This window comes from Sphingomonas sp. BL-S-28 (genome assembly GCF_055521515.1).
The window spans coordinates 3,055,490-3,113,160 of the sequence record NZ_CM145484.1 but is presented as its reverse complement, the minus strand read 5'-3'; the positions used below and the strand labels follow the sequence as shown (position 1 = coordinate 3,113,160).

Here is a 57,671-nt window from a genome sequence, read left to right as displayed (position 1 = left end):
TCGGTACTCATGCTTCCAGTATTCCTTCGACTACCCTTGCGGGCGTGACGCGGACCAGCGTGCCGGCCGGAACAGACTCGGGCACGCGGACTTTCGCGTAGTTCTGCGCATGGCCGGTGCCGCCTCTTTCGGCAAGCACCGATAGCGGCTGGCCGATCAGGCCGGTCAGCCAGCGCGCGCGGGTTTCGGCAATCGCATCGCGCAATTCGGCGGCGCGCCGGCGGATCGTGGTGCCGTCCACCGCCGGCATCCGCGCGGCGGGGGTGCCGGGGCGCGGCGAATAGGGGAAGACGTGGCCGTGCACCACATCCAGCTCGCGCACGATGGAGAGATTGGCGGCGTGGGCTTCCTCGCTCTCGGTCGGGAAGCCGGCGATGAGGTCTGCGCCCACGGCGATTTCTGGGCGGCGGGCCTTGAGGTCGCTGACCAGCCGCACCGCATCGGCGCGGCTGTGGCGGCGCTTCATGCGCTTCAGGATCAGGTCGTCGCCATGTTGGAGCGAAAGGTGGACGTGCGGCATCAGGCGCGCTTCATCGGCCAGCAGTTCGAACAGCCTGTCGTCCACTTCCGCACCGTCTATCGAGGACAGCCGCACGCGGGGCAGGGCGGGGAAGCGGGCGAGGATCGCTTCGCACAACGCACCGAGGCGCGGAGAGCCATCGAGGTCGCCGCCCCATGAGGTGAGGTCGACGCCGGTGAGCACGATTTCCTGCACGCCCTTGTCCGCATGAACGGCAACGTCGGTCAGTACCTCTGCAATGGAGCAGGAGCGGCTGGGCCCGCGACCTTGCGGGATCACGCAGAAAGTGCAGGCGTGGTCGCAACCGTTTTGCACTTGCACGAAGCCGCGCGTATAGGCGCGGTTTTCGCGGACGATCGGTGCGGCAGGCACGTTCCAGGCGCGCTTGTCCAGCTTGACGGTGTTGGGGACCAGGCCGTCCACTTCGGGCATGGCCGCCAGCATCTCGCGCTCGACTTCCGCCGCGCAGCCGGTGACGATCAGGCGGGCGTCCGGGCGCTCCTTGCGGGCGCGGCGGATCGCCTGCCGGGTCTGGCGAACGGCCTCTGCCGTAACCGCGCAGGAATTGACGACAACGAGATCTTCTGCGCCGCCAAGCAGGCCGCGCAGGGTTTCGCTTTCGGAGATATTGAGGCGGCAGCCGAGCGAGTGGACTTCGACGGTCAAGCGGGGACCTTGTCTCGAATTCCGTAGTCGGCAGTCTCGAACGAACCGCGGAAGGATTCGGTCGCCGGCCCGGTCATCACGATCACGTCGTCCGCGCGCCATTCGATGGACAGCGGGCCGCCGGGCAGGGTGACGGTGACCTTGCGGTCGACAAGGCCGCGCTTCATCGCGCCGATGGCCGTGGCGCAGGCGCCGGTGCCGCAGGCGCGGGTAAGGCCGGCGCCGCGCTCCCACACGCGCAGGGTGATTGCGTCGCGCGCGGTGACGGCGGCGACGTTCACGTTCACCCGCTCGGGGAAGATCGGATCGTTCTCGATCAGCGGGCCGAGGCGGGCCATGTCGATGCGGTAGGGATCGTCGACGAAGAAGATCGCGTGCGGATTGCCAACATTGACGGCGATGGGGTTGACCAGCTCTTCCCACGCGACCGGCATGGCGTGCGTGTCCATCGCGTAGCCCAGCGGGATTTCCTGCCAGCCGAAACGCGGCTTGCCCATTTCCACGGAAATGCCGGCATCGGTGGGCGTGGTGGAGACAATACCGCCCAGCGTCTCGATCGTGGCGGGGCGGCCATAGAGCAGCCCCACGGCGCGCGTGGCATTGCCGCAGGCTTCCACCTGACTGCCATCGGCATTGAAAATCAGCATCTGGAAATCGCCCAGATCGGACGGGGTCAGCACGATCAGCTGATCGCAGCCGATGCCGGTGTGGCGGTCCGCCAGCGCGGCGGCGAAGGTCGCGTCGATCGGCGGCAGCGCGCCGGTGCGCCCGTCGAGCACGACGAAATCGTTGCCGAGCCCATGCATCTTGGTGAAGTCGATCCGCATGGGCGCGATGTATGCGTTCGGCGCCCTCAGGTCCAGTCTGCGTTATCCGTGGCTGGCCTTGGCCGCGCCATTGGCGTGTTGGGTGATCGCGAGCACTTCCTCGGCCACTTCGCCGCTGGCGACGATGCCGATCTTGCCCAGCCATTCGGTCAGTTCGCTGGCCGGGCGGGGGCGGCCGTAGAGATAGCCCTGGCCCTTGATCTTGTCGTACTTCAGCAGCTGTTCCAGCACGTCGCCCGTCTCGATGCCTTCGGCCGTGATCGGCAGGTCCATGCCCTTGCCCAACATGGCGATGGCGTGGACGATGGCCGCGCTATCCTTGTTTTCGGCAATGCTGGAAACGAATGAGCGGTCGATCTTGATCCGGTCGAACGGCAGGCTGCGCAGCTGCGCCAGCGAGCTGTAGCCGGTGCCGAAATCGTCCAGACTGATCGTGATGCCCTGATTCTTCAGGCTGGTGATCAGCGATCGGACTTGCGCCATGTTCTGGTGCAGGCAGGATTCGGTAATCTCGATTTCCAGCCGGTGCGGCGGGAAATTGGCTTCCAGCAGGATCTTCAGCAGCTTTTGCGCAAACCACGGATCGCGCAGCTGCACCGGCGAGATGTTGACGGCCAGCGTCAGCTTCGGATCCCATGCCTTGGCGTCTTCAAGGGCCTGCGCGATCACGCTTTCCGAAAGTTCGGCGATCACGCCGATTTCTTCGGCAATCGGGATGAAGATATCGGGAGAAACGATGCCGAACTGGGGCGAATCCCAGCGGGCCAACATTTCGAAGCCCGTCAGTTCGGCGGTCTGAAGGTCGATCTGTTGCTCGTAGAAGGGTACGAACTCACCGCGGGCGATGCCCTTGCGGATGCCGTATTCCAGCTCGTTGCGGAAGCGCATCTCGTCCGCCATCGGCGCTTCGAACCAGAAGTAGCTGTTCCGGCCCTGACGCTTGGAATGGTACATGGCGATGTCCGCCATCTCCAGCAGCGCGCGGGCATCGGGCGGGGTGCCGTTCTTGGCGTGGCTGTCGCTGCGGGCAAGCCCGATCGAGGCGGTGACTTCGATGCTGATGGTGTTGATCGTCGCGCTCTGGGCGATGGCTTCCACCAGCGATGCGGCGATGCCGTCGATTCGGTCCGGCCGGTTGCGGTCGAATTCCACGGCCACGGCGAACTCGTCCCCGCCGATACGGCTGACCAGGGCCTGGGCGGGCAGACAGGCGGTGATGCGCTTGGCGCATTCCTGCAGCAGCCGGTCCCCCGTGTTGTGGCCGTTGAAATCGTTGACCTGCTTGAAATTGTCGAGGTCGATCATGATCAGCGTCACCGCGCGGTCGCCGGAGGCGGCAGCGTCATGCACCATCATGTTCACCGCATCGTTGAAGCTGCGGCGGTTGAGGAATCCGGTCAGCGGATCGGTTTCCGCCAGGCGGCGGGCCTGACGTTCGGCCTGCTTGCGCAGCTGGATTTCCTCGCAAAGCTGGCGATAGCGGCTCCACCCGAAGATGATGATGGCGACGTTCAGCAGGAAGGCGTTGAGGATGAAATTGTCCGGACCGGGCCCGTGGCCCAGCAGCGACTTCACGACATCCGGGCCGACTTCGCTGCCGGTGGCGATGAAGAGCAGGATCGCGGCCGTGACGATGCCCAGCGCGATGATGTCGATCTGGCGGTCGCCATCGAAATCATCGCCGGCGTTTTCCGGCTGTGCGACCAATGCAATCTTCACGGGATATGTCCCCCCAGAACGGCTACCCATCTGGCGGCAGATAGCGGGAGGGGCTGAAATTTTGGTTAAGTTTTTCAACCCGGCGCGATCAGACTAAAGTCGTAGGGACTTTCGCGCCGGGCTGAATATTTCAAGAAAGGTAAGTAAAATCAGGCCTTAAGGCCGATTTCGCGCAGACGTTCCTGAAGATAGTCGTCCGCCGTGATGCTGACGGGATAGCGGTCCGGATTTTCATCCGTGATGCACTGTTCCAGCGTCTTGAACGGGAAATCGCTACGCAGGTGCAGGAAGAACGGCATCGAATAGCGGCTGTGCGCGGCGCGATCGCCTTCCGGATTGCGGACGCGGTGGGTGGTGGACGGCAGCACGTGGTTGGTCAGGCGCTGCAGCATGTCGCCGATATTGATCACCACGGCTCCTTCGGGCGGGGCGACCGTAAGCCATTCACCGTTCTTGCCCAGCAGTTCAAGGCCGGCCTCCTGCGCGCCCAGCAGCAGGGTGATGAGGTTGATGTCCTCATGCGCGCCCGCACGGATCGCACCGCCGGCACCTTCGCCAACCGGCGGGTAATGCAGCAGGCGCATGACCGAATTGCCGTCGTCGATCGCAGGATCGAACCAGCGCGGGTCTATTCCAAGGTACACGGCGATGGCCGAAAGGATTTCGGCGCCGGCCTTGTCGAACTGGGCGTAGAGTTCGGTGAAGGTTTCCTGGAAGCCCTCGATCTCGGTAGGCCAGACGTTGGGCGGCATCGAACCGGCCAGTGGCGAACCGGCGGGCAGGTCGCGGCCGACGTGCCAGAATTCCTTCAGGTCCTTTTCCTTCGCACCCTTGGCGACTTCGGTGCGGAACGGCGTGTAGCCACGCGCGCCGCCCTGGCCGGCAATGAAGTACTGGCGCTTCACATCGTCCGGCAGCGCAAAGAACTGTTCGGTCAGCGCCCAGGCGCGGTCGATCAGGTCCTGATCGATGCCGTGGTCGCGCACCATGGCGAAACCGAAAGTGCGAAAGCTCTCGCCAATGCGCTGCGCAAATTCGGCGCGATCGGATTCAAGGCTGAGGACGGGAATCTGGGCAAGGTTCATCGTGATCTTCCAAACAGGGATCGGCAAACATGGGGCCATGGCCCAAGGGAAACTGACAGCGATCGGCAGGTGCCGAATCACCGATATTGTCTCCGCCGATTGAATCGCTATGCGCCCCCATAGAAGTTTCCGTCCCAAATCGAAATTCGAAAGGCTCGACATGGCTAAGCGCTATTGGCTGATGAAATCCGAACCGGATGCCTACAGTTGGGATGACCTCGTGGCGGAGGGGGAGGGCACCTGGGACGGCGTGCGCAACCACCGCGCGGCCAACAACCTGCGTGCGATGCAGGTGGGGGACGAGGTGTTCTTCTACCATTCGAACATCGGCAAGGAGATCGTCGGCATCGCCACGGTCAGCCAGACGGGCCTCACCGACCCCAGCGATCCCGAAGGCAAGTGGGCGGCGGTGAAAGTGAAGCCGGTGCGCAAGCTGAAGCGTCCGGTCACGCTGGCGCAGGTCAAGGCCGATCCGAAGCTGGCCGACATGGAACTGGTCAAGTTCTCGCGCCTGTCGGTCGCCGTGATCACGCCCGAGGAGTGGGATTACATCCTTTCGCTGGCCGGGGGCTGATCTCCTCGTATCGCCGCGGCGGCACGCTTCGGCGCAGCCGCGGCAACTGAAAGCAGGCCTCTCCGGTTCTTCGGATGCGAATGCAGCGGCAGTTCAGCCGCGCACGACCAAGGAGAATGGACATGGGTCAGCTCAAGGACACCGCAAAGGGCCTCGGCAACGAAATTGCCGGCAATGCCAAGCAGGCTGCGGGCAAGATTCGCAATGATCCGGTGCAGCAGGCCGAAGGCAAGGCGCAGGAAAAGAAGGGCGAGCTTCAGCAGGGAATCGGCAAGGTCAAGGGCGCCCTGGGCGACCGGATCTGATCGTTACCCCAAAGCGATCCCTCTAAAGAGAGGTGAGACATTCGCTCAGCGCTGGCGATGTCTCGTGAAGGGCCGTCCATTGGGCGGCCCTTTTCGCTGGGTTTTCCAGCGTTGTTAAAGGTTTGAAAGGTTGCGGCTCTGCCTGTCCGTCCCGTTTTGGGATGTGCCAATTCGGGCGCTGGAATGAAAGTAAACAAAATCTTAATCTCGCATCCATGATGCACAAACGTCGAGCGCTCGTCCTCACCAGCGAGGCCGCCGGACATCCGTTCCGGCGCTCGCTTCCACCCCATGCTTTCGCCGCGCCGTTCCCGGCCGACGTCGAAGCCGCCGAGAATGCCGAGGCGCGCCGAACGTGGCGCATGACCGGCAGCGACTGGCGCGGCTTCCTTTCGGCCTACTGCGCGTCGCTGGCGGCAATTGCGGTGTTCATCACCTGATTTAGAGGGGCTCCACCTCGCCAAGAGGGGGAGAGCAGGCCCTTATGCCGAGCGCGCGGCCCGTTCCGCGCGGAACAGCAGATAGCCGAGCCACGCCGAGGCGCCGCAAGCCAGCGCCACCACCATCATCTGCCGCACGACGGGCAGGCCCAGGTATGTCATCGCGCCGGTGAATGCCGCGCCAACCACCATCGCCCCTGAATTGACGATGTTGTTCGCCGCGATCGTGCGCGCCGTCTGCGACTTGTCGACGAAAGTGGTGAGGAAGGCGTAGAGCGGCACCACGAACATGCCCCCGCAAACCGCGATGCCCAGCAGGGTGCCCAGCAGCGGGATCGCCAGCGGCTGGACCACGAAAGTGGCCACATTCATCAGCTTTTCGGGTCCGTGGTGACGCGGCCAGATCGAACAGACTTCCTGGAAGGCGATCAGGAAGCCACCCATCCCGATCACCGACAGGGGCGACCATCGCGCCGAAACCGTGCCCTTCAGCAGGGCATTGATCGCCATGGAGCCGATCGCCACGCCCACCGAGAAGATCACCAGGAACAGGCTGGCCACTTCCTTGCTGGCCATCAGGATATTCTTGGTCAGCGGCGGGAACTGGATGAACAGCACGGTGCCGATCGCCCAGAAGAAGCTGATCGAGCAGACGGCGAGGAACACGCGCCGATCACTCATCGTCGTGCGAACGAGGTGGATCGAGGCGCGCAGAACATGGAAATCGAGCGGTTCGGGCGTGCACATCGGCGGCGCGGGCGGAACCTTACGGCCGGCGAGATAGCCGATGCAGGCCACGATCACGACCAGCACCGCGGCATGGTCCACGCTGATCCAGCCCGCCACGATCGTGCCGGCCAGCACTGCGATATAGGTGCCGGCCTCTACCAGGCCGGTGCCGGAAAGCACTTCGCCTTCACGCAAGTGCTGCGGCAGGATCGCGTACTTGATGGGGCCAAAGAACGTCGAATGGATGCCCATTGCGAACAGCGCTACCAGCATCAGCGGAATCGCCAGTGTATGCAGCGCGATTTGCTGCCAGGCGAGCGCAAGCCCCGCGCCGCCCACCAGCATGATCAGGATTTCGCAGAACTTGATGACGCGGATGATCTTTGCCTTGTCGCGCATGTCGGCAAGTTGCCCGGCCAGCGCGGAAAGCAGGAAGAAGGGGATCACGAAGATGCCGGATGCCAGCGCACTGAAACGGGCTTCCGCGGCTTCGGAGTTGTAGACCCCGTAGACGACGAAAAGCACCATCGCGTTCTTGAACAGGTTGTCGTTGAACGCGCCTAACAGCTGAGTCACGAACAGCGGCAGGAAGCGCTTCGCGCGGATGAGTTGGGACGTCGTTGTCATGTCGTAGGAAAAATCGGCGGCCTCGGCTCTCTCGTGCGGGGGACACTTAATGTTGTGAGGCGCGGGCACAACCCCTGATCGGAACCTGAACGGCGTTTTGTTGGGTCTTATCGGGGAATAGGACCAGAAGTTTCACTCCTGCATTCTCAAACGCGTCTATCGCGGCTATGGCCTGTAGCGCGATGCTGACTCTGCCGAATATTCTCACGCTTTCCCGCATCTTCGCCATGCCGCTGCTGGCCTTTCTGCTGTGGTGGCCGAAGTGGGAATTTGGCTATGCGCTGGCCTTCGGGCTCTACTGCCTGATGGGCATTACCGATTATTTCGACGGCTACCTCGCCCGGTCGAGCGGAACGGTTTCAAAGCTGGGGGTTTTCCTCGATCCGATCGCCGACAAGATCATGGTCGCGGCGGTGATTCTGGTGCTGACGGCGCAGGGAATCCTGACCGGGCCCTATGTGGGCGACATGCATGTCATCGCCGGGCTGATCATTCTGGTGCGCGAGATTGCCGTGTCCGGCCTGCGCGAATTCCTGGGCGGATTGCAGGTTTCCGTGCCGGTCAGCCGACTGGCCAAGTGGAAGACGACGTTCCAACTGATCTCGCTCGGCGCGCTGATTCTCGGCGCGGCGATGCCGTGGTGGAATGTCGATCTGGGCGCGCTGGAGGTCAACGTGCCGCACACCGTGGGCCTTACCACGCTGTGGGGCGCGGCGGTGCTGACGCTGATTACCGGCTGGGACTATCTGCGCGTCGGCCTCAAGCACATGGATTGATGAGCCGCCTGGATTGAGGCCGGCAGGTTCAAACTTGGCAGGATCAAGCTTGGCGAGATCGAGAATGCCGGCTTGAGCACGGGCCAAGCGCCCGGAATCGGGCTGTCTTGCAAAATACGCCATCGATCGTGAGCTTGTTGCGTTTGGCTCAAGCGTGCTCGCGCGTCAGGGGCTGTCGTGAATCCGGGGGGATGCAATCGTAAGGATCAATCCCATTACCGCCTCTCTCTGCCTGCTTGCCGCCCAGTTCCGCAATCCCAAGCCGCGTGCCGCAAAGCCGCGCGGGTTCGGTCGGGCGCTGGTCTTCGCGCTGGCCGCGTCGGCAGGGCTGACCGTCGCCAACATCTATTATGGCCAGCCGATGCTGGGCCTGATGGAGCGCGAGGTTCCGGGCGCGGCAATCACCTATGTGCCCACCGCGACGCAATTGGGCTATGCCGCCGGCCTGCTGCTGTTGGTGCCGCTGGGGGACCTTCTCGAACGCAAGCGGCTGATCGTGTTGCAGTGTCTGGCACTGGCGGTGGGGCTGGCGCTGGTGGCTCTGGCACCGACCGGGGGCACCGTGCTTGCCGCCTCGCTGGTGGTGGGCCTGCTCGCTTCCGTCGCGCAGCAGATCGTGCCGCTGGCCGCCAATCTTGCGCCGGAGGACAAGCGCGGCGCGGTGGTCGGCACGGTGATGGCGGGGCTGCTCTGCGGTATCCTGCTCAGCCGGACGCTGGCGGGCTTTGTCGGCGCGCAGTTCGGCTGGCGGGCGATGTTCTGGCTGGCGGTGCCGCTGGCTTTGGGCACGGCCGGCCTGATGGCATGGCAATTGCCGCGCAGCCAGCCCAAGCCGGCGGGTATGGGTTATGGTGGGCTGCTGGCCTCGCTCTGGGGCCTGTGGCGCGAGTTTCCCGCGCTGCGCCTTGCCACTTTCACCCAGTGCACCCAGTTCGGCGTGTTCAGCGTGTTCTGGACGATCCTGGCGCTGCACCTGCAGGAGCCGCGCTTCGGCCTCGGTTCGGAAGTTGCGGGGCTGTTCGGCGTGCTGGGCGCGGCGGGCGTGCTGGCGGCGCCGGTAGCCGGCCGCATCGCGGACCGTCGCGGCCCGCACATGGTGATCGTGGCGGCAAGCGCGCTGACGCTGGTGTCCTGGCTGGTCTTTGCCTTCTGGACGTCGATCGTCGGGCTGGTGGTGGGCGTGCTGCTGCTCGATTTCGCGATCCAGGCCAGCCAGATTTCCAACCAGAGCATCATCTACGCCCTGCGGCCCGAGGCGCGTTCGCGCATCAACACCGTCTACATGTCATCGATGTTCCTGGCCGGTGCGGCCAGTTCCGGCGCGGCGACGGTGGTGTGGCACCACTGGGGCTGGACCGGCGTGACGATGCTGGGCATCGCCATCGCCTCGGTCGGCATGGCGCTTCAGGGCCTGCGCCGCCGGGCCTGATCAGCCAGTCCCGGTCAGCCCGCGCGCAATTCGTCCGCCAGCAGTCGGAATTCTTCCGAACGGGGTGAGTTCTTGCGCCAGACCAGCGCGATCTCGCGGTTGGCATGGGGAGAGATCAGCGGCCGCGCCACGACATTGGTGCCGTTGAGGATACCCGCGTCGATCGCCATTTCCGGCAGCATCGTCAGCCCCAGTCCGTTATCGACCATCTGCACCAGCGTATGCAGGCTGGTGCCGATCATGGTGGCAGAGGCGCGCAGTTCCGGCCGATTGCAGGCCGCCAGCGCGTGGTCCTTCAGGCAGTGCCCGTCTTCCAGCAGCAGCAGGCGATGCTCGTCGATGATGTCGGGGCCGACTTCCTCGGGCGGGTTGCGCGGATCGTCGTTGGGGAAGGCGACGAAAAAGGCGTCCAGTTCGATGGTTTCCTTCTCCACCTCCCCGGTCGCATAGGGCAGGGCGAGCAGTACGCAGTCCGCGCGGCCGTGGTGAAGCGATTCGATCGCCGCCTGGCTGGGCTCCTCGCGCAGGAACAGGCGAAGGTTCGGACGTTCGCGGCGCAGGCGCGGCAGCATCCGGGGCAGCAGGAACGGCGCGATCGTGGGGATCACACTCATCCGCACTTCGCCGGAAAGCGGCTTGCCGCTGGACTGTACGAGGTCGGACAGTTCTTCGGTCTCGCGCAGGATGCGGTGGGCCTTTTCGACCACGGCATTGCCCAGCGGGGTGAAGCGCACGGCGCGCTTGGTGCGTTCGACCAGTGTAACGCCCAACAGCGCCTCCAGATCGCGCAGGCCCGCCGAAAGCGTGGACTGCGAGACGAAGCAGGCATCCGCGGCACGGCCGAAGTGGCCATGCTCGTGAAGCGCGACGAGATACTGGAGCTGCTTGAGCGTGGGCTGATAGACGGTCACGCGCGGGCTATCGCACGAAGAGGCCTGCTTCGCCAACCGTTTGCTTCGCCTGGCCCCTCGCGATGACTCGCAATAACCACCCCAGGGTTGCCGCTATGCGAAAGGGCGGACCGGCCATTGCCGATCCGCCCTTTCGCAAACGCAGGGTTCTGCGGATATTCTTGAAGAAGCGGGAATTATTCGCCGGCGGGCGCTTCCTCCACGTCCTCGGCATCCTCGACACGGGTCATCTTCAGCTTGCCGTCGACCACCGCGAAGGCCAGCTTGCCTTCCACGAGATCCAGCGCATCGTGCCCGAAGACTTCGTAGCGCCAGCCTTCCAGAATCGGCAGGTTCTTGCGGACCCCGGCGGCGAGCAGTTCCAGATCCTCGCTGCGCGCTAGCAGGCGGGCGGCAACGTCGATCTCACGCGCGCGGATCTTCAGCAGCAGCTTGAGCAGGTCCGCCACCAGCGAGCCTTCCTTGCCGAGCGGGGCGCCGCGCGGCGCGCGCGGCGGCATTTCGTCGTCGGTCAACGGCTGGGACTTGGCGATGGTGGCCATCAGACGCTTGCCGATGTCATTGTCCTTCCAGCCCTGCGAGAGGCCACGCACCTTGGCGAGGTCCGACTGCTGCTTGGGCGGGTGGCTGGCGATATCGGCCAGCGTTTCGTCACGGGCGATGCGGCCGCGCGGGATGTTCTTGCCCTGCGCCTCGATCTCGCGCCATTCGGCGATGCCCTTCAGGCGGCCGAGCATGGCGGCATTGCGGCCGGCGGCCTTGATGCGCTTCCACGCTTCGGTGGGATCGTTGCGGTAGTTGGCCGGATCGGCCAGCTTTTCCATTTCCTGATCGAGCCACGCGCCGCGCCCGGTCTTCATCAGGCGCTTCAGGATCTTCGGGAAGATCTTGGCCAGATGGGTCACGTCGCCGATCGCATATTCGATCTGGCGTTCGGTCAGCGGGCGGCGCGACCAATCGGTAAAGCGGGCGCCCTTGTCGATCGTCAGGCCCTGCCACGATTCGACGAGGTTGGAATAGCCGATCTGTTCGGACTGGCTGATCGCCATCATCGCGATCTGCGTATCGAAGATCGGATGCGGCGTGCGGCCGGTGAAGTTGTAGATGATCTCCACATCCTGCCCACCTGCGTGGAAGACTTTGAGGACGTCCTCATTGTCTGTCAGCAGATCGAGAAGCGGAGACAAATCAAGGCCTTCAGCCTTGGGGTCGACGGCGGCAGCTTCCTCCGTATTGGCGATCTGGACGAGGCACAGCTCAGGCCAATAGGTGTTCTCGCGCATGAACTCGGTATCGACCGTCACGAAATCCGATTTCGCGAGGCGTTCGCACAGAGCGGCGAGCTCTTCCGTCTTTGTAATAAGCGGGTGAATGATCATTGCGACAGCGGCGTTACGCCGAACGGGGCAGGGGATCAATCTCCCCAGCCCGCCCGGGCCCCAAGTTTTGTCGGAGAATTACGACAGGTGTGGTTATTTTCGGCGGAACAGGCGTTCGATCAGCCCCGGACGGCGTTCGTCCTCGATGGCGATCGTTTCGCGGTCCACGAAGCGGCGGCGCAATTGCGTGCCGGTAACGTGAATGCCGGGTGGCGGCAGGTGAAGCGCTTCCTCGTCATCCGCAGACCCGTTGCCGGCAGCAGGCGCTTGCGGAGGCAAGTGAAGCGTATTGAGCGCGGCGTAATCCTGCTGAACCGGAGCGTCGTCCTCGCTTTCCTCGGGTTCGGCTTCGTGGAAGCCGGCGTTGCGAAAAGCATCATCCTCGGCCGTCCAGTCGCCGGAATCCGCGTAAGGGGCGTCGGGAAACTGGATATAGGTCGGCGCCGGGTCCGCTTCCTCGGCGTCGTCCGAATCGGTGTAGCCCGCGAGGGCGGACGGCGCGAAAGGCGACTGCGCGATAAAGGGCGCCGGATCATGCGCAGCGGAATCGAAAGATGCGGGATCGACCGGCGCCGGATCGAGGGTGGCGGGCGGCGCGAAAGGCGGTCGCTCGCTTTCGAACAGCGGCTTGGGCAGGTCGGGTGTGTGGGTGCTGAGGTCAAGCGGCCGGCGGTGCGGGTTCGGTTGCTGGCCGAACGCAATTGGTGGTGCTGGCGCCGCGGCGGTGCGGTTCATGGCCTGTTCGATCGTGCTGGGTTGAATGGCGCGTTCACGGCGAGGTGCCTGTGCGAGAGTGTCGCTGCGCGCAGTGACTGCGGGCGCCTCGAACCAGGGATAGGCCTCGTTGCTGCCCACCAGTATGGCCATGGGCCTGGGCAGGCCTTCCTTGATGGCCTTGTCGCGCACGGCCTGATGGATCAGCACCGCAAGATAGCAGGCGCCCACAACGAAAGCGCGGCATTCGTCGATGTTGGCCTCTCCGCCGCGGCAGAGGTGTTCCAGCGCGGCGATGACGGCGTTCAGGTCGTCCAGACCGGCCACGCGCAAGGCGTCGTCGACATCCTCGCCAGCGCCTTGCCAGGCATTGGTGGTGCCGTGATAGCCGGAACAGATGCCGTCGCGATCGGCATGGGAAAAGCCCCAGGCCTGATCGGTGTAATAGGTCGTCTCGAAGGCGAGAACGGGCGTGGCGCCAAGGCCGGCCTGCATCCCGCACACATCGATGCCGATCGCGGTGATCGGGTCACCCGGACTGTCCAGTTCGGCGATCCGGGCGATCAGGCTGTCCCATCCGGTGACTTCAAGCTCTTCGGCGGAAATGGTCCGGAACGCGCCGGGCAGGGGGTGGTCTTCGCCGGCCAGCCACGCCAGTTCGCTTTTCAGAAGCCGCGCGGCCTCGTCAGCGCCGCCTTCGCGCAACATGGCCTCGATCGCGAGACGGAACTGGCTCTCCGTCCTGCCGTCGATCGTGACGTCCGCCAGCATTGTCGTTCTCCGTATGACCCTTTGGGCCCGGCATAGGCTGCAATGGTTGATGCCGGGTTACCGTGCAGTCCTTCACGTTCGTTAATGTGCTCTTTGATACAGAGGGCAGGCGCATGGCGGCGGCGCAAAAGCGCGGCGAATGTGCGGGGCGCACCCGTTCCGGCAATTCCATGTCTGGAAATAATCCGGCCACTCGACTAGGGGGCACGGCTTGCAACCTGTTTCAGACGAAGAGAAGCGCGAGCCCGCCATGACTCATCCCTATCGCTCCCACACCTGCGGTGCCCTGACCGCTGCCGAGGTCGGCCAGACCGTCCGCCTCTCGGGCTGGGTGCATCGCAAGCGCGATCACGGCGGCGTGCTCTTCGTCGATCTGCGCGATCACTACGGCATCACCCAGATCGTGACCGATAGCGACAGCCCGGCGCTGGCCCTGCTCGATTCGCTGCGCGTCGAATCGGTGGTGACCATCGAGGGCGAAGTGAAGGCCCGCAGCGCCTCCACCGTGAACCCGAACCTGCCGACCGGCGAGATCGAGGTCTATGCCCGCGCCGTCACCGTCCAGTCGAAGGCGGAAGAACTGCCGATGCCGGTGGCCGGCGAGCAGGAATATCCCGAGGATATCCGCCTGCGCTATCGCTTCCTCGACCTGCGCCGCGAGACGCTGCACGCCAATATCGTGAAGCGCACCAAGATCATCTCGGACATGCGCCGCAAGATGGAAGGCATCGGCTTCACCGAATACGCGACGCCGATCCTGACCGCCTCGTCGCCCGAAGGCGCACGCGACTTCCTGGTGCCCAGCCGCATCCACGCGGGCAAGTTCTATGCGCTGCCGCAGGCGCCGCAGCAGTACAAGCAACTGCTGATGGTCGCCGGTTTCGACCGCTACTTCCAGATCGCCCCCTGCTTCCGCGACGAAGACCCGCGCGCAGACCGTCTGCCGGGCGAGTTCTACCAGCTCGACCTCGAAATGAGCTTCGTGACGCAGGAAGAGATCTGGGAAACCATGGAGCCCGTGCTCCAGAGCGTGTTCGCAGATTTCGCCGAAGGCAAGCCGGTCACCCCGGCAGGTGAATTCCGCCGCATTCCGCACGCCCAGTCGATGCTGGATTACGGTTCGGACAAGCCCGATCTGCGCAACCCGCTGATCATCAAGGACGTGACCGAGCACTTCGTCGAATCGGGCTTCGGCATCTTCGCCGGCATCGTTGCGGGCGGCGGCGTGATCCGCGCGATCCCGGCTCCGGGTGCGGGTGCAGGCAGCCGCAAGTTCTTCGACGACATGAACGTCTGGGCGCGCGGCGAAGGCTATTCGGGCCTTGGCTACATCAACATCAAGGACGGCGTCCCCGGCGGCCCGATCGCCAAGAACCACGGCGAGGAAAAGACCGCCGCGCTGATCGAAGCGCTGGGTCTTGGCCCGAACGATGGCGTGTTCTTCGCCGCGGGCAAGGAAGAGCAGGCGGCCAAGCTGGCCGGTCTTGCCCGTATCCGCACCGGCGAGCAGTTGGATCTGATCGACAAGGATCGCTTCGAACTGTGCTGGATCGTCGACTTCCCGTTCTACGAGTGGGACGAAGACAACAAGAAGGTCGACTTCGCGCACAACCCGTTCTCGATGCCGCAGGGCGGCATGGAAGCACTGGAAGGGCAGGACCCGCTGACGATCAAGGCCTATCAGTACGACCTCGTCTGCAACGGCTTCGAAATCGCCTCGGGCTCGATCCGTAACCAGTCGCCCGAACTGATGGTCAAGGCGTTCGAGATGGTCGGTCTGAGCAAGGCCGACGTTGAGGACCGCTTCGGCGGCCTCTACCGCGCATTCCAGTACGGCGCCCCGCCGCACGGCGGCATGGCCGCCGGTGTGGACCGCATCGTGATGCTGCTTTGCGGTGCGCAGAACTTGCGCGAAGTGGCGCTGTTCCCGATGAACCAGCGCGCCGAAGACCTGCTGATGGGCGCGCCGACCCCGGCCGAGCCCAAGCAGCTTCGCGAACTGCACATGCGGGTGGTGGAGCCCCAGAAGCCCACGACGCAGCCTGCGGCGCAGGCTGCTCCGCAGAACTGAGGTTCTGCTCCAGACGGATAAGGAAAAGGCTCCGGTTCGCCGGAGCCTTTTTCCGTTTCGGGTCTTTGCGGTTATATGGCGTTTCGATGATCGTGGAGAATTCGGCCCTGACGGCACAGTCCCGTCGATAGGGACTGGAATTGCGCCCGATGGGTCGATAAGGACGCCTGCGATGCCTTGCGCGACGGCACCAACTTGCGCGCGAGGCTTGCCAGCGCCCCGCCCAATCATTAGGGCGGCTGGCGAGATACAATACTGACCGATTTTTGAAGGGGTCTATTCACATGAGCGATACCGCCGATCGGGTTAAGAAGATCGTCGTCGAGCACCTCGGCGTGGAAGCCGACAAGGTCACCGAAGAAGCAAGCTTCATCGACGATCTGGGTGCTGACTCGCTCGACATCGTCGAGCTGGTCATGGCCTTCGAAGAAGAATTCGGCGTTGAGATCCCGGACGATGCGGCTGAAAAGATCAGCACCGTTTCCGATGCGATCAAGTACATCGAAGAGAACAAGGGCTGATCCGCCCTTCGGTCGTCATGGCGTTTCCGACTTCGGTCGGAACGTTGCACGATCACTCACGGATTGAAATCGACAGGCTCGACCTCTAAGGGGGCGGGCCTGTTGCCGTTTCTGCCGATGGTATTACCTGATGGCACGAAGTTCGGCATGTTTGAGTTTTGGAGAGCGTGAATGCGTCGCGTCGTCGTAACCGGTCTTGGTCTGGTCACCCCGCTTGGGGCTGATGTCGAGACCACCTGGGCCAACATCCTTGCTAGCAAGAGCGGTGCGGGTCCGATCACCAAGTTCGATGCTTCGGACCAGAAGTGCCAGATCGCCTGCGAGGTTAAGCCCGCCGATCACGAATATGGCTTCGATGCGAACAAGCGCGTCGATCACAAGATCCAGCGTCAGGTCGATCCGTTCATCGTCTTCGGCATCGATGCCGCAGGGCAGGCGCTTGAAGACGCCGGCCTCACCGACATGAGCGAGGAAGACAAGCTGATGGCCGGCTGCTCGATCGGTTCGGGCATCGGTGGTTTGCCGGGCATCGAAAGCGAATCGCTGGTGCTGGCCGAAAAGGGCCCGGGCCGCGTCTCGCCGCACTTCGTCCACGGCCGCCTGATCAACCTGATCTCGGGTCAGGTCTCGATCAAGTACGGCCTCAAGGGTCCGAACCACGCGGTCGTCACCGCCTGCTCGACCGGCGCCCACTCGATCGGCGACGCTGCGCGCATGATCAAGGACGGCGATGCAGACATCATGCTGGCCGGCGGCGCCGAATCGACCGTCTGCCCGATCGGCATTGCCGGCTTCGCACAGGCCCGCGCTCTGAACAGTAGCTATAACGACCGCCCGGAACAGGCGAGCCGCCCTTACGACAAGGATCGTGACGGCTTCGTCATGGGCGAGGGCGCCGGCGTTCTCGTGCTCGAAGAGTACGAACACGCCAAGGCGCGCGGTGCGAAGATCTACTGCGAAGTGATCGGCTATGGCTTGTCGGGCGATGCCTTCCACGTGACGGCTCCGGAGCCCACTGGTGACGGTGCCTACCGCTCGATGCAGATGGCGCTGAAGAAGGCGGGCATGACCCCGGCCGACATCGACTACATCAACGCCCACGGCACTTCGACCATGGCCGACACCATCGAACTCGGCGCTGTGCGCCGCCTGTTCGGCGATGCCATCGGCACTGTTTCGATGAGCTCCACCAAGTCGGCCATCGGCCACCTTCTGGGCGGCGCCGGCGCGGTCGAATCGATCTTCTGCATCCTGGCGATGCGCGACCAGATCGTTCCGCCGACGCTCAACCTCGATAACCCGGACGAGGGCTGCGAGGGTGTGGACCTGGTGCCGCACGTTGCGAAGAAGCGTGAGGTGCGCGCCGTGCTGAACAACTCGTTCGGCTTCGGCGGTACCAACGCCAGCCTGGTGATGCGCAAGATCGACTGATCGCGAAAGGCTGAAGGGCGATGGTGTCGCGGCGCAACTGGTTTCTCGTCGCGGCCATCGGCCTTACGGCGGTGATCGTCTTATGGTCCTTCGTGGGCGGCTGGTACGGTTCCGGCCCGCTCGCGAAGGACTCTCATTTCATCGTTCCCAACGGGGCGAGCCTTTCCACCGTGGCACAGCGGCTGGAAAAGCAGGGCGTGATCCGCTCTGCCACCGGTTTCACGATGCGTGCGCGCGTCTTCGGCGCCGGCAGCGACATCAAGGCGGGCGAGTTCGCGATCCCCGCCCACGCCAGCGCCTCACGCGTGATGGCGATCATCTCCAGCGACGATGTGATCCGCCGCTTCGTCACCGTGCCGGAGGGTATGCCCTCGATCATGGTGCAGGAACGGCTGATGGCCCAAACGCAGCTGACTGGCGAAATCGCCGTGCCCGATGAAGGCTCGGTGCTGCCCGACAGCTATTCCTTCGGCAATGGCGAGAGCCGCGAAGACGTGCTGCGCCGCATGCAGGCGGCGATGACCCGCACTCTGGCCGAACTGTGGGACAAGCGGGATGACGGGCTGGTGGTGAAGACGCCCGAACAGGCGCTCGTCCTCGCCTCGATCGTCGAGAAGGAAACCGGCAAGCCTTCGGAACGCCGCATGGTGGCAGGGCTCTATTCGAACCGTCTGCGCATCGGGATGCCGCTTCAGGCCGATCCCACGATCATCTACCCGATCACCAGGGGCAAGCCGCTCGGCCGCCGCATCCTCCAGTCGGAGATCCACGCGGTCAACGACTACAACACCTATTCGATGGCCGGGCTGCCGAAGTATCCGATCACCAATCCGGGCAAGGCCTCGATCGAGGCGGTGCTGCATCCGGCCAAGACCGGCGCGCTCTACATGGTGGCGGACGGGACCGGCGGCCATGCCTTCGCCTCGACGCTGGCCGAGCATAACGAGAACGTGAAGAAGTGGTTCGCGATCCGCCGCGCCCGCGGCGAAATCTGAGCTTGAGGGTGCGGGCAGGGGGCTAAGCCTCCGCCCGCCTCAGTGCAGCGTGCCGTCCGCCTTCTTGCGCCTCGCATAGATCAGCGAGGCGATGGCGATCCCGACGATCACCAGCGGGAAGATCGCGGAAGACGGGCCCTTGGCGCCCAGCAACCCGAAATCCAGGAAGGTCCAGCCGAACTGGACCACCACGGCAGTCAGCGAAAGCGCGAAGAACGCCCAGGCCCAGCCGCGCCGCATCAGCAGCAGGATGGCGCCGAACGTGCCGCTCCACACCGCCACGGCATAAGCGCCCCAGGCCCAGGCCGGCATCTGCATGAAGGCGCGCGCGCTGACAGGATCGCTTTTTGCCAGTGCGTCGAGGTCGGCGCTGGCCTGCATCAGATAGGCGGCATCGCCCAGCAGGTTCCACAAGAGGATGAGCGTGGCAATAATCCAGAACGTGCGCATGATCTTCTCCCTCGGCGCACCACCGATAATGCGGCTATGGTGTCGCAGGCCCGCGAGCGGCGCAATTGGGCGTCTGGGTGAATGCGCGGCGTGTCCCGCAACGAGGCAGGAGAGTGCGTGAATCGTGAAGGAGAAGCGCTGACGGGGCCGCGCAAACCCGGCGCGCCGCTGTTGGTGACGGCAGAGCTGCCGCCTGACGTGCTCGGCTGGGCCGACGCCCTGAGACGCGCAAACTATCCTCCTGAGCGCAACCGCTTGCGGGCGCATGTCACTTTGTTCCATGCGCTACCTCCATCGGTTGAGGCGGAATTGATCGATGTTCTGGCCGACCTTGCCCGCGCGGCACCGCCACCCGCACGAATCGCAGGCCTGATGAAGCTGGGCAACGGCACCGCGCTGGCGGTGGAGAGTCCGGCGATGGCCGAACTGCGCGGACGAATCGCCGATAGGATGCACGGCCTGCTCACCGATCAGGACAATCGCCCGCTGCGCCTCCACGTAACGATCCAGAACAAGGTCCCCGCCGCAGAGGCGCGTGCCTTGCAAGTGGAATTGAGCCAGCGTCTAACACCCGTGAACTTCCGATTTAGGGGCTTCGGGCTCTATGCCTGGGAAGACGGATTGTGGCGCGATATCCGGCTGGTAAAATTTCGTGGTTGAAGTGCTTTTTGGGTGTTGACCGGGGCGAGCCTTCACCCTAGAGGACGCCACCTGCCCGGGGCGCTCCCCCAGGCACCATGCAGAGCCACCCATGCGGCGGCCTTGGTATGGCGGAGTAGCTCAGCTGGTTAGAGCAGCGGAATCATAATCCGCGTGTCGGGGGTTCGAGTCCCTCCTCCGCTACCATACCCTTCCTACACTTTCGTCGGTTGATGATGGAAGCGCGCCAATACGGCTGGGCGCTCCATCGGGAGACATTTCCGTCGACGATAGTCGAGCATCAGAGTGCTGCGCCCGGCAACTGCGAAAGAGCGGCAGGCAAGTGGCGGTTGCGACTGCCGGAATGGCGGCGGCCGGGCTGATCCCGCGCTCGCCGGTCGTCACAAGAGGCAGGGTGATCAGTGGCTCCGGCGTCGATCACAACAGCGAATATCAAACTGATGGCAACGATGCCATGTGCGGGTCTGACGACGATAGAACGACTGCGAAGCCCAGCGTTCAGGGTTGCACAACATGGGGGCGTCGGAATAAATGCTTCACCTGGACGTCGAGGAATTGGACGACCCGCGCTTCATAGTCGATGCGCCATGGGAATAGACACTTTTGCAAATCCGGGGTGGCTTGCGGCCACCCCGGATGCCGTCTCGTTTAGAAGCTGGCGCGCGCGGTGACGCGGATGTCGCGGCCGGAGAGGGGGGCGTAGTCCTTGAGGAACGACGATGCCCGGCGTGCAACGACGTCGAAGATGTTGTTCGCCGACAGTGCGAAGCTGAGCGGACGGTCGTTGCCCCAAGGGCGGATATTCACCTCTGCATTGACCAGCGTGTAGCTGGGTGTGGTGGTCTCGAACTCGGCAACGCGGCCCTGCTTGGTGGCGTGTTCCACTTCGCCGCGAATGTCGAACTTGGTGGCCTGGTAGCTGAGGCCGCCCAGCACGCGCAGCGGCGGGATGCGCGGCGCGGGGCCGACGTTCTTGACCTGCGCGTGGACATAATCGCCCAGCGCGTCCGCCACCACCTTGCCGTCGCCGAAGCGGGCGAGTGTGAGCGATCCCTGCGCTTCGAAGCCGTAGTAGCGGGCATCGGCCTGCTGGAAGGCGTAGACGGGCAGGCCGTCCTCTTCCTCTCCGGTCAGGTCCTCGTAGATGAAGTTTGAGAACCAGGTGTGATAGGCTGAGGCTTCGAAAGTGTAGTTCTCACCGCTGCCGCGCAGGATGGCCTCGATGCTGTTCGCCTTTTCCAGCTTGAAGTTCTCATCACCCACTTCGAACGCCTGCGTGCCCGCGTGCGGTCCGTTGGCGAAGAGTTCCTCGGCCGCCGGAGCGCGCTCGGTGTGCGAGAAGTTGAGCCCGATGCGCCAGTTTTCGCCCAGACCATAAGAGGCACCGAGCGACCCTGAGAAGGCATTGAAGTTACGCGAACCGTCGAAGAACTGGTCCTGATCGCTGCCGGGGCTGGACGACAGATAGGTGTGCTCGTAACGGCCGCCGGCTTCGAACTTCAGCGCGCCGTAATCGAGCTGCTGAAGGGTGAACAGGCCGACTTGGGTGGTCGTGTTCTTGGGCAGGAAGGCTTCCTCCCCAATCACGTTGAAGTCGCGGTTATAGAACTGCACGCCGGTCACGCCGCGCCATGCGCCGTGCTTGGCTTGCGCGAATTCCAGGCGGCCTTCCATGCCCTTGTTGTAGAAGGCGGTGCCGACCGAGCCGTCTTCCTCAAGCTCTGCATGCGTGTAGTCGGCATAGCCGAGGCGCAGCGAGACTTTGTCCAGCACATTGCCGTCGCCGTTCAGTTCGGCGCGCATGTCGATGCGGTCCTGCTTCAGGCTGAGGCGCGGGGCCTCCTGTTCCTGCCCCGGCTGCGTCGCGAAGCGGATCGGCACGCCGTAGAGGCTGTCGTAATGGCTGTACGAAAAGCCCATGTTGCCGCCGCTGCCGATGTAGGCAAGGCCGGCGCCGGCGGTCCAGGTCTTGGACGCCGAGTTGGGCAGCTTGCCCTTGACCGCGGCGTTGGCGGCGAAATCGATGGGTTCCTCGCCGTCATCGACCGGCTCGGCGGGAAGCAGGCTGCTGGCCAGCGCCTCGTCGCGCAGCGTGCGGGTGAGGGCGTGGCCGCCGATCCGCATGTTGTCGCTCTTGAGGTAGCTTCCGTCGGCATGGGCGACCCAGCCGCCGGAGAGCGGCACGTCGATCGATCCCGCGCCGGAGCGTTCATTGGCCGCCGAACCGTAAGTGCCCATGGCATCGATATGGACCGGCTCGTCGGGGACCGACGTCGGGATGCGCTTGTCGATCACGTTGACGACGCCGCCGATGGCGGAGGAACCGTAAAGCAGCGACTGCGGGCCGCGCAGCACTTCGATGCGTTCCGCCAGCAACGGGTTCACCACCGCAGCATGGTCGACCGAGGTATTCGATACGTCGATCGAGCCAAGGCCGTTTGTCAGCATGCGCACGCGCTCACCCTGAAGGCCGCGCAGGACGGGGCGCGAAGCGCTGGGACCAAAAGAGGTGGCCGAGACGCCCGGCTGATGTGCCAGCGTTTCGCCGATCGAGGGGCGGACCGCCTGCGCCAGATCCTTGCCTTCCACCACCGCGACGCTGGACAGCATATCCTCGCGCTTCGTCGGGAGCAGGCCGGTGATGACGATCTGCGAACTGGCAGGCTGGTGGTAAGTGTCGGACGTCGTCTCCTGTGTCGATTGCGCGTTTTCGGTCGATTGCGCGTTTGCGACCATCGGACACGCGATAACGGCCAGCGCGCAGCCTGACAGAAGATGGAATTTCATGGGTACGAAACCTTGTACTGAATGTTGTAACATCTCAATTCGCTACCGCGCAGAGCAGGTCACGGCGAAAGGTGCGACCACACCTACGGCCCTTTTGTGATGGTACAACATTTCATCGACGCTGCGCCGCATATCCGCACGGATTGTCTAAAATATGCGACAAAAGTGCCACAGTTATGCGATGGTGCGATCGACCAGCCGAAAGTTTTGGCTGCGGCGCGATCACGCGGCCAACCCGAATCCGGGCCAGAATTCGCGCCCCGAATCAGGTGCTTGTGACGCCCTCGCTGGCGAAACATTACGAAAATGAAATGTTGTATCATCACTGTTACGGGGTAGTATAGCGGCCGCCGTCTTCACTAGCGAATGTCATTACCGAATGTCGAACCGGGGTCCTGGCGAGATCGAACTGATTATCGAACGTGGCGCCGGGGCACAGTCGCGTATCGAGGCGCTGTACGCCTATCGCAAAGCTGACGGCGAAGCGCGCGCATTCCGGGGCGCCGCGCCGGATTCCGTGATGGGGCACCTTGTGATCGACGCTCTGGATCATTGGCTGAAATGCCGCCGGGTCGATAGCCGGTGACGCGCAGTTCCGCCCGTCCATGGCGGAACGCAAGGCTGCTTTCGCGGCTGCGTGTCCTTGCCTCTTCCACTGTTCTGCTGCTCATGGCCTTGCTGCTGGGGCAGGGTGAGGCCGTACGCATCCACGCGATCGAGCATGGCCGTGCGGCCTGGGCATTTCGCAGCGATGCACGGCACCTTACCACACCGCACCGTGGCGCCGGCCATGATGATGCCACGTGCCCGCTCTGCCAGGAGGACACGTTCTTCGGGCACTATGTCACGCCCAATGCGCCGGAATTGGCAACGGTTTCGCAATACCCGGACATAGTGGTTCGCAGGATGCCGGCCGCCTTGTCCCGGCCGGTGCCGATCACGCGCTTCCGGATCCGCGGACCTCCCGCTTTCTCCGCCTGAACCCTTACCAATCATAGCCAAATTCGAACGTCGATGGCGGGCACGGTCGCGCCCGGTCGACACACGGTTCACGGAGCCAATATCATGCGTACCCTCCTTCTCGCGGGGGCGGCCGTTGCCGCTATCGCACCCTCGCTCGCCACCGCGCAGACCGCCGATGCGGATGCTCCACCGGCGAATGCCAAGGCCAGTGCCTCCACCAAGGCGCCCACGCAGATCGTCGTGACGGCATCGCCGTTCGATTCCCGTATCGACGATACGCCGGCGATCGCCGCCAAGGTCGGGCGGCAGGAAGTGCTGCTGACGGGCGGCGCCAGCATCGCGGATTCGCTGAAGGACGTCCCCGGCATTTCTGCCACCGGCTTTGCCGCCGGCGCCAGCAGACCGATCATTCGCGGCATGGATTCAACGCGCGTGCGCATCCTTGAGGACGGCATCAGCAGCGCCGACGTTTCCGACATCGGCCCCGATCACGGTGTCCCCATCGACCCGCTGGCCGCTCGCGACATCGAAGTGGTGCGCGGCGCGGGCACGCTGCGCTACGGCAGCCAGGCGATCGGCGGCGTGGTCAACGTCCTTAACAATCGCGTGCCGATGACGTTGCCCGATGCGCCGGTTACCGGCGAACTGACTGGCGGCTACAGCACCGCAGCGAATGTGGCCGAGACTTCGGGCCTGGTAGACGCGCGGGTGGGCAATTTCGCCATTCACGCCGATGCCTTCTATCGCCATGCCGACGACTACGACACCCCGCTGGGTACGCAGGACAACTCGTGGTTCCATGGCCACGGTGCATCCGGCGGCCTGTCCTACTTCTTCGGCGACAGCCATGTCGGCGGCGCCATCGACCAGTACAACGCCAGCTACGGCATCCCCAGCGACGATACCCATATCGTCATGAAGCAGACCAAGTATTTGACGCGCAACGTCTTCGACCTTGGCGATGGCCTGCTCCGCTCGCTCACCGTCGATGCGGGCTATGTCGATTACCAGCACAGCGAAGTGGAGCAGGACGGCACTGTCGATACCACGTTCAAGAACAAGGAATTCGACGGCCGCGCCGAACTGAAACTGGGGCCGATCGGACCGCTGTCTAATACGGCGCTCGGTTTCGAGTATGGCCATCGCAAGTTCTCTGCGATCGGCGATGATGCCGCCTACCTCTTCCCGACCAGGACCGAGAACGAGGCGGGATACCTGTTCACCGAACTGCCGGTGACGGACGCCATCAAGCTTCAGGCCAGCGGCCGCGTTGAACATGTCGACGTGACCGGAACGCCTGCCGACGATATCCATACCAAGACCTCGTTCACGCCGGTCAGCGGCGCGATCGGTGCCTTGTGGACGGCATCGGACGCGATCAAGCTGGGGCTTACCTTCTCCAGCACCGGCCGCGCCCCGGCCCAGACCGAACTCTTCGCCCGTGGCGGACATGATGGTCCGAACACTTTCGAAACCGGCGATCCGAACCTGAAGATCGAACGCGCCAATTCGCTGGAAGCCAGCCTTCGCGTTCACAGCGGCCGTTTCCGGTTCGAGGGCAGCGTCTACAGCACCTGGTTCAACAACTTCATCTACGGCGACCTGACCGGCCGCACTTGCGACGATGACGGCGTCTGCGCGGATGGCGACGGCGGCGCACTGAAGGAATTGTTCTATCGCCAACAGGATGCGCACTTCCGCGGCGTGGAAGGGCAGGCCAGTTACGATATCGTCGATGACGCTTCGGGCACCTTCACGTTCAAGACCATGGCCGACTATGTGCGCGCCACGCTGGATGACGGCAGCAACGTGCCGCGCATCCCGCCTTATCGGATCGGCGCGGGCTTCGACTGGACGAACAAGCGTCTCGATGCCGGGATGATGCTCAAGTACGTGGGGCGTCAGGACAAGTTCGGCGAATTCGATACGGCGACGCCCAGCTACTATGACCTTGGCGCGCAGATCGCATGGCGTCCGTTCACGGACCATCAGGGCATCGAATTCGCCGTAGTCGGCCAGAACCTGACGAACGATGTCCAGCGTGACGCGGCCGCTCTCAACAGGGACGACGTGGTCATGCCGGGCCGCAACGTCCGCTTCGTCGTCAAGCTGGCCATGCCCTGACGACAGGTTGCAGGTTGGCCGCTGATCCTTGCTGGAGGGGCGGCCAACCTGCCTGTTTCCGCGTTATTCCGCCGCTTCGGCTGCCAATCCCTCTGTGGGTGTAGGCATTGCGCCGCGCCCTCGGGCAGCCGCACGATCCTTCACCGCTACGAAATCGCTTTCGTATTTCTTGCGCACCGTGCCGCACAGATAGTCCCAGATCGTGGTGTATCCGCCGTAGTTGCCGTTGAAGTAACGATGATGCTGGTCATGGAAGGTGGCGGTGATGAACCACTTCGTTGCCCAGCTGCGGTTCCACCAGCGGGGCAGGAACTCGTAACCCGAATGGACGTAGAGGCCCATGATGATGTTGGTGGGCAGGATCAGCGCCATCGTCGCTTCGTGAACCGTGAAGACCGAAAGAAAGAGCGGAACGAAACCGCCATTGATCATCGATTCCAGCGGGTTGACCGAAAGCGTCGTCAGCAGGTTGGGCGAGGTGGACTTGTGATGCAGCTTGTGGACCCAGCTGTAGAACGGTTCCTTGTGCATGGCCCGGTGGAGCCAATAGAAATAGGTATCGAACAGCAGGAAATAGGCGCCGAATTCCAGTGCGATGGTCCACCAGGCGGCCGGTTCGCGATGAAACGCAATCCACCCATGCGCGGAAAGCCACGCGCTTGCCGATCCGATGATCTTGCCGGAAATGGCCAGAGTGATGACGGCGACGATCGCCTCGTTGCGGAAGGTCTTGAGCTTGAATCCGCGTGGCTGGATCTTTCTGGCCTTGAAGAAGCCGGACAATACGCCCGCGGCAATTCCTGCCGCCACGAATGCCCAGAGCCAGAGCGTAAGGGCATGTTCACCGCTGATGAAAGGCTTGAACATCATGCGTCGATCACGAAAGCGCGATCGCGAAAGCGACGATGTGCGCGCTGACGGCCAGCAGGCCTGCCAGGGCAATGGGGCGGAACTGGGTGGCGGTCATCTCTTGTCTCCTTGGTCGGCCGCTGTGACGGCTGCGTGGAGAGCGAGGTGGCAGGAGGCGAACGGCCGGCAAGTGGAATTACGTTACGGTGCCTCGGCGTCTTTAAAAATACCTTTATATTAATCACTTGACGCTTCGCGCATCGTGGATCGTCACCCGGTCAGCGCGAATTGGTTGGTCCTTTGATGCGGGCACTACCAAGCCCGCGAACCGCTCAGCAGAAGGTCGATGATATATTCCGCCTGGGAATGCGCCTCTGCCCGGCTGAGCGGCGCCCCAGGGCCGCGGATGTCCCGCCATCCCGAAATCGTCGACATGACCACCTGCGCGATCGCTTCCGGATCCTTCGCATGAATTCCCGAGGCGGGGCCGTAAGTTAGGATGTCCCCCGCGATCAGGTCCACCATTTCCCGATAGCCGAAGAACTCGGCACTCATTTCGGATGGGCCGCGACCGGCGGCGCTGAGTATCAGGCGCCTGTAGGCCCGGATTTCGGGTTTCGTGGTCCATTCGAACAGAGTCGCCGTATGGTGGATCAACCGCTTTCGCAGATCCGGCTCCAGCTTCTCCGTCTCCGGCGTGGTTATCCGCGACCATCGGGCGACGCGATCCTGCAGCACTGCATGGAGCAGCGCCATCTTGTCGGGATAGCGCTTGTACAGTGTGGTCTTGGGGATCTGGACGGCTGCCGCGATGGACTCCATCGCGGTTCCGTCAAACCCGTCTGCCAGAAACATTTCCGCCGCGGCATCGATGATCGCTTCGGTAATCGCCGCAGATTGTTCGCGGGAAGGGCGGCCCCGTCCGGTCGGCCGCTGATCCTTGCGGGGGGCGGCGTCGTGCGCTTCTGCTGGTGTCACACATTTTTTCCTGTGGCCGGTGCATTCCCATAGCGCACCGGCTTCAAGCGGCAAGTTTAAGTCCCAGCCTCGCGAAGCAGATCGTTCACGCGTTCGCGCAGTTCACCCACCGAGGTGTCGATCAGGCGGCCGGCGAGCGGGATTTCGGTGTACATTACGCGCCGCTCGGACGAGACCGGCGCTGTCGCTTCATGGAGCGTGCAGGACAGATGCACCGTCAGATCGCCGGGTTCGGTGGAAAGCGCGACGCGCGGCAGGTAGGGCTCCGTCTTCGCGATCTCCACCGGCATGGCGAGGCGATGAGAACCGGCGATCACCCGCAATTGCCCGTTGCTTTCGTTCGAAGCGGTAACCGCGATGCCGACAGTCATGCGCGCGCATGCGTAACTGTGCCGTCCCAGGTGGCAATCGCGGTGGAACGGCAGGTCCGATGGTCCCGACACTATGCCGACGGGTTTGAACAGAGCCTCGATAATCCGGCCTTTCACCGGCTTTCGGGCAAGTTTCTCGTTGTCTTCCAGAATGCTGATCAGGCGTTCCCAGGTTTCGCCGCCCAGCAGGGCCGCGGTGGAGGGCGATCTTTCGACGAATTCCTGAAGGCGCACGCACACGCGTGCGCCGTCCGCCGCTTCGGCCCACCATGATTTGCCGTCGCCTTCGGCATAGTCTTCGCGGGCGGCATCCATCTCTTGCGAGATCGCCGTAACAAGATCGGGATCGATCCAGCCCCGCAAGTAAACGAACCCGGCCTCCCGCAGGAAATGGGCGATCTCTTTCGCGTCGTCATCCGGGGTGAAGGCGCGGTGCAGGTCCATGGGCTGGCCTGTGGCATCGCGGAAAGTCAGCGTGGGATCGACGACCGGCCAGCCTTCCAGAATGGCGATCCACAGCGAATCCCAGATCGAAACGTCGCGCAGCGTTCCGCCCCGAAAGGTGAAGTCACGGGCGACCATCATGCCGTTGAACGTCAACTGGTTCTGGACCCAGTCGGTGAACTGGCCACCGGAAAGGGTCACCGTCAGCGCGCCCTCGATCGGCCCCGGTACGATGGCGATTGCATGTCCACCAGGGGCGAGCGACCAAACTCCGCCCGGCGTTTCGATAGTTAGCGGCTTTACCACAAAGTGCGCGGCAGCCGTGCCGGCGATCGCGCCATGAAGGGCGAGTCGGGCGGGCAGCTCGTCCGCGAAGAAATTCTGCGGGGATACGCTTCCGCGTCGGTCTTCGTCCCGCCTTGTGCGCCGATCCAGTTTGAACGTCATGGCATCCTTCCCGCTTTTTCGGTGGAGATCGCCTCTTCTCTCGGAGGCGGCAGTTAAAATGTACGATCCGTAGCATAATGAGTCGCGATGCTTCCCGCAAGGGCGACGGGATATGCGGGAGGCGGGTGTGCGAGGGGCGGCCGAAGCAATGCCTCCATTTCGGTTGTGGGCGCCGTGAAAGGGGGAGTCGCCAAGGTATGCAAGAGCCGAGGCAAGCCTGTTTCATCAGGCCGGCAACGGCGGATCGCAAGATGTGGCGTCGCGTCATTTTTCGCCGGATCGATGCCTCGATCGAAAGAACAACGGCATGGCGTGTGGACCGAAAATCAACAAAATTAGTTGATCTGAAAGTCGAGATCCAATGGTTATATGTTGAATTTTGCACATTCTGTGAATCGACAGAATGATGCTCTGCGTCGTGTTAAGTATTGACATTACGCGGAAACCTCTATGTCTTCTCTCCGGGATCTGCGAGTCCGGCGGCGGGCAGCGAGGTCTTAATTATGCGATCTGCACGTATTCGCCCTGCGATGCTGAGCACGACGACGCTTGGGGCGGTCCCGCCCTGCCACCGTGGCGGCCTGCGTTTGCCGTCTGCAGGATACCGCTGGCCTGTCGCGATGATGGCGGCACCATTGCTGCTCACCTTGGCAACACCCTGCCTGGCGCAAACGGCGACCCTTCCGACTGGCGGGGTATTTGCCGGCGGATCGGGCACGATCACCACGTCCGGAACCACCATGACGATCGCGCAGGGATCGACGCGCGCGGTGATCGACTGGACGGACTTCTCGATCGGGGCGGATCGCACCGTCCAGATCAACAATGCCGCCGGTGCGACGCTGAATCGTGTCATGGGCGGGCAGCTTTCGCGGATCGACGGCGCGCTTTCGGCTACCGGTTCGGTCTATCTGATGAATCCCAACGGGATGATCGTGGGGCCGGGGGGCAAAGTCCTGACCGGCGGCAGCTTCGTCGCATCGACCCGCCAGATCGATCCTGCAGCCTTCATGGCCGGCGGGGCGATGCGGGCCACCGGCCACTCGGCGGGCGACATCGAGAACCAGGGCACGATCAGCGCGGAAAACGGCAGCGTGGTGATGATCGCGCGCTCGGTGAACAACAGCGGCTTGATCAGCGCCGCGCAGGGACGCGTAACCTTGGCAGCGGCCGATGACGTGCTGCTGGCGACGACCGATGGCAAGGCGGACGGCATCTATGTCTCCTACGGCGCCGGCGGAGGCGACATCACCCAGACCGGCCGGATCGAGGCCGCTGCAGCCGCGCTGAAGGCGGCAAACGGCAATATCTTCGCGCTGGCGGGCAATCGCGACGGGCTGGTGAAGGCCACCGGTACGGCGACTGTCGACGGACAGCTTTGGCTGACGGCGCCATCCGGAACGGTGGAGGTCGGCGGGACGCTTGCGGCCACCCGCGCGGATGGCACCGGCGGCACGGTCGGCGTCAATGGTGCGCAAGTCCACCTTGCCGCAAGCGCCGATATTCGGGCGACCGGAACCAGCGGGGGCGAAGTGCTGGTCGGCACTTCGGGCTATGCCAGCGGGGCCGACCTCGCCCAGTCCACAGTGATTGCCGATGGCGCCCGGATTTCGGCGGGCGGCGCCCAGGGTGGCGGCCTGATCGAAACGTCCGGCCATAGCTTCGACGTTGGCGCGGCCAGCATTTCGGCAGGAACCGGCGGCACCTGGCTGATCGACCCGGATGACCTGCTTATCGATGCCACTGCGGCATCGACGATCGTTGCCGCGCTGAACGCCAATTCCAACGTCACCCAGCAGACCACGGCCGGCGGCACCGGCGGCGTAGGGGACATCACCGTTGCCGCACCGATCGTCTGGACCGGCAGCGGCAACCTGACGCTGAATGCCTATCGCGACGTCATCGTCGGCCAGATGATCTCCGGCGCGGGCGAACTGGAGATCGACGCGGGGCGGGACGTTACCGTCAGTGCGCCGATTTCGGTGGCGCAGAGCCTGTTTCTGGTGTCGGGAACGCTTACTTTGGCGGCCGGAAGCTCGATCAGCGCGACGGGCAATATTGGCCTGGAAACGGGCACGTTCATCAACAATGCGGGGGCGAGTGCGCTTACCTCCAGCGGCGGGAATTGGTTCGTCGCTTCGAACGATCCCGCAGCCGATAACGATGGCGGCCTGACGCCGGACTATTACGCCTATGATTACAACAACGTAACGGCTTTCCCCGCCCCCGGAAATGGCCGGTTCTACCGCGTGGCGCCCAGTGTGAGCTTTACTTTGGGGCCGGTGATCAAGGATTACGATGGCACCACCACGGCCACGCTGAACGACAGCAACGTCACCATGACGGGCATCATCAACAGCGATCTCTGGACGCTGGACGGTACCTATGCCGACAAGAACGCCGGCACCGGCATTGCCGTAACCGCAACCAATTTCCAGGCGACGCACAACGGCATCCCGGTCTTTGGCTATACCGTAACGACACCCAGCGTGACCGACACGGTCGGTACGATAAACCCGATGGCGCTGACCGCGGCGATCATCGGCAATCCCACCAAGACCTACAACGCCACCACGGCCGTCTCGCTGACATCGGGGAATTTCCAACTGACGGGCGTAGCCGCCGGTGAAACCATCACCGTGGGCAATGCGGCGACGGCGGCCTACGATTCGCCCAATGCCGGTGCCCGTACCGTCAATGCGACCTTCACGACACCCAACTTCAGCGCGGGGGCGGGGACCAGCCTTTCCAACTATATCCTGCCGACAGCCGCAACCGGCGCGGGCACGATCGATCCGGCCTCCATCCTGATCAGCGGCATCGTCGCGCAGGACAAGGTTTACGACAGCACCACCGTCGCCCAGATCGATACCTCGTCGGCCTCGATCTTCGGTGTGGTGGGCAGCGACGACGTCACGCTGAACTTTTCGGGTGCGACCGGTGTCTTCGCGACCAAGAACGTGGGGACGAACATCCCGGTTACCGCCGCCGGTATCACGCTGAGCGGCGCGGCTGCAGGCAACTACGTGGTTGCGCAGCCCAGTGGGCTTTCCGCCAACATCACCGTGGCACCACTGGTCGTGACCGGGATCACCGCGAATGACAAGGTCTATGACGGCACCTTTTTCGCGGCCGTGAACACGGCGGGTCTGCAGGTTTCCGGGCTTTATTCAGGTGATTTCGTGGAGCCTGTATCCACGCCCGGCGCGCAGATCACTTTCGCGCAGAAGGACGTGGGGCAAAACATTCCCGTGACCATCAGCGGGATTGTGCTGAGCGGCACCGACGCGGGCAACTACAACCTCAGCTTCTCGTCCTCGCTCACCGCGGCGATCACGCCCCGGCCGTTAACGCTTACCGGCAGCGGAATGCCGACCAAGCTCTATGACGGCACCACCAATGCGATCGTCTCCAGCGATCAGGTCGCGTTCGGCAACGTCGTGGCTGGCGAATCCATCGGCGTTACGCAGGCGTCCGGGCTCAATTACGCGTCCAAGAACGTCGGCATCTGGGACATCAACGTAGCTCTCAACCCGTCGGACTATGTGGCCGGTCCAAACACGCTGCTGTCGAACTACATCCTGCCTACCGTCGGCACGATCCAGGGCGAGATCACGCCCGCGCCGCTGACCATCGTCATCGTCGGCAATCCGACCAAGGTCTACGACGGCAATGCCAATGCCTCGCTCGGCCCATCCAACTTCTTCGTGGACGGCTTCGTCACGGGCGAAGGAGCCACGATCAATCAGACGCAGGGAACGTACGCGTCTTCCAACGCCGGCATCTGGACGGTTTCCGCCGATCTGACCGTCAGCAATTTCGATCCCAATTCGAATACGCTGATGTCCAACTACATCATCCCCTCGCCCGTCACCGGGCTGGGCACGATCATCCGGCGCAACCTTGGTCCGGGCGTCATCAATGTCGACATCACCGGCAATCCCACCAAGGTCTACGACGGCAACACCGTCGCCACGCTGACACCGTCGGATTACACGCTGAGCGGCTTCATCACCGGCGAAGGCGCGACGATCACGCAGACGGTGGGCGTCTACGGCAACAAGGATGCCGGACTGCGGACGGTGACCGCACAATTGGCACCCACCGATTTCGATCCCTACCCCAATACCAATCTGGACAACTACACGCTGCCCACCGAAGCGACGGGCATCGGCACTATCCTGCGCGCGCCGCTCACGGCCACGATCATCGGCAACCCCACCCGCGTCTACAACGGTGCGACGCGTGTCGGCCTGACATCGGCCAACTTCGAGATTTCGGGCCTCGTCGCGGGCGAATCCATGACCGTGACTGGCGTGGGCACCGGCGACTTCGATAGCCGCAACGCCGGCAGCCGCGTGGTCACCGCCGCGCTGCCGGGCACGTCGGTCTTCACGGCGGGTGCCAATACGCTGCTGACCAACTATGTCCTGCCTGTCGACGCCGCAGGGCCGGGCACGATAACGCCCGCGCCGCTGGTGATCCTCGGCATGACCGCGCAGAACAAGGTCTACGATCAGACCACGCTGGCGCAGCTTGCCGGAACGCCTTCCCTGTTCGGCCTTGTCAGCGGGGACGACGTTACGCTGGATCCCAGCGCCTCCACCGGCAATTTCGTGACGCCGAATGTCGGCAACGGCATATCGGTCATCGTCTCGGGCTATACGGTGACCGGCGCGGACATTGCCAATTACCAGCTGTCCCAGCCGACCGGGCTCACCGCCAACATCACGCCGCGCGGCCTCACCATCGCCAACCTGACGGCGCTGGACAAGTTCTACGACGGCACCACCGCCGCCACGCTATCCGGCACCGCCACGCTGACCGGCGTGCTTTCGGGCGACGATGTGGTGCTGAGCGGCTCTGGATCGTCCGCCGCTTTCCGTCAGGTGAACGTGGGCACCAACTTGCGCGTCGATGTCGGCGGCTATGCCATTTCCGGCGCGCAGGCAGGCAATTACTCGCTGTCGCAGCCTTCGGGCCTGACGGCGGACATCAACCCGCTGCCACTGACCGGCAGCATTATCGGCAATCCCACCAAGACCTACGACGGCACCACCCAGGTTTCGCTGACGGCGGCGAACTACCAGATTTCTGGCTTCGTTGCGGGAGAGGGCGGTGCGCTCACCCAGTCGGCCGGAGCCGCCTATGACAGCCCGAATGCCGGTGCGCGGACGGTAACCGCCACGGTGGTCGTATCCGACTTCACGGCCAACGCCGGGACATTGCTGTCCAACTACGTGTTGCCCACCAGCATTTCCGGCCCCGGTACGATCACGCAGGCCATGCTGAGCGCGGCGATCGTGGGCAATCCCACCAAGGTCTACGATGCCACCACCGCCGCCACGCTGACGCCCGGCAATTTCCAGCTGAGCGGCTTCGTATCCGGCGAAAGCGCCGACGTCACGCAGACGGTGGGCACGTACGACAGCAAGAACGTGGGTTCCCGCATGGTAACGGCCACGCTCGGCTCGGGCGATTTCACGGCAGGGGCGGGTACGACCCTGGCCAATTACGTGCTGCCTACCAGCGCGAGCGGTCTTGGCACGATCACGCAGGCCTCGGTGCAGGTGATCGGCATCACCGCCAACAACAAAGTCTATGACGGAACGACGCAGGCGACGCTCAACAGTTCGGCCGGCTCGCTTTCCGGCGTGTTCGCCGGTGATACCGTCACCCTCGTCTCCACCGGCGCTACCGGTCAGTTCGCCACCAAGAATGTGGGCGTGAACATTCCGGTTACGGCGACCGGCTACACGACATCGGGAGCGGACGCGCCCAACTACATCGTGCTGCAGCCGACCGGCCTTGCGGCGAACATTACCGAGGCGACGCTGCAGCTTGCCTCCGTCACCAAGGTTTACGATTCCACCGTCAATCTGCCCACTTTGGGCAGTGCCTATACTCTGTCCGGCGTCGTCGCGGGCGATACCGTGAATGTAGAGGCCGGCGGCATCGCCGGGGCCTATGACAACAAGAACGTCGGCACCGGCAAGCTGGTGACGCTGACCGGGCTTGCCATCAGCGGCGCGGATGCGGCCAACTATACGATCGCTTCCAGCGTCACGAATGAAGCGATCGGCACGATCACCCCGGCCACGCTGAACGTGATCGGCGCGCTGGCGCAGAACAAGACTTACGACCAGAACTCGATCGCGCAGATCAACAACGCCGGTACTACGCTCAGCGGCGTGCTCGGCAGTGACGTCGTCAATCTGACAAATGCCAGCACCGGCAACTTCGTCGACGCTTCGAACAATCCCACGCCCAACGCGGGCACCTGGAACGTACTGACGACCGCCTATTCCATTTCCGGCACAGACGCGGCGAACTACACATTGGTTCAGCCGCAGGGGTTGCGGGGCACGATCAATCCGTTGGGCATTTCGCTGCTCTCGGTCACGAAGGTCTATGACGGCGCCGTGACGCTGCCCACCGCCTCCACCGGCTATACCTTCGGCGGCATTCTTGTGGGCGACGATGTCACGGCCAATGCCGGCGCTGCCGTGGGTCAATATGACGGCGGCAATCCGAACGTGGGCACAGGCAAGCCGGTGACGGTCAGCAGCCTTGGCCTGTCCGGCGCGCAGGCGGGCAATTACTTCGTTCAGCCGGTAACCGGCGCCACCATCGGCACGATCACGCAGGCCATTTTGAGCGCTGCGATAATCGGCAATCCTACCAAGGTCTATGACGGCACCACCGATGCCACGCTGACCAGCGGCAACTTCCAACTGACCGGCTTCGTGACGGGCGAGGGTGCCACCGTCACCAAGACGACGGGTACGTATAACAGCCCGAACGTCGATGCGCTGACCGTCACGACCGGGCTGCTCGATACCGACTTCACCGCCAATTCGGGCACGCTGCTGTCGAACTATGTGCTGCCGACCAGTGCGACCGGTCAGGGCACCATCACCGCGCGCCTGCTGACCGTCTCCGGGGTAACGGCGAACAACAAGGTCTATGACGGCACCACCGCGGCCACGCTGAACAACACGTCCGCCACACTGAACAATGTCGTCAGCCCCGATACCGTGGCCCTCAATTACTCCGGTGCGACCGGCACTTTTGCGACCAAGAACGTCGGCACCGGCATAGCGGTGACGGCAGCGGGCTATACGCTCGATAATAATCCCTTCGGCAATTATGTGCTGGAGCAGCCCACCGGGCTCTCGGCGGACATTACGCAGGCGTTGATCCAGCTGACCAGAGTGACCAAGGTCTACGACGCCACGACCAACCTGCCGACGCAATCCTCTGCCTATACTCTGGGCGGCGTGGTCACGGGCGATGATGTCAGCGTCAATACCGCCGGCATCGCGGGGTCCTATGCCGACAAGAACGTGGGCAACACCATCAACGTGTCACTGACCGGGCTGGCGATCAGCGGCGCGGATGCCGGAAACTACAGCATTTCGAGCATCGTCACCGCTCAGCCCATCGGCGTGATCACGCCGGCCACGCTGAACGCGGTGATCATCGGCAATCCCACCAAGGTCTACAACGGCAACACGGCCGCCACCCTTGCCAGCACCAATTACCAGCTGACCGGCTTCATGGGCGGGGAAGGGGCGACGATCAACCAGACGGTCGGCGCCTATGACAGCGCCAACGCCGGCGCGCGTACCGTCACGGCCGTGCTGGCGGCGGGCAACTATGCCGCGAACGTGGGGACGGACCTTAACAACTATATCCTGGCGACCGGTGCTTCGGGCAGCGGCACGATCACGCAGGCTACCCTGCTGGCGGCGATCGTCGGCGATCCCACCAAGACCTATGACGGCAATAACGCTGCCGTGCTGACAAGCGGCAACTTCCAGCTGACCGGCTTCATCGGCAGCGAAAGCGCTACGGTTACGCAAACGGCCGGGCTCTACGACAATGCCAACGCCGGACCGCGCACGGTCACTGCCAGCCTTGTCGACACCGATTTCCTGGCCGGTTCGGGCACGCTGCTGTCGAACTATATCCTGCCGACCACGGCCAGCGGTGCGGGCACGATCGATCAGGCGGTGCTGACGGCGGCGATCGTGGGCAATCCCACCAAGACCTATGACGGCAATGCCAATGCCACGCTGGCTAGCGGCAACTACCAACTCACCGGCTTCGTCACGGGTGAGGGGGCGACGGTGACGCAGACCGTTGGCCTTTACGATAGCGCCAATGCCGGACCGCGCACCGTGACTGCCAGCCTTGGCAGCGGGGACTTTACGGCCAATTCAGGCACGCTGCTGTCGAACTATGTCCTGCCGATCAGCGCCAGCGGGGCCGGCACGATCGGCCAGGCGGCGCTTACCGCCGTCATCATCAACAACCCGACGAAGGTTTACGACGGCAACACTGCGGCTGCGCTTGTCAGCGGCAATTACCAGCTGATCGGCTTCATAGGCAGCGATAGCGCCACGGTGACGCAGACGGCCGGCTTGTATGACAGCGCCAATGCCGGACCGCGTACCGTAACGGCCGCTCTGGCCGGCGGTAATTTCACGGCCGGTTCGGGCACGCTGCTGTCGAACTATATCCTGCCGACGACGGCGAGCGGCGCGGGCACGATCACGCCGGCCGCGCTGACGGCCGCGATCGTGAACAACCCCACCAAGGTCTACGACGGCACCCTCGTCGCGATTCTGACGGGCACGAACTTCCAACTCACCGGCTTCATCGGCAGCGAAGGCGCCACGGTGACGCAGACGCGGGGGCTGTACGACAGTGCCAATGCCGGTGCGCGCTCGGTCTCGGCACTGCTGGGAAGCGGGGATTTCACGGCCAATTCGGGCACCCTGCTATCCAACTACGTTCTGCCGACCACGGCCAGCGGCACCGGCACGATCACCCAGGCCGCGCTTCTGGCCTCGATCGTCGGCGTTCCCACCAAGACCTACGACGGCACCTTGCTGATGCCGCTTACTTCCGCGAACTATGCGATCGACGGCTTCGTCGCGGGCGAAGGCGCCACCATCACCAAGACGGAAGGCTTCACCACTTCCCCCAACGCCGGCATCCGGACGGTTGTCTCCACGCTGGGCAGCGGGGACTTCGTGGCGAACAGCGGCACTCTGCTCTCCAACTACATCCTGCCCACGGAGGCGCGCGGCTTCGGGTTGATCCTGCGCGCGGTGCTGAACGCCACCATCATCGATAACCCGACCAAGGTCTATGACGGCAACACCAGCGCCGTGCTGACCAGCGCCAGCTACAGCCTGACCGGCTTCGTCGGCAGCGACGGTGCCACCATCACCGAGACGGCGGGCACTTACGACAGTGCCAATGCCGGTGCACGCACGGTTACCGCGATGTTGGGAAGCGCCGATTTCGTGGCCAATTCCGGCACGCTGCTGACCAATTACGTGCTGCCCGCCAGCGCCACCGGCGCGGGCACGATCACGCAGGCCACGTTGCTGGCGGCGATCGTCGGCAATCCGACCAAGGTCTACGACGGCAACACCAATGCCACTCTGACCAGTGCCAACTACACGCTCACCGGCTTCATCGCGGGTGAGGGGGCCAGCGTTACCCAGACGTTTGGCACTTACGCAGACCGCAATGTCGGCCTGCACGGCGTCACCGCAAGCCTCGGCAGCGGCGATTTCACCGCCAACAGCGGCACTCTGCTGTCGAACTACGTGCTGCCGACCAGCGCCATCGGGATCGGCACGATCACGCAGGCGCAATTGATCGCGGCAATCATCAATAATCCCACCAAGACGTACGACGGCACCACCACGGCCACCCTGACGAGCGCGAACTTCGGCCTTCTCGGCTTTGCGCCGGGAGAGGGGGCCACCGTCACGCAAACCGCCGGCCTTTATGGCGATCCCAATGCCGGTATCCGCACGGTGACGGCGAACCTTGCTAGCGGTGACTTCGTCGCCAACAGCGGCACGCTGCTCAGCAACTATATCCTGCCCACCAGCGCCAGCGGGCTGGGCACGATCATGCAGGCGATCCTGACCGCCGCGATCGTCGGCAATCCCACCAAGGTCTACGATGGCACTACGGCCGCCACGCTAACCAGCGCCAATTACACGCTGACTGGCTTCATTGGCGGGCAAGGCGCCACTGTCACCCAGACCGTGGGGTCCTATGACAGCCCCAATGCAGGCGCACGCACCGTCACCGCCGGCCTGGGCAGCGGCGATTTTACGGCCGATAGCGGCACCTTGCTCTCCAACTATGTCCTGCCGACCAGCGCATCCGGAGCGGGCACGATAAACCAGCGCCCGCTGGACGGTCGCGCGATCGACGGGGCGATCATCGGCAATCCCACGAAGGTCTACGACGGCAACATCGTCGCCACGCTGACGCCCGCCAATTACGAACTGACGGGCTGGGTCGGCAACGATGGCGCCATCATCACGCAGACCGTGGGCACCTATTCCGGCAAGGATGTAGGCCTTCACCTGATTACGGCGCTGCTCGATCCGTCCGACTACACGCCCACCGGCACCACGCTCCTGTCCAACTACATTCTGCCCACCCGCGTCTTCGGGCCGGGAACGATCACCCGCGCCATGCTGACCGCCGCCATCATCGGCAACCCGACGAAGACTTACGACAGCACCACAACGGCAACGCTGACGGGCGGCAACTACCAGCTGACCGGCTTCGCACCGGGCGAAGGGGCCGCGGTCTCGCAGACATCGGGCCTCTACGACAGTCCCAATGCCGGATCGCGCACGGTGACGGCGGCCCTCGGCACCGGCGACTTCACCGCCAATTCGGGAACGCTGCTGTCGAACTATATCCTGCCGACCACGGCCAGCGGCGCGGGCACGATCGATCGCGCGGTGCTGCAGGCCAGCATCATCGGCAATCCCACCAAGACCTATGACGGCAACAGCCGCGCCACGTTGACTAGCGCAAACTATGTGCTGACGGGCTTCGTCGCCGGGCAGGGGGCCACCGTCACCGAGACTTCGGCGATCTATGACGGCCCCAATGCCGGCGCACACACCGAAACCGCCGCGCTGGACGGTTCGGACTTCGTCGCCAATTCCGGCACGCTGCTGAGCAACTACATCCTGCCCACCAGCGCGATGGGAGACGGCACCATCACCAAGGCCGATCTCACCGTCTCCATCACCGGCAATCCCACCAAGCAGAAGGACGGCAATACCGATGCCACATTGAAGCCGGGCGATTACACGATCACCGGCTTCGTCCCCGGTGAAGGCGCCACCATCACCCAGACGCACGGCACTTACGCCTCGGCCGATCCCGGCCAGCATGAAGTGACCGTAGGGCTTTCGCCGTCCGACTATCAGGCCAACCAGGGCACGCTGCTGGACAACTACAACTTGTCCAGCGTCGCCACCGGGCCGGGCACGATCCTCTATGCCTATCCTTGCGCCTCCATCGTGGAGTGCCTGCCCGATCTGCCGGACCTGCAAGGCAAGGTGGCTGGAGGAATTTTCGGGCGGTTCTACATAGTCTACCCCAGCGTCTTCCCCCGCTATCAGGGCTATACGCAGGGCATGGCGGCGATGCCGAGCATCCTTGAGGCGGGCGGCGTGGACCGGACGGCAAACGGCTGGACCATCCGCAAGCGCAGCGCGGTGCTCAATTCGGCCGAACAGATCCTGAACCGGGGTGGAGGCAGCATGCAGATCCAGATCCAGTATGACCCGCCGCTTCCGCCGATCGGGCCGTTGACCGCGACGGAAAGCAACGCGGCAGGCGGGCCGGTCGGGGGGCAATGATGAAGGCAGAACAACTGAAGGCCGCGCTGGTCGCGGCCGGGATGGGAATGCTTGCGATGGGCCCGGGGCTTGCCTCGGAACAGGCCCAGGCGCAGGATTTCGAACGACGCCTGCCCAAGCAGCCACCGAACCAGCCGCCACCCGAAGTACCCACCCCGCCGCCGGAAACCGCATCGCCCGACGATGCCGCGCAGATCCTGCCGGAACTGCGCGGGCTGGTCTTCGTGAACGGCACCGGCGGCTTGCAACCCGCAGGCATCGCAGCGGACACCGTCGGCAACGGCGTGGAGGTGCGCGGCCTGCCTTTGCTCGCCAATCCGGGGTTCGATGCGGCGGTGCGCCCCTACCTCGGCCGCCCGCTGACGCGCGGAGACCTCAACGCCATCATCCGCATCGTCCAGAACAGCTATCGGGCTGGCGAGCATCCTTTCGTGGACGTGGGCGCGCCGCCACAGAACGTGCAGAGCGGCGTGGTGCAGATCGTCGTCACCGAATTCCGCGTGGGCGCCATCGAAGTTACCGGCAACCGGCATTTCTCCACCCCGCTGATCAAGGGGATGAGCGATCTGAAATCCGGCGATGTGCTCACCTTGCCGCGCCTGCGGACGGCACTGGACGATTACAACCAGAACCCGTTCCTGACCGTGGACGGTGTCGTGCGGCCGGGGCAGGAGACCGGAACCACCGACCTTGTGCTGCAGGCGAAGGACCGTTTTCCGGTGCGCGTCTATGGCGGGTACGACAATCAGGGCGTGCCCACGCTGGGGCGTGACGAATGGTTCGTGGGCTTCAACTGGGGCAATGTGCTGGGGACCGGGCAGATCCTGTCTTACCAGTACACCCGCAGTTTCGAGGGGGAATATACCTCCCATTCGGCCAGCGACGTTATTCCGTTGTCGCCGCATGACCGGCTGATCTTCTTCGGCGCCTATTCCACCCAGAAGCCCAATTTCTCGGAGCTGTTCGACAGCACCGGCCATTCCGGCCAGGTCAGCGGCCGTTTCGTGCACAACATGCGCGGCCCCGGCACGGTGCGGACCAGCATCCAGGTCGGCATGGATTACAAGCGGGCCGACAGCAATCTGGAATTCCTGGGCTTCCGCCTGCTCGATACGGCCGTGGAAGTGTTCCAGTTTCCAGTGATCTTCACCGGCACCATCGACGATCGCCTTGGGCAGACCGTGCTGGAGAACCAGACCGTGATCTCCCCCGGCGGGCTTACCAACCACAATACCGACGCCGATCTCCAGCAATTGGTGCCTTATGCCAAGGCGACTTATGCCTACGACCGCATCTCGATCACCCGCACCACCTACTTCCCGCACGGGATCAACTGGGTGGTGCGCGGCATGGCGCAGTTCGCCACCAGCAACCTGCCGTATAGCGAGCAGCTTTCGGCCGGCGGCCTTGGCAGCGTGCGCGGCTATGATCCCAACGCCGCTTTGGGCAGCGAGGGCGTGCTGCTGAAGACCGAACTCAATTCGCCGGCCTTCCATCTGATCGCGTCCAGCGGGGACTTTGCCGACCAGATCCAGTTCGGTGTCTTCGTCGATTACGGCAAGGTCTGGCAGCGTCGGCGTTTCCCGGATTCGCCCAAGAATGCCGAACTCGCCAGTGTTGGCGGCAAGGTGCACTATACGCTGGGCCGCTACCTCGATCTGGAGGTCGATCTGGGCCGCCAGCTGCAAAAGGCGCCGTTCGCCAAGGACAAGGATACCCGACTGGCAGTGATGGCCACGGTCGGCTTCTGATTGACCCGGTTCAGGCCGCGTCCAATCGCGGCCGGACGAAAGCTTGCGATGGAATTGCCTCTGTTCGCGGTGGACAGTGGATAGAGGACGGGTCTGCTTCGTTTCCTAGATGGAGCGCGATGCGCGGCCTTGGGCAGATGCCCCGGCCGCGAACCTCGTGCCGAAAACGACATCTAGGAGAGCAGCGATGAACCGACGCGATTCGAACCCCCGCAGCCAGCAGCCGGGCGGTTATCAGGACGATGACCGCTGGGATATGCCGCGACAGGCCGGCCAGTGGCAGGACGGCCCGGCGCGGCAGGCCGGCGGCTATCGCGACCCGAATGAAGAGTCCCTGATCCGTGCACGGCGTTCGGAACGCGAAGGGCGGTATGCGTCCGATTCCCGTAGTGAGGGCGGTTCGCTTTCGGACCGTCTTGGCCGGGGATCCGACTATCGCAGCGATCCGCGCCTGCGGGCCGGCTGGGCCCGACGCGAGCGTGCGGAAAGGGAAGGCGAATATCCCATCCACAATTACGATGCCGCCTATGGCGACACCTTCTCCAGCTTTACCAGCGAGGATTATGGTGGCCGCGACCGCTCACCACCAAGCGGCGGAGTGAGTGGAGGTATGCATCCCAGCGACACCTATCGCCCGACATTCGGTTTCTCGCGCAGCGACTATTACAGCCGGGAAGATTACGGCGACTGGCGCGCCTATGGCGAGCGCCGGGGCTTCCTGAAGCGGGCGGGCGACGAAATCGCCAGTTGGTTCGGGGATGAGGATGCAGCGCACCGCCGCGAACTGGACCATCGCGGCCGTGGCCCCAGCGACTATACGCGGTCCGATGAGCGCATCCGCGAGGATGTGAATGATAGTCTGACCAACGACTGGCACGTCGATGCCAGCCGCATCCGGGTTACGGTGTCTGACGGCGAAGTCACACTGGACGGCACGGTGGACAGCCGGGCGGAGAAGCGCCGGGCAGAGGATCTGGCCGACGATGTATCCGGCGCGCGCCACGTACAGAACAACTTGCGCGTGGGGCCGGCGGCGATTGGCTCGCAGAGTTCGGCGCTTTCCGAACCGGGCGATGGATTGACCTGACCCGCCATTCGATGCGGCGATTGAGGGAGGGCCTGCGGGTCCTCCCTTTTTTTGCGTCGCCCGCCATCGATCATCAGGAAGGCCGATCATTCGAACGAAGTATCGATAGGCCGCGATCCGGGCTCTTTGGGATGATAGCGCCCGTGCAAGCGCATGATTATCATGCGCTTGCACGGGCCGGCCTCCGCCGCCACGGACGCAGATTCGGAGTGTGGCCATCTTGAACGCCTTGTCACCGCCGCTGCCCGCAGGGGACCGGCGAGACGCTTTTCCGGGCAAGTATCGCCCCGATCCATTGCGGGCCTAGACGGCCGATGGCGCAAGAAAAGGGCATCGGCCGGCACGCGACCAGGGGATTGGCGTCCACCGCCCTGGCGCAATTCGTCAAGGTTTTCGGAACGATGGCGACCACCATCGTCGTCGCGCGGATACTGTCACCGTCCGACTATGGCGTCGCCGCCATGGTCGCGCCGCTGACCGGGCTGGTGCTGACCTTCCAGAACCTGGGTTTCACCCAGGCCGTGGTGCAGACACGGGAACTGGATTTCGAACATTCGAATGCGCTGTTCTGGCTGAACGTCGTGGTCTCCATCGTCGCGGCGCTGGCGATGGTGGCGGTGGCGCCGCTGGCCGGTGCGTTCTACGGCGATGCGCGGGCCGGATACGTGACGGCGGCGACCGGGCTGACCATCCTCGTCACCGGGCTGAAGCTGCAGCATCAGGCGCTGCTCAATCGCGAGATGCGGTTTCATGCGCTGAGTATCAACGACATCGTCGTCTCGATCATGACCTTGGTCCTGACGACCGCGGCGGCGCTGATCCTGCGGAATTACTGGGCGATCTGGCTGGGCATCTTCCTCAATGCCGTGGTCAGCACCGCCATGATGTGGCGGGCCTGCCGTTGGCGTCCGCGACTGGGCGCCTCCTTTACGGGTGTGCGCAAGCTGGTGGTGTTCGGCGCCAATCTGACCGGGTTCAACCTGGTCAACTTCTTCGCGCGCAATCTGGACAATGTGATCATCGCCAAAGTGGAGGGGGCCGATGCGGTGGGCCTCTACGATCGCAGTTACAAGCTGATGCTGTTCCCGCTGCAGAACATCAACCAGCCATTGGCGCGGATCATGCTGCCGGTGCTCAGCCGCGTGCGGGATGAGCCGGATCGTTATCGCCGCGTCTACGAACTGGCGCTTCGGGCGTTGGCGCTGGGATCGATGCCGGGCATTCTCGCCGCCGCGATCTGCAGCGACCGGCTGATCCCGTTCCTGCTGGGCGAGCGCTGGGCGGCGGCCAGCCCGATCTTCTTCTGGCTCAGCCTGACCGCGATCGTCCAATGCGTGCCCAACACGGCGGCATGGCTCTACATCAGCACCGGAAACACGCGGCGGATGATGTATTGGGGCATCTTTTCCAGCGCCGTCAGCATCGTCAGCTTCATCATCGGCGTTCACTGGGGCGCCGTGGGCGTGGCCTGCGCCTATTTCATCGGGCAAGTCGCCACATCGCCCTTCCTCTACTGGTACGCCACGCTGGGCACGCCGGTGCCGCAGCGTTTCATGTACGCAGTCCAGTTGCCATCGCTGGCGGGCGGACTGTTCGCCTGGGGCGTGGTGTCGCTTGCGGGCGGAAACCTGCCCACCATCGCGGTGCTCGCGATAGCTGTGGCGGCCAGTTACATCGGCGCGGCGGCGGCACAAGCCTGCACGCCGGGCGGCCGCGCGGCGATGGCGGAGATGCTGCGACAGGCCGCCAACCTGCTGCCCGAACGGTTTCGGCAGAGGCCGCTGGGCAGCGGCTAGGCAGGATCCTCAGCCGGTTTGCGGCTGGGCTCCGATGCCTGCGTCGGTGGACGCAGGCCGGCATAGAGGAAATTGAGCAGCGGCACGCGCCGCACCACCAGCCAGATCGAGAATGCCGCTAGGAACGTGGCAGCGCTGATCAGCGACCATTCCACCCAGACGCCCCACTGCACCCGGTATCCCGCAATGGTAAGCGCAATCGCGATCGGCAGGTGGAACAAGTAAACCACTAACGAAGAATCGACGAGAGTACGGATCGCTTGGCTCTGGCGGTGGAAGAAAGTCCGGCCCAGCGCGATCAATGTCTGCGACCAGCCGAGCGCCGCGAAGCCCGCGAAGGACCGCTCCATCACCCAGATGCGGTGATGGTCCGCATGGATGGCGACGGCGGTGGCGATCAGCGTCAGCACCACAACGGTCCAACGCGGCCGGTCGAACGCTGTGCGAACCGCGGGCGCGCGGTGAAGCGCCATGCCGATGACATAGAACGGCAATGCGGCCACGAAGTCCGCCAACCGAAGCAGTCCCTGAACGATGTCCGCCTCGTCCGTCGTCGAGCGCATCACTCCAAGCACCAGCGCACCATAGCCCGCAACGGCGATGCCGGTCGCGATGAAGACGGGCATGAACCGCCGCGCGGCCATGTCATCCCATCGGCCGGCCAACGACATGGTGCGCAAGCCCGGCCAGATCATGCAGCCCAAAGCCGTAAGCGACTGCAGGTACAGCAAAACTGCCAGAAACCACAGGTGCCGCAGGACCGTGCCGGTCGACGGATAGAGTGCGTGAATGCTCCAGGGATCGGCCACGCGCACGGACGCGGCGATCAGGTTCAAGACCGGCACGATGGTGACCAGCGAAACCGCGAGAGGCACGCCGATGCGCACCAGCCGCCCGCTCAGCCATTCGCGCGCGTCGCGCCGCGCCAGCAACAAGGCGCTGAAGTAGCCGGCTATCAGGAAGAACGCCGGCATCCGGAAGATGTGGATCACATGGGCCAGGTCCGTCATCAGCGGATCGCCCTCCATCACCGGCACCATCCAGGCCCGTCCCGGGCGATAGGCAAGGGCGACGTGATAGGGAATACCAAGCAGCATCAGCCCGCCCCTGACGGCGTCCCAATGATGTTCGCGAGAGGAAGGCGTCGACATCGCAAACCTTTGCATGGCGGAGGGGCGAACCGACCATTCTTTCCGGCCCGGCGCAATCACTCGAAAGAGGGGGCATCCGAAAGGGGAAGGGATGCCGTGTCTTCAGTCGTTTGCGCCGCGCACCCATGACGTGACGCCGCGATAGGTCTCCAGGCCCAGTACCGCCGCGCCAAGCCGGGGGATCCGTGCATCCAGGCGGAGTTCGCCGCCCAGGTCGGCTCCGCGTTTCAGTGCTTCCCGCCCCTGTTCGCGGTCGCCCCGGCGAAAGGCACTGTCCGCCAGCCAGTAGAAATAGTCGCCCATGATCTTGCGGCGCGCGTCCTCCGTCACCGCCTCGGTCGGCTGGCGCAGCAGCGAATCCGCCACAGCCATCAGATCGCCGAACGTGGAACGGTTGCCGGAAATCCGGAATGGTGAATCGTGCTGCACATAGACCCCGCAGCCGAGTGAGGAATGGGCGATGCGCGCACCGGCCAGCACGCCGCGGCAGACCACCTCGCCATCCTGATTGCGGCGTACAGCTTCGTTCCACCCGCCGATGCCGCGCAGGAACTCCGTACGCCAGAGCAGCGCGCAGGGCGGCGTCCACTGCCGGCGAACCAGCCAGCGGTCCAGCAAGTCTTCGGCATCGGCATAGCCTGGCTTGCGGCGACTGGCCTGATTCCGCCCCTCGTCATAGAAAAGCCAGGGGCCGAAGGCGATGTCCGCGCCGCCTTGCTCCGCCAGCGCCACGGCAAGGCCGTGGAGCAGATCCCCCATCACGAAATCGTCGCTGTCCAGAAACATGACGTATTCGCTCTCGACTTGCGCCAGCCCGCGATTGCGAGACTTCTGCGCGCCGATGTTGCCGGGATTGGTCAGAACGTCGAGCGGGCGGGACGCAAGATCCGACAGCGCGGCCTCGGTCGTGCCTTCGTCATCGTCGACAACGACGATCACGCGGACCTGCACTTTCGGCTGCCCGAACACCGAACGCACGGCACGCTCGATGGTCTGCGACGCGCGAAACGCGGGCACGACGACCGTGACCTGTTCCTGAGTCATGCCGGGGCTCCCTGTTCACGCCCATTGTATCCGCGCAGATTGTCCGCACCGAATCGCGCCGATCCGGCGCGCAGGGGAAGGTACCCCAGCGTGAAGGTCGAACGAATGGGAGTGGTCCGGATGGCCGCGTATCTTCGACCAAATGGCTATTAGCCGCGATCAGCTTACTCTTCTTTGCCTCGCGCACGGCCAAAGACTCTGCTTGGGGCTTAATTGACGTTCAGCTGGAAGATTTCACCAAGGCGATTGAGCGATGCTCGGCGTCGGGCCTAAATCGCGGCGAGCTGGCATTTGATGGCGGCCACGAATTGGCCGGCAAGGTCGAAACTTCGCTCTTCACGCAGCCACCGTGCTTCCAATCCGTCCATCAGGGCCAAGACGATGCGCGCGGTGGCTTCCGGCGTTCGGCAGAAGGGTTCCAGTGCGACGGCCAGTTTCTCCTGCCGCATGGCTTCCCGCGTGGCGAAATAGGCATGGGCAGGGTGGCCGGCGTTAAGCGCCTCTGCCTGCAGCATGGTGTGCAGTTTCATGATTTCGATATCGGCGATGTCGCGCTCCACCACCATCCGGAGCGATTCCACGAAGGCATCGCGGCTGTGCCGACCGGGTGCGGCCTGTGTGCGGCGGGCGATCCATTGCTTCACGTCGAGTTGGTGCCGGTCGTCGCGGTCCTGCAGCAAGTCGATGAGTATCTGTTCCTTGCTGCTGAAATGGTGCAACAGGCCCGCCTTGGTGAGTTCGCAGCGATCGGCAAGATCCTGCAAGGTAAAGCCATTGTAGCCGCGTTCGCCGATCAGGCGCTGGGCTTCGTCCATGATCTGCGCCCGGCGCCTCTCACCGTCGACGCGCACTGGCTTGCGATCCGATTTCGTCTTCATCCTACCCCGGCGAATTGGAAGGGTCTGCCCCCGCGCATGCGTCCGACAGACCCTTCGTGGCCCTGTTATTGCAGGAGCTTAGAGACCGTTTGAAAATTCGCGAAATGCGAATTTTGCGGCACCGGCCCTCTCCCCCACCCTACCACCCGCAGGATACTACCGATGGGTGGTAGGGTGGGGGAGAGGGCCGGTGCCGCCTCAAAAATGCCCCTGCGGGCATTTTTTAAGCGAACTCTTAGAACTTCTTCGTCAAGCCCAGTTGGACCATGCGACCGAGCGTGAAGGTATTGCCCGGATTGTAACCGGGCTGGCCGGCGTCGAGATAGGCTGGCGGATCCTCATCGAAGACGTTGTCGAGGTTCAGAGACAGGGTCAGGTCGCGGGTGACGCCTTCTCCCTTGAAGTCATACCCGAAGTAGAGGTTGACGATGTTGAAGTCCCCAACCCGCTTCTGGCCGGCAACATTCTCGGTGCGGGAATATCCGGGCGTGCGGTTCCAGGTGACCTGCGCCCGGAACTTGTCGATCGTCGTGCCGACCATGGTGGAAAGCTGGTACCTGGATGTATTGTCCTTCAGCGCATCGAACCATGCCATTCCCGCGCGGGACTGGGTCTTCTGCTCAAGGCGATAGTTGCCCGAAACGCGCCCGTCGATCGAACCCCAGCTGGTATCGAACGTGAAGTTCGCCGAGAAGTCGATGCCGGAAAGCTTCGTGCGGCCCAGGTTCTGGACACGTGTATCGAGCAGCACCTGAACCGGCGTCATCGTCCCGCCGGCGCCCAGAAGCATTGCCTGACCGGTCGACGTCGGGTTCGCAAGGGCAACGCCGACGCCGCTGCTGGGCACCGTCGCCAGGATCGCCGCGACCTGCTGGCCAGAGGGCTGGAACAGCCAGAGGTCGGGATAGCCGACATAGAAGTCCGTCAGCAACGAACCGGAGACCGGGCGGCCGATCGTGCCCTTCAGGTCGATGTTGTAGTAGCTGGCGCTGAGTTTGATCTGATCGACAGGCGTGAAGTCGAACCCGGCCGACCAGTTGGTCGCCCGCTGCGGTTTCAGATCCGGCACGGCGCCATTCAGGTAAATCCCGGCGACCCCGGAGGCGGAACAGGCCGGAAGACCGGTAACACCGCATACACCCGGCGTTGACGGCGGGAACTGCAGGAAGGCACCCGGGATCTGTTGTGCGACGGAGGAGTAGACGCCCAACTGGTCGGCCGGCGTGGCCGCGTTGAACGACTTGCCCCAGTTCGCACGCAGCGTGAGGCTGCTGAACGGCTGGAACGTAACGCCGATCTTCGGATTGAAGGTGTCGCCGAAGTCATTGTACTTGTCGTACCGGCCCGACGCCGCGAGGACCAGCGACATGTCATCGTCACCGCCGCCAAGCACCGGGACCTGCAGTTCGCCGAAAAGCGATTTGACCGTCTGCGTGTAAGACTTGGGCGAGAGCAGCGCATAGGTGGATGCGCTTGTCGTGCGCTGGGTCATCGTATCGGTCGAATATTCCGCACCGAATGCCGCGCGCACTTCACCGGCCGGCAGGGACACGATCGGGCCGTCGAAGATGGCGCGGAAATCGGCATATTCGTTGCGGCCGATGCCGACATCGTCGGCAAGAAGACCGTCGAGGACCGACTGGCTGGTTGCGCCGGCATTATAGGGATTGAGCGAGCCATTGTTCACGGCGTTCTGTAGCCACGGAAGCGCACGGGTGTTCACCAGTTGAACGTTGCGATAGTCCACCGTGCCCCGGCCGTAGTTGGCCAGAGCGCGCATCTGCCAGTCGCTGCCGATTTTCCAGGTCAGCTGCGGCGTGACGTTCCAGGTTTCGAGGTTGGTCTCCTGCTTCGCGGATCGCGCGCCAAGTGCGTCGGCCAGGCTGAAGTTGACGGTCTGGGCCAGACCGAAATTGGGATCGCCGGCGGGCAGCGGCCGGTAGTTCGGGTTGGTGGGGGAAAGCGTGACGACCGATTCCGAACCGGTGCCGAGCTGGCCATTGCCAAGCGTGCCGTTGTTCCCCTGCACCTCTCGCCGGGCGTAATAGACCTTCAGGTCAACGCGAAGCCTGTCGTTCAGGTCTTGCATCAGGCTGGCGAAGACGTTGTGCATCTTGATGCTGGGATAGATCGCCACGTCCTGCGCGTAATCGCAGGTGACAGGCCCACCGGCCACAAGGCTGGAGCCGTTCATCACATAAGAACGCGCGTTCGCGCCAGATCCCGCCGAAACGTTGACGCCTTCGGCGCAATTGCGGCCGGTGGGAATTCCGGTCACCGGATCGATGCGATGCACGTAGTCCCGGTCGGAACCGTAAAGCGCGTCGTTTCTGGAGTATCGGTAGGCGATATAGATCGAGCCCGTGCCCCAGTCCTTGCCGGCGATGCCGCCGGCCTGGTACGACGTGTAGTTGTCGGCAATGCCGACCTTGGCATCGACCTGAACACCGTCATACCGGTCGCGCGTCATGAAATTGATCACGCCGCCCAGCGCGTCCGAGCCGTAGACGGCCGAACCGCCATCGGTCATGGCTTCCACGCGGTCTATCACAAGCGGGGCGATGAAGTCCGGGTCAACGGCAAGCTGTCCTATGCCGAGTGGGGTAATGCGATGGCCATCGAGAAGAACGAGTGTCTGTGCGCCGCCACTGGTATTGGCGCCGGGTAGGTTGCGCAGGTTCGGGCGGGCGATCGGTGCGCTGCCGTTGGATCCCGGCGTCGGCGAAACGCCCGATGGTGCGGCGTTGAAGAAGTTGCCTACGGTCGGCAGGCTGGCAAGCAACTGGTTGGTCGATACGGCGCCTGTCGTCTTGGCATCGTCTCCGCTGATGCCGATCACGTTGGAACCCGCAGGTGCTATGCCGCGGATAAGCGTGCCGGTAACGACGATTTCGGTTTCACGCGACGGGGCGGCACTCTCATCATTTTGTGTATCGTCTGACGACTGCGCTGAGGCGAGAGTTGGCAGCAGAGCCATGACGGCCACGCTCGCCAGCGCGCAGGACTTCAGTCGCAAAAGCTGAATGTTCATATCCTCTCCTGATTTCTATCTTTTGTTTTGTGTCGGAACGACCATCCCGCCCCCCGCCATGTCGGTCGCATTCAGGGTGTTTTTGGAACAGTTGTACGGACCAACCGATTGGTTGGTATCTGTCACAAATCTGTCAAGTTGACTGGCGAAGTTTGCCGCGTCAGGCAGGCGAAGTTCCGTTTGGGTCAAAAAGCTGGAGTGGCGAACGGGCTTCAACCACGGCCCATCGAACGGTGTTCGCCTCCATGCTCAAGGCGCATCATGACGGCTATGTCAGCTGGTTAGAGTTTTTCGCCGCAATCGCCCTGGCTGGGAGGAGCGAAGGACTATGAAGGCATCGAGGTTTTCAGAAGTTAAGTGCCAGTTCCAACCTAGAGCAGTTTCCGATCCGATTGCATCGGATCAACTGCTCTAAGCTTCTGGTTTGACGCATTTTCTGAGTCATCAGATGATTCCATCTGATTGGAAAATGCTCTAGTTGATTGCAATCGCGGTCTCATGCGACATTTCGCGAATGGTATCCGCGATGCTTTCCGTGCCTATGCCGCTTTGCTTCACACCGCCAAAAGGGAGGTTCCCCGGGCGGAATGAGCCTGGCCCATTGACAACCACTCCCCCAACTTCAAGCCGATGCGCGAGATCAAGGGCATTGTGAATGCTTTGAGAGAAAACGCTGGCCTGCAAACCGAACGGAGAACCGTTTACAGCCGAAATGGCTTGCTCCAAGTCGTCAAAGGGTAGGAGCGGAACCACCGGGCCGAAAATCTCTCCGACAATGCACGGCATATCCGCGGCGACGCCGGTGAGAATCGTGGGTTCGAAGAATTGGCCTCCCACCCGATTGCCACCTGCAATGACGCGGGCCCCCATGGAGATGCATTGCTCGACCTCGCGGGCTACTTGCGCCGCTGCCGCTTCCGAAATCAGCGGGCCAAGGTCGGTATGTTCGTCAAGGGGCGAGCCCATCCTGATTTTGCCGACTTGCCGAAGCAATTCCTCGACGAAATCGTCGAAAACGGCGCCTGCCACCCAAACCTGCTTTACGGCGCAGCAAATCTGTCCCGCTCCATTGGTGAGGCGGCCGTTCACCACTGCGGTAGCCGCCTTGCCGATGTCGGCATCGTCCAGCACGATCATGGCGTCGACCCCGCCGAGTTCGAAGGCTGTTCGCTTGAGGGAGGCGGCAGCCTGTCCGGCGATGATCTTCGCTGCGACGCTACCGCCGGTGAAGCTGACCATGGCAATCTCGGGATGCGTTACAAGGCGATCTCCGAGTTCATGGGGATAGCCTGTGATCATCTGCAAGGCATCTTCCGGCAGTCCAGCCTCCAGCAGGATGCGGCCCAGTTCCAGCGCCGTGAGCGGGCATTGTTCCGGTAGTTTGACGATAACTGCGTTCCCGGCAGCGAGCGCTCCGGGAATCTTGTGCGCGAAAAGCTCCGCAGGGTAGTTGAACGGGACAATCCCGGTGACGATCCCGAGCGGTTGCCGGAAAGTGTAAGCGATCATGTGTTCGAGGCCGGGGATCGCATCCATCGGGATCGAGCGGCCACCGATACGCTTGGCTTCCTCGGAAAAATCTCGGAACAGGCGGGCGGTCGCGGTCATTTCGGCGCGGCATTGGCGGATGGTCTTGCCATTTTCCCGCACCAGCAGCTGGCTCAATTCTTCGTGCCGGCCCTCGATGATGTCGGCAGCGGTGCGGAGAATTTCGCTGCGACGATGAAGGGGGAGGGCACGCATAACGGCACGCCCGCGAATGGCGCTTTCGATAGCCAGTTCGACGTCGTCCGCGTTCGCTTGCGGAACCCGGTCGATCGTCTCGCCTGTCTCCGGGTTACGTATTTCGATCCAGGCGCCGCTGCGGGATGCGGCCGGCCGCCCTGCGATGATCATGTCCATCAGTCTTGGTCCTGTGCTTGAATTGGAAGCGAAAGGCGCTTGCAGTTTCCGAGCACCAGCAGAGCGATTGCGGCAGAAAGCGAGGGGATCAGCCAGAGTGCTCGGCCGATGCCCTGCGCGCTGTCGCCTGCGATCATGCCGATGATCGGAGAACTGACCACCAGGCCGCTGAAGCCGCAGGTGATCGCAAACCCGATCGCGGTTCCGGCACCGCGCGGAAACAGCATGCCGATGATTGCAATGCTGGTGGGAAACACCGGCGCCATGGCGAGGCCGGTGGCGAAGACCAATGCGCCGGTTCCGGAGCCGCCGCCCAGGAGCAGCGTCACGCCGGAGGTGAGTGCGGCCGCAATCTCGCACACCAGCACGACCATGACCGGAGGCAGGCGGCGTAACACGGTCGCTGCGACGAGGCGGCCGATCAGCATGCCCGCCGCGAACCCGAGCGACAGCAGGTTTAGGGCGTCAGTGGGGTCCAGCCCGGCTCCGATGAGAAATTTGGGTAGCCAGTTCCACATTGCGAACTCGCTGGCGGTGTACAGGAACGTGACGCCGGCAAGCACATAGAGCGCGGGCGAGGTGAACACGGATTCCTGTAATGTCTTGCCTTGAACCGGCGGAGCATGCGCAATCGGGGTCGACAGCGTCACCAGCAGGGCGAACGCGGCCATGCCGGCGGCGGCCCATGCCACGGAGACCGGATCGGAATGCAGCAGGTTTGCGGCGACCCACGGGGTAGCCATGCCTCCCAATCCGACGAAGAGGTTGAGAATGTTGAGGGCCGAGGCCTTGTTGCGCGCGCTGGCGTCGTTCACGAGGGCATTGGCACCGACGATGACCAAGCTGCCGCCGATCCCAAGCAGACCCATGGCTATCATGGCGGAGACCAGCCCACTCGGATGGGCGAGCAAGACGAGGCCGGCAAGGCTCGACACCAGGCCTGCTGCGATGCCGGGTTTCTTGCCCCGCCTGTCCATCAGGGCGCCGGCCCAGACCGAGGTCACTGCCAGGCCCAGTCCTTGCGCCAGGGCCAGCCATGTCAATTCCTGTGTGCCAAGGCCAAGCCTCAGGCCCAGTGAAGGAACGATCGTTCCCAGCATCGAGGCCATCATGCCGTAGATGAAAATGACGAGCGAGGCGGTTGCGACAGTGCGTATCACCATTTCACCTCTTGGCTGTTGTCCTGGCGCTTCGGGATTTCATGTTTTGTCTCCCCGGGTTGAGCGGTCCTGCGCGGGCCGTGAGTGCTTCGCGGCCGTTTTCCTATTTCCAGAACAGTTCTTTTCGCCCTGATTTCGCGCGCTTTCGCCAGAGATCGACGTACATCCAGAGCCCCGAGGCGGAGAGGAAAACGAGCGACAGTCCCGCCAGCAGGTTGAGCATTCGCGCGGGCAGCCCGAGCAGCTCGCCCGAATGGAAGTGCTTCATCCATTCGTGGACATCGGTACCGAGGGGGAAGGGCGACTTGGGATAGAGCGGCGAGCTAAGGCTTTGCTCCTGACCGCTTGCGGCATTGAAGACGCGCTGGCGTGTCGGCTTGGTGGCTGTGACGATGGCGCCTTCGAGTTGCCCGAACCAGACCCTCGCCCGGATCGCGCGGATCGGTGTATCCGGCTCTTCGGCGCGGAACGCGACCATTGCGTCGTGGGCGACGGCGGCGGCCTGTTTATCGGTGATCGCCAGAGTCTCGCGGGGGGGCTTGTGGCGATTGAAAGTGGCGTAGGAACTTTCAAAGCCGATCCAGGTGCCGCTTAAAGCGACCAGGACAAGAAGCACCGAGGCAGCGACTGATACCCCGCGATGCAACGATCGCCACGTGTCGGAAGTCATCCAGAACATGTTGGGGCGCTTGATCTTGCGCCGCTGCTTGAGCAGGCGGAAGTACATGACGAGGCCGCTCACGATCAGCGCTGTCATTGCCAATCCGGACAGGAACTCGACGTAAACGCCGGGCACGTCGCGCAGGCCAAAGAAATTCGGCCCCCAGAAGCGGTGCCATTGCTTCAGTGTCTGACGCAGGGACGGGGCAGGGTAAGCCCCGCGTACATCGATGGCCGGGACTTGCCGGCTTGAGGCGACGTCGAACGCAAGCGCCGAAACTGGAGTGCCCATCCGGCGCGGGTCGGGCGGAGCACTGGGATCAGCGAAGGCCACCTGGCCGACGACCCGGCCGTTGACCATGCGCAGTTCGACGAAGGCCGGCGCCAGATCGGGCCGGATCTCACGAAACCGGGCAAGGGTTACGGAGAAAGCCTTGGCGACATCGACATTGGCCGGCAGCGCGGCCGCGCTCCAGTCGGCGTGGGTGACGGCGGAGTAAAATCCGTTGCCGAACTTGCCCTCGTTGATCGACTGCATGGTTGGATCGCTCTCCGGCTTGCCGCTGAAGATCGCGGCGAGGTCGAGCGTCTGGATCAGTGTGCCGGTGGTCCCGATGTAGAGCAGGAACAGGCAGGCAACGAGCGAAAGCACCCGGTGCACGGTCCGCATTTCAATGGGGCGTCCCTTTCGCTTGGCGGCGGACGGGGCCGGTTTCCTCGGCGGCGGAACGGGAGCTGCTTGATGGAGGTCAGGCACAGGATTCACTTTCCTTGCCCCTGCGCAGCGCGGCAATGGGATGCGCTGCGCAGGGTTCGCGTCTCAAATCACGGATGGGTCGTCGTGCAATCGATGGAATTGGCCGTTGCCGTGCACCACCGCATGTAGCCGGGCTTGTAGAACCTGGCGCCGGGCCAGTTGCCAAGGTCGGCCGGCGCCGGGTGGGCAACGCCTTTCACGAAGTTGGCCGCGTCCCTCACGTCACCTTGTCCGGTGTAGCGAGCGACATAGGGATAGGGATAGATCGGGCGGGTCAGGTCGGCGGCGGTGAGGGCGGCGCCTTGTGGACCGGCACCTTGCTCCATGCCCGCTCCGCGCGGACGATGCACACCCGCCAGCGCTCCCGGCGCGATGCCCCGTTCGACCCAGAGCATCAACGGCTCCAGCAGATCGCTGATGACCGGACCGTCGCCGCCTCCGCAGTGATAGACACCGGGCAGGACGTAAAACCGTGCAAAGCCATCGACCGTTTTCATGCCCATCTGGGCTTGCAGTGCCTCGTAATAGAGTACCGACTGGTGCGCCATGACATTGGTGTCGGCCAGCGCCATCCAGAGGATCAGCTTGTGGCCAGCCTTTGCATAGGCGGAAAGATCGGGATTGGTGCCGTCGTGGAGGTAGCTGTACTTGGTGGTAGCCTCGAAGGTCGCGTGATCGAAGGTCAGATCCCCCAGTTTCCAGGATGCGGGTAGCGCGGGCAGGCTGTAATGTGAACGGATGGCCTTTTCCGTGCCCTTGCGGGCCTCTTCCTGGCCGTTGAACGGGCCATTGCCGGGAACGATCGTCGCGGTCCAGGCCAGTTCAGAGCCGGGCAGAACGCCGCCGGGTGTCAGCCTGTTCCCTTCCTTGTCGTGCGCGCCGCGGTAGATCTCCTGCGCGACGTGGATCTGGGCCGGTGTCAGGCAAGTCGTCGAATCCTGCCCGGGCTTGCATTCGATCCGGGTAATGTCGGGGTGGCAGGCGTAAGGCAGCGAGACGATACCGTCCTTCGCGCCGTCCGCTGCATCGCACTGATCCAGCACTGCCTTGTGCAGGATCGGCAGTTTGTCAGCCGTCAGGATCGGTTCGCCGTCGGGACCGGTGTTGGTCATGACGTTCCAGGCGGTGAACAGCCCGTTGTTGACGGTGGTGTTGATCGGCGGACAGCCGGCGCCGATACCATCGAAATCCAGCGGGAAGCGCTGCGCCTCGATCATCCCTTCGCGCGCCGGGTTCGAACAGGCGTTGTAATAGGAAAACCGGGGCGCCTGTCCGTAGAACTTCGCAATTAAAGCCTTGGTCGCCAGGACTTGGAGGTGCATGCCGCGATAGCCGGCGTTGACCTCGCCGCGATAATCATTTGCCAGGACGTCTTCGTTTTCCCGGCGGCCCAGATCTTGCCAGGATACCGTCGCGAAGCCGTCCAGTTTCATGCCGGATGCGGTCTGCGCTCCCGGCCCTCCGCCGAACAGCAGGCGCTGGGTCCATTCGGTGGTCGGCAGATGGAGTTCGAAGTGGGCGTAATTGTCGACCGAGACCTTGATCGAGCAATAGGGGCTGGTCTGGTGATCGTCGACAAGGCTGGCGGAATCGACATGCGTCACAGCGCCGACCGCATGGGAAACGTCGGTGGAGAGCAAGGCAGAGCAATCCACCAGAGGCTTCACGATCGCCAGGTCCAGCGGCTTGGCAATCGGGGGCTTCGCCGCCGCGGGCGAGGATTGATCCGAATGAGCGGCCTGGGCGAGCAGCAGCATCATGGGCGCCGCTCCTAGAATCGCCCCGAGACCGAATTTCGGCCGAAACTTCATTGTCATCTCTCCCATCGATTGCTTATCGCGCAGCGTTTGCCGGCGTGAATGTGTAGCGCCAGGACCAGCGTTGCTGCCCGCCGGGGGGCACGTGGATCGCGGTGAAAGGCTCCACCGCGACGGCATGGCGGATCGACCACAGAACGGTGCGGACCAAGGGTGTATCGGTCTGCATGGTAATGCTTGCGCCGTTGGCTCCGGTGACGCGGAACGGCCCGGGCGGTGTTTTGGCGTCGCCGGGCTGGGCGGGCAGTTGCACGCGGTCTCCCGGCTTCAGCACACCGGTATACTGGAGTGTGTCCGTATCGATGCGGGCGAGCGTTGGGGTTGAGACGGGCCCTGCGATGGAGAACGGAAAATGTACACTCACCCCCCGCC

General features: G+C 63.6%; 40 protein-coding genes and 1 tRNA gene (2 of these 41 running past the window's edge). 18 read left to right on the top strand and 23 right to left on the bottom strand.

All coding sequences use genetic code 11. From position 1 onward, the window contains the following. The 5 genes from ftsY to ACZ1JC_RS23210 form a co-directional block, all read right to left on the bottom strand. Nucleotides 1-11, bottom strand: the beginning of a protein-coding gene (gene ftsY, locus ACZ1JC_RS23230; RefSeq protein ID WP_465137914.1) for a signal recognition particle-docking protein FtsY. Its footprint begins 931 nt before the window's first position; the window shows 11 of its 942 coding nt (coding positions 1-11); its start codon is at nt 9-11; its stop codon lies off the left edge, out of view. Further along, nucleotides 8-1,186: a MiaB/RimO family radical SAM methylthiotransferase gene (locus ACZ1JC_RS23225; protein WP_465137915.1), complete on the bottom strand. Its 1,179-nt coding sequence runs from the start codon at nt 1,184-1,186 to the stop codon at nt 8-10. The genes ftsY and ACZ1JC_RS23225 overlap by 4 nt, the downstream gene beginning before the upstream one ends. Then, the gene (gene dapF / locus ACZ1JC_RS23220) at nt 1,183-2,013 is read right to left on the bottom strand and encodes a diaminopimelate epimerase (protein ID WP_465137916.1); all 831 of its coding nucleotides are present in this window, start codon (nt 2,011-2,013) and stop codon (nt 1,183-1,185) included. The genes ACZ1JC_RS23225 and dapF overlap by 4 nt, the downstream gene beginning before the upstream one ends. A gap of 42 nt (nt 2,014-2,055) precedes the next feature. Continuing rightward, nucleotides 2,056-3,732, bottom strand: coding sequence for a putative bifunctional diguanylate cyclase/phosphodiesterase (locus ACZ1JC_RS23215; protein ID WP_465137917.1), 1,677 nt, complete (start codon nt 3,730-3,732; stop codon nt 2,056-2,058). A gap of 149 nt (nt 3,733-3,881) precedes the next feature. Next, nucleotides 3,882-4,817, bottom strand: coding sequence for an isopenicillin N synthase family dioxygenase (locus ACZ1JC_RS23210; RefSeq protein WP_465137918.1), 936 nt, complete (start codon nt 4,815-4,817; stop codon nt 3,882-3,884). A 160-nt stretch (nt 4,818-4,977) separates the two neighbouring features. On the opposite strand from ACZ1JC_RS23210, the gene ACZ1JC_RS23205 reads away from it, so the two are divergent. The 3 genes from ACZ1JC_RS23205 to ACZ1JC_RS23195 all read left to right on the top strand — a co-directional run bounded on the left by ACZ1JC_RS23205 (nt 4,978) and on the right by ACZ1JC_RS23195 (nt 6,136). Beyond that, on the top strand, nt 4,978-5,391 hold the full coding sequence (locus ACZ1JC_RS23205; protein WP_465137919.1) for an EVE domain-containing protein: 414 nt from the start codon (nt 4,978-4,980) through the stop codon (nt 5,389-5,391). Between the two features lie 122 nt (nt 5,392-5,513). Continuing rightward, nucleotides 5,514-5,696: a CsbD family protein gene (locus ACZ1JC_RS23200; RefSeq protein WP_465137920.1), complete on the top strand. Its 183-nt coding sequence runs from the start codon at nt 5,514-5,516 to the stop codon at nt 5,694-5,696. Between the two features lie 215 nt (nt 5,697-5,911). After that, a complete protein-coding gene (locus ACZ1JC_RS23195; protein ID WP_465137921.1) occupies nt 5,912-6,136 on the top strand; it encodes a hypothetical protein in 225 nt (74 codons plus the stop codon). 42 nt (nt 6,137-6,178) lie between these two features. Here ACZ1JC_RS23195 and ACZ1JC_RS23190 read toward each other — a convergent pair whose 3' ends face one another. Beyond that, a complete protein-coding gene (locus ACZ1JC_RS23190; protein WP_465137922.1) occupies nt 6,179-7,492 on the bottom strand; it encodes an MFS transporter in 1,314 nt (437 codons plus the stop codon). Nucleotides 7,493-7,674: 182 nt separating this feature from the next. Between ACZ1JC_RS23190 and pgsA the strand changes: the two genes are divergently transcribed. Further along, the gene (gene pgsA / locus ACZ1JC_RS23185; protein WP_395327028.1) at nt 7,675-8,268 is read left to right on the top strand and encodes a CDP-diacylglycerol--glycerol-3-phosphate 3-phosphatidyltransferase; all 594 of its coding nucleotides are present in this window, start codon (nt 7,675-7,677) and stop codon (nt 8,266-8,268) included. A gap of 310 nt (nt 8,269-8,578) precedes the next feature. Then, the gene (locus tag ACZ1JC_RS23180) at nt 8,579-9,697 is read left to right on the top strand and encodes an MFS transporter (RefSeq protein ID WP_465148465.1); all 1,119 of its coding nucleotides are present in this window, start codon (nt 8,579-8,581) and stop codon (nt 9,695-9,697) included. Between the two features lie 14 nt (nt 9,698-9,711). Here the strand turns inward: ACZ1JC_RS23180 and ACZ1JC_RS23175 are convergent, their stop codons facing one another. From ACZ1JC_RS23175 to ACZ1JC_RS23165, 3 genes are all read right to left on the bottom strand, one after another. Next, complete coding sequence (locus ACZ1JC_RS23175; protein WP_465137924.1) at nt 9,712-10,608, bottom strand: hydrogen peroxide-inducible genes activator; 897 nt, start codon at nt 10,606-10,608, stop codon at nt 9,712-9,714. A 176-nt stretch (nt 10,609-10,784) separates the two neighbouring features. Next, nucleotides 10,785-11,987, bottom strand: coding sequence for a ribonuclease D (gene rnd, locus ACZ1JC_RS23170; protein ID WP_465137925.1), 1,203 nt, complete (start codon nt 11,985-11,987; stop codon nt 10,785-10,787). Nucleotides 11,988-12,080: 93 nt separating this feature from the next. Continuing rightward, on the bottom strand, nt 12,081-13,472 hold the full coding sequence (locus ACZ1JC_RS23165) for a hypothetical protein (protein ID WP_465137926.1): 1,392 nt from the start codon (nt 13,470-13,472) through the stop codon (nt 12,081-12,083). Between the two features lie 250 nt (nt 13,473-13,722). Between ACZ1JC_RS23165 and aspS the strand changes: the two genes are divergently transcribed. The 4 genes from aspS (at nt 13,723) to mltG (ending at nt 18,490) form a co-directional block, all read left to right on the top strand. Next, on the top strand, nt 13,723-15,543 hold the full coding sequence (gene aspS / locus ACZ1JC_RS23160; protein ID WP_465137927.1) for an aspartate--tRNA ligase: 1,821 nt from the start codon (nt 13,723-13,725) through the stop codon (nt 15,541-15,543). A gap of 284 nt (nt 15,544-15,827) precedes the next feature. After that, nucleotides 15,828-16,064 (top strand): acyl carrier protein, encoded by a 237-nt coding sequence (locus tag ACZ1JC_RS23155; protein WP_007013838.1) that lies wholly within the window; start codon nt 15,828-15,830, stop codon nt 16,062-16,064. Nucleotides 16,065-16,235: 171 nt separating this feature from the next. After that, nucleotides 16,236-17,495: a beta-ketoacyl-ACP synthase II gene (fabF, locus tag ACZ1JC_RS23150; protein WP_465137928.1), complete on the top strand. Its 1,260-nt coding sequence runs from the start codon at nt 16,236-16,238 to the stop codon at nt 17,493-17,495. 20 nt (nt 17,496-17,515) lie between these two features. Then, a complete protein-coding gene (gene mltG / locus ACZ1JC_RS23145) occupies nt 17,516-18,490 on the top strand; it encodes an endolytic transglycosylase MltG (protein ID WP_465137929.1) in 975 nt (324 codons plus the stop codon). A gap of 39 nt (nt 18,491-18,529) precedes the next feature. Here the strand turns inward: mltG and ACZ1JC_RS23140 are convergent, their stop codons facing one another. Next, nucleotides 18,530-18,940: a sugar transporter gene (locus tag ACZ1JC_RS23140; RefSeq protein WP_465137930.1), complete on the bottom strand. Its 411-nt coding sequence runs from the start codon at nt 18,938-18,940 to the stop codon at nt 18,530-18,532. Between the two features lie 117 nt (nt 18,941-19,057). On the opposite strand from ACZ1JC_RS23140, the gene ACZ1JC_RS23135 reads away from it, so the two are divergent. Then, nucleotides 19,058-19,600 carry a 2'-5' RNA ligase family protein gene (locus ACZ1JC_RS23135; RefSeq protein ID WP_465137931.1) on the top strand — a complete coding sequence of 181 codons (543 nt, stop codon included), beginning with the start codon at nt 19,058-19,060 and terminating at the stop codon, nt 19,598-19,600. 109 nt (nt 19,601-19,709) lie between these two features. Beyond that, nucleotides 19,710-19,786: transfer RNA gene (locus tag ACZ1JC_RS23130), tRNA-Met, on the top strand. Between the two features lie 462 nt (nt 19,787-20,248). Here the strand turns inward: ACZ1JC_RS23130 and ACZ1JC_RS23125 are convergent. Beyond that, complete coding sequence (locus ACZ1JC_RS23125) at nt 20,249-22,336, bottom strand: TonB-dependent receptor (protein ID WP_465138512.1); 2,088 nt, start codon at nt 22,334-22,336, stop codon at nt 20,249-20,251. Nucleotides 22,337-22,766: 430 nt separating this feature from the next. On the opposite strand from ACZ1JC_RS23125, the gene ACZ1JC_RS23120 reads away from it, so the two are divergent. From ACZ1JC_RS23120 to ACZ1JC_RS23110, 3 genes are all read left to right on the top strand, one after another. Continuing rightward, on the top strand, nt 22,767-22,973 hold the full coding sequence (locus ACZ1JC_RS23120) for a hypothetical protein (protein ID WP_465137932.1): 207 nt from the start codon (nt 22,767-22,769) through the stop codon (nt 22,971-22,973). Continuing rightward, complete coding sequence (locus ACZ1JC_RS23115; RefSeq protein ID WP_465137933.1) at nt 22,970-23,368, top strand: hypothetical protein; 399 nt, start codon at nt 22,970-22,972, stop codon at nt 23,366-23,368. Before ACZ1JC_RS23120 ends, ACZ1JC_RS23115 begins: the two co-directional genes overlap by 4 nt. Before the next feature lie 84 nt (nt 23,369-23,452). Continuing rightward, nucleotides 23,453-25,474: a TonB-dependent receptor gene (locus tag ACZ1JC_RS23110; protein ID WP_465137934.1), complete on the top strand. Its 2,022-nt coding sequence runs from the start codon at nt 23,453-23,455 to the stop codon at nt 25,472-25,474. Between the two features lie 63 nt (nt 25,475-25,537). On the opposite strand, the gene ACZ1JC_RS23105 is transcribed toward ACZ1JC_RS23110, so the two are convergent. From ACZ1JC_RS23105 to ACZ1JC_RS23095, 3 genes are all read right to left on the bottom strand, one after another. Continuing rightward, nucleotides 25,538-26,344: a sterol desaturase family protein gene (locus tag ACZ1JC_RS23105; protein ID WP_465137935.1), complete on the bottom strand. Its 807-nt coding sequence runs from the start codon at nt 26,342-26,344 to the stop codon at nt 25,538-25,540. Between the two features lie 291 nt (nt 26,345-26,635). Further along, complete coding sequence (locus tag ACZ1JC_RS23100; RefSeq protein WP_465137936.1) at nt 26,636-27,301, bottom strand: TetR/AcrR family transcriptional regulator; 666 nt, start codon at nt 27,299-27,301, stop codon at nt 26,636-26,638. A gap of 56 nt (nt 27,302-27,357) precedes the next feature. Then, nucleotides 27,358-28,563 (bottom strand): phytanoyl-CoA dioxygenase family protein, encoded by a 1,206-nt coding sequence (locus ACZ1JC_RS23095; protein WP_465137937.1) that lies wholly within the window; start codon nt 28,561-28,563, stop codon nt 27,358-27,360. Nucleotides 28,564-29,183: 620 nt separating this feature from the next. On the opposite strand from ACZ1JC_RS23095, the gene ACZ1JC_RS23090 reads away from it, so the two are divergent. From ACZ1JC_RS23090 to ACZ1JC_RS23075, 4 genes are all read left to right on the top strand, one after another. After that, nucleotides 29,184-40,265 (top strand): beta strand repeat-containing protein, encoded by an 11,082-nt coding sequence (locus ACZ1JC_RS23090; protein ID WP_465137938.1) that lies wholly within the window; start codon nt 29,184-29,186, stop codon nt 40,263-40,265. Then, complete coding sequence (locus ACZ1JC_RS23085; RefSeq protein ID WP_465137939.1) at nt 40,262-42,016, top strand: ShlB/FhaC/HecB family hemolysin secretion/activation protein; 1,755 nt, start codon at nt 40,262-40,264, stop codon at nt 42,014-42,016. Before ACZ1JC_RS23090 ends, ACZ1JC_RS23085 begins: the two co-directional genes overlap by 4 nt. Nucleotides 42,017-42,203: 187 nt before the next feature. After that, nucleotides 42,204-43,103, top strand: coding sequence for a BON domain-containing protein (locus tag ACZ1JC_RS23080; RefSeq protein ID WP_465137940.1), 900 nt, complete (start codon nt 42,204-42,206; stop codon nt 43,101-43,103). Nucleotides 43,104-43,459: 356 nt separating this feature from the next. Then, on the top strand, nt 43,460-44,899 hold the full coding sequence (locus ACZ1JC_RS23075; RefSeq protein WP_465137941.1) for a lipopolysaccharide biosynthesis protein: 1,440 nt from the start codon (nt 43,460-43,462) through the stop codon (nt 44,897-44,899). Here the strand turns inward: ACZ1JC_RS23075 and ACZ1JC_RS23070 are convergent. From ACZ1JC_RS23070 to ACZ1JC_RS23030, 9 genes are all read right to left on the bottom strand, one after another. Beyond that, nucleotides 44,896-46,050 (bottom strand): acyltransferase family protein, encoded by a 1,155-nt coding sequence (locus tag ACZ1JC_RS23070; protein WP_465169078.1) that lies wholly within the window; start codon nt 46,048-46,050, stop codon nt 44,896-44,898. The two genes, ACZ1JC_RS23075 and ACZ1JC_RS23070, sit on opposite strands and share 4 nt — an antisense overlap. A gap of 102 nt (nt 46,051-46,152) precedes the next feature. Beyond that, nucleotides 46,153-47,094 carry a glycosyltransferase family 2 protein gene (locus ACZ1JC_RS23065; RefSeq protein WP_465137943.1) on the bottom strand — a complete coding sequence of 314 codons (942 nt, stop codon included), beginning with the start codon at nt 47,092-47,094 and terminating at the stop codon, nt 46,153-46,155. Between the two features lie 269 nt (nt 47,095-47,363). Next, a complete protein-coding gene (locus ACZ1JC_RS23060) occupies nt 47,364-47,972 on the bottom strand; it encodes a TetR/AcrR family transcriptional regulator (RefSeq protein ID WP_465137944.1) in 609 nt (202 codons plus the stop codon). A 235-nt stretch (nt 47,973-48,207) separates the two neighbouring features. Beyond that, nucleotides 48,208-51,003 (bottom strand): TonB-dependent receptor domain-containing protein, encoded by a 2,796-nt coding sequence (locus ACZ1JC_RS23055; protein WP_465137945.1) that lies wholly within the window; start codon nt 51,001-51,003, stop codon nt 48,208-48,210. 474 nt (nt 51,004-51,477) lie between these two features. Continuing rightward, nucleotides 51,478-52,905, bottom strand: a complete 1,428-nt coding sequence (locus ACZ1JC_RS23050; protein WP_465137946.1) for an aldehyde dehydrogenase family protein — start codon at nt 52,903-52,905, stop codon at nt 51,478-51,480. After that, nucleotides 52,905-54,068, bottom strand: a complete 1,164-nt coding sequence (locus tag ACZ1JC_RS23045) for an MFS transporter (RefSeq protein ID WP_465148440.1) — start codon at nt 54,066-54,068, stop codon at nt 52,905-52,907. Before ACZ1JC_RS23045 ends, ACZ1JC_RS23050 begins: the two co-directional genes overlap by 1 nt. A gap of 100 nt (nt 54,069-54,168) precedes the next feature. Then, nucleotides 54,169-55,395 (bottom strand): PepSY-associated TM helix domain-containing protein, encoded by a 1,227-nt coding sequence (locus ACZ1JC_RS23040; RefSeq protein WP_465137948.1) that lies wholly within the window; start codon nt 55,393-55,395, stop codon nt 54,169-54,171. 155 nt (nt 55,396-55,550) lie between these two features. Next, entirely contained in the window at nt 55,551-57,242 is a 1,692-nt protein-coding gene (locus ACZ1JC_RS23035; protein WP_465137949.1) for a tannase/feruloyl esterase family alpha/beta hydrolase, read from the bottom strand. Nucleotides 57,243-57,315: 73 nt separating this feature from the next. Continuing rightward, nucleotides 57,316-57,671: the 3' portion of a hypothetical protein gene (locus tag ACZ1JC_RS23030; protein ID WP_465148441.1), read on the bottom strand. Its footprint extends 745 nt past the window's final position; only the last 356 of its 1,101 coding nucleotides appear in the window; its start codon lies beyond the right edge, outside the window; it ends in the stop codon at nt 57,316-57,318.

Coding starts and splice junctions, on each gene's coding strand:
- rnd (WP_465137925.1), bottom strand. CDS start 11,987: ATGATCATTCACCCGCTTATTACAAAGACGGAAGAGCTCGCCGCTCTG.
- ACZ1JC_RS23060 (WP_465137944.1), bottom strand. CDS start 47,972: ATGAAGACGAAATCGGATCGCAAGCCAGTGCGCGTCGACGGTGAGAGG.
- ACZ1JC_RS23095 (WP_465137937.1), bottom strand. CDS start 28,563: ATGACGTTCAAACTGGATCGGCGCACAAGGCGGGACGAAGACCGACGC.
- ACZ1JC_RS23035 (WP_465137949.1), bottom strand. CDS start 57,242: ATGATGCTGCTGCTCGCCCAGGCCGCTCATTCGGATCAATCCTCGCCC.
- ACZ1JC_RS23205 (WP_465137919.1), top strand. CDS start 4,978: ATGGCTAAGCGCTATTGGCTGATGAAATCCGAACCGGATGCCTACAGT.
- ACZ1JC_RS23050 (WP_465137946.1), bottom strand. CDS start 52,905: ATGGACATGATCATCGCAGGGCGGCCGGCCGCATCCCGCAGCGGCGCC.
- ACZ1JC_RS23165 (WP_465137926.1), bottom strand. CDS start 13,472: ATGCTGGCGGACGTCACGATCGACGGCAGGACGGAGAGCCAGTTCCGT.
- ACZ1JC_RS23200 (WP_465137920.1), top strand. CDS start 5,514: ATGGGTCAGCTCAAGGACACCGCAAAGGGCCTCGGCAACGAAATTGCC.
- ACZ1JC_RS23155 (WP_007013838.1), top strand. CDS start 15,828: ATGAGCGATACCGCCGATCGGGTTAAGAAGATCGTCGTCGAGCACCTC.
- ACZ1JC_RS23190 (WP_465137922.1), bottom strand. CDS start 7,492: ATGACAACGACGTCCCAACTCATCCGCGCGAAGCGCTTCCTGCCGCTG.
- pgsA (WP_395327028.1), top strand. CDS start 7,675: ATGCTGACTCTGCCGAATATTCTCACGCTTTCCCGCATCTTCGCCATG.
- ACZ1JC_RS23040 (WP_465137948.1), bottom strand. CDS start 55,395: ATGCGGACCGTGCACCGGGTGCTTTCGCTCGTTGCCTGCCTGTTCCTG.
- ACZ1JC_RS23080 (WP_465137940.1), top strand. CDS start 42,204: ATGAACCGACGCGATTCGAACCCCCGCAGCCAGCAGCCGGGCGGTTAT.
- ACZ1JC_RS23090 (WP_465137938.1), top strand. CDS start 29,184: ATGATGGCGGCACCATTGCTGCTCACCTTGGCAACACCCTGCCTGGCG.
- ACZ1JC_RS23140 (WP_465137930.1), bottom strand. CDS start 18,940: ATGCGCACGTTCTGGATTATTGCCACGCTCATCCTCTTGTGGAACCTG.
- mltG (WP_465137929.1), top strand. CDS start 17,516: ATGGTGTCGCGGCGCAACTGGTTTCTCGTCGCGGCCATCGGCCTTACG.
- ACZ1JC_RS23055 (WP_465137945.1), bottom strand. CDS start 51,003: ATGAACATTCAGCTTTTGCGACTGAAGTCCTGCGCGCTGGCGAGCGTG.
- aspS (WP_465137927.1), top strand. CDS start 13,723: ATGACTCATCCCTATCGCTCCCACACCTGCGGTGCCCTGACCGCTGCC.
- ACZ1JC_RS23045 (WP_465148440.1), bottom strand. CDS start 54,068: ATGGTGATACGCACTGTCGCAACCGCCTCGCTCGTCATTTTCATCTAC.
- ACZ1JC_RS23085 (WP_465137939.1), top strand. CDS start 40,262: ATGATGAAGGCAGAACAACTGAAGGCCGCGCTGGTCGCGGCCGGGATG.
- ACZ1JC_RS23070 (WP_465169078.1), bottom strand. CDS start 46,050: ATGTCGACGCCTTCCTCTCGCGAACATCATTGGGACGCCGTCAGGGGC.
- dapF (WP_465137916.1), bottom strand. CDS start 2,013: ATGCGGATCGACTTCACCAAGATGCATGGGCTCGGCAACGATTTCGTC.
- fabF (WP_465137928.1), top strand. CDS start 16,236: ATGCGTCGCGTCGTCGTAACCGGTCTTGGTCTGGTCACCCCGCTTGGG.
- ACZ1JC_RS23210 (WP_465137918.1), bottom strand. CDS start 4,817: ATGAACCTTGCCCAGATTCCCGTCCTCAGCCTTGAATCCGATCGCGCC.
- ACZ1JC_RS23105 (WP_465137935.1), bottom strand. CDS start 26,344: ATGATGTTCAAGCCTTTCATCAGCGGTGAACATGCCCTTACGCTCTGG.
- ACZ1JC_RS23065 (WP_465137943.1), bottom strand. CDS start 47,094: ATGACTCAGGAACAGGTCACGGTCGTCGTGCCCGCGTTTCGCGCGTCG.
- ACZ1JC_RS23120 (WP_465137932.1), top strand. CDS start 22,767: ATGTCGAACCGGGGTCCTGGCGAGATCGAACTGATTATCGAACGTGGC.
- ACZ1JC_RS23110 (WP_465137934.1), top strand. CDS start 23,453: ATGCGTACCCTCCTTCTCGCGGGGGCGGCCGTTGCCGCTATCGCACCC.
- ACZ1JC_RS23195 (WP_465137921.1), top strand. CDS start 5,912: ATGATGCACAAACGTCGAGCGCTCGTCCTCACCAGCGAGGCCGCCGGA.
- ACZ1JC_RS23125 (WP_465138512.1), bottom strand. CDS start 22,336: ATGGTCGCAAACGCGCAATCGACCGAAAACGCGCAATCGACACAGGAG.